The organism is Isoptericola sp. NPDC055881 (genome assembly GCF_053615895.1).
Window position 1 is genome coordinate 112348 of sequence record NZ_JBSHCR010000001.1, and the last position, 46095, is coordinate 158442.

At 71.7% G+C, this 46095-nt stretch carries 36 protein-coding genes and 2 tRNA genes (1 of these 38 only partly in view); 22 read left to right on the plus strand and 16 right to left on the minus strand.

Going from position 1 to position 46095, the window contains the following annotated elements; all coding sequences use genetic code 11:
• Positions 1–656, minus strand: partial view of an ABC transporter substrate-binding protein gene (locus ACWGKI_RS00540; protein WP_452183813.1) — the 5' portion only. Its footprint begins 646 nt before the window's first position; only the first 656 of its 1302 coding nucleotides appear in the window; its start codon is at positions 654–656; its stop codon lies off the left edge, out of view.
• Between the two features lie 28 nt (positions 657–684).
• The gene (locus tag ACWGKI_RS00545; RefSeq protein ID WP_452183815.1) at positions 685–3168 is read right to left on the minus strand and encodes an ROK family protein; all 2484 of its coding nucleotides are present in this window, start codon (positions 3166–3168) and stop codon (positions 685–687) included.
• A 218-nt stretch (positions 3169–3386) separates the two neighbouring features.
• On the opposite strand from ACWGKI_RS00545, the gene ACWGKI_RS00550 reads away from it, so the two are divergent.
• The 3 genes from ACWGKI_RS00550 to ACWGKI_RS00560 all read left to right on the plus strand — a co-directional run bounded on the left by ACWGKI_RS00550 (position 3387) and on the right by ACWGKI_RS00560 (position 7282).
• Positions 3387–4739 carry an MFS transporter gene (locus ACWGKI_RS00550; protein ID WP_452183857.1) on the plus strand — a complete coding sequence of 451 codons (1353 nt, stop codon included), beginning with the start codon at positions 3387–3389 and terminating at the stop codon, positions 4737–4739.
• 305 nt (positions 4740–5044) lie between these two features.
• The gene (locus tag ACWGKI_RS00555) at positions 5045–6634 is read left to right on the plus strand and encodes an MDR family MFS transporter (protein ID WP_452183817.1); all 1590 of its coding nucleotides are present in this window, start codon (positions 5045–5047) and stop codon (positions 6632–6634) included.
• Positions 6635–6985: 351 nt separating this feature from the next.
• Positions 6986–7282: a WhiB family transcriptional regulator gene (locus ACWGKI_RS00560; protein ID WP_452183819.1), complete on the plus strand. Its 297-nt coding sequence runs from the start codon at positions 6986–6988 to the stop codon at positions 7280–7282.
• Between the two features lie 33 nt (positions 7283–7315).
• On the opposite strand, the gene ACWGKI_RS00565 is transcribed toward ACWGKI_RS00560, so the two are convergent.
• Together ACWGKI_RS00565 and ACWGKI_RS00570 are read right to left on the minus strand one after the other, a co-directional pair.
• A complete protein-coding gene (locus tag ACWGKI_RS00565) occupies positions 7316–8584 on the minus strand; it encodes an MFS transporter (protein WP_452183821.1) in 1269 nt (422 codons plus the stop codon).
• A gap of 97 nt (positions 8585–8681) precedes the next feature.
• Complete coding sequence (locus tag ACWGKI_RS00570; RefSeq protein ID WP_452183823.1) at positions 8682–10169, minus strand: CCA tRNA nucleotidyltransferase; 1488 nt, start codon at positions 10167–10169, stop codon at positions 8682–8684.
• A gap of 82 nt (positions 10170–10251) precedes the next feature.
• Between ACWGKI_RS00570 and ACWGKI_RS00575 the strand changes: the two genes are divergently transcribed.
• The 7 genes from ACWGKI_RS00575 to ACWGKI_RS00605 all read left to right on the plus strand — a co-directional run bounded on the left by ACWGKI_RS00575 (position 10252) and on the right by ACWGKI_RS00605 (position 19549).
• On the plus strand, positions 10252–10902 hold the full coding sequence (locus tag ACWGKI_RS00575) for an NUDIX hydrolase (RefSeq protein ID WP_380242229.1): 651 nt from the start codon (positions 10252–10254) through the stop codon (positions 10900–10902).
• A gap of 10 nt (positions 10903–10912) precedes the next feature.
• A complete protein-coding gene (locus ACWGKI_RS00580; protein ID WP_452183826.1) occupies positions 10913–13279 on the plus strand; it encodes a DUF6049 family protein in 2367 nt (788 codons plus the stop codon).
• The gene (gene murJ / locus ACWGKI_RS00585) at positions 13276–15288 is read left to right on the plus strand and encodes a murein biosynthesis integral membrane protein MurJ (RefSeq protein WP_452183828.1); all 2013 of its coding nucleotides are present in this window, start codon (positions 13276–13278) and stop codon (positions 15286–15288) included. Before ACWGKI_RS00580 ends, murJ begins: the two co-directional genes overlap by 4 nt.
• Positions 15289–15436: 148 nt before the next feature.
• Complete coding sequence (locus ACWGKI_RS00590) at positions 15437–17371, plus strand: hypothetical protein (RefSeq protein ID WP_452183830.1); 1935 nt, start codon at positions 15437–15439, stop codon at positions 17369–17371.
• Positions 17372–17481: 110 nt separating this feature from the next.
• Positions 17482–18531 (plus strand): thioredoxin-disulfide reductase, encoded by a 1050-nt coding sequence (gene trxB, locus ACWGKI_RS00595; RefSeq protein ID WP_380242238.1) that lies wholly within the window; start codon positions 17482–17484, stop codon positions 18529–18531.
• Positions 18532–18565: 34 nt separating this feature from the next.
• A complete protein-coding gene (gene trxA / locus ACWGKI_RS00600; protein WP_380242240.1) occupies positions 18566–18898 on the plus strand; it encodes a thioredoxin in 333 nt (110 codons plus the stop codon).
• 264 nt (positions 18899–19162) lie between these two features.
• Positions 19163–19549: a YunG family protein gene (locus ACWGKI_RS00605; protein WP_452183832.1), complete on the plus strand. Its 387-nt coding sequence runs from the start codon at positions 19163–19165 to the stop codon at positions 19547–19549.
• Positions 19550–22485: 2936 nt separating this feature from the next.
• Here ACWGKI_RS00605 and ACWGKI_RS00610 read toward each other — a convergent pair.
• The 8 genes from ACWGKI_RS00610 to rpmH all read right to left on the minus strand — a co-directional run bounded on the left by ACWGKI_RS00610 (position 22486) and on the right by rpmH (position 28453).
• Positions 22486–23889 (minus strand): ParB/RepB/Spo0J family partition protein, encoded by a 1404-nt coding sequence (locus ACWGKI_RS00610; RefSeq protein WP_452183834.1) that lies wholly within the window; start codon positions 23887–23889, stop codon positions 22486–22488.
• Positions 23890–24053: 164 nt separating this feature from the next.
• Entirely contained in the window at positions 24054–24995 is a 942-nt protein-coding gene (locus ACWGKI_RS00615) for a ParA family protein (RefSeq protein ID WP_452183859.1), read from the minus strand.
• 311 nt (positions 24996–25306) lie between these two features.
• On the minus strand, positions 25307–25972 hold the full coding sequence (rsmG, locus tag ACWGKI_RS00620) for a 16S rRNA (guanine(527)-N(7))-methyltransferase RsmG (RefSeq protein WP_380242246.1): 666 nt from the start codon (positions 25970–25972) through the stop codon (positions 25307–25309).
• Between the two features lie 78 nt (positions 25973–26050).
• Complete coding sequence (locus ACWGKI_RS00625; protein ID WP_380242248.1) at positions 26051–26581, minus strand: Jag family protein; 531 nt, start codon at positions 26579–26581, stop codon at positions 26051–26053.
• A gap of 22 nt (positions 26582–26603) precedes the next feature.
• A complete protein-coding gene (yidC, locus tag ACWGKI_RS00630; protein ID WP_380242250.1) occupies positions 26604–27536 on the minus strand; it encodes a membrane protein insertase YidC in 933 nt (310 codons plus the stop codon).
• A 60-nt stretch (positions 27537–27596) separates the two neighbouring features.
• The gene (yidD, locus tag ACWGKI_RS00635) at positions 27597–27926 is read right to left on the minus strand and encodes a membrane protein insertion efficiency factor YidD (protein WP_380242253.1); all 330 of its coding nucleotides are present in this window, start codon (positions 27924–27926) and stop codon (positions 27597–27599) included.
• Positions 27923–28312, minus strand: a complete 390-nt coding sequence (rnpA, locus tag ACWGKI_RS00640; RefSeq protein WP_452183838.1) for a ribonuclease P protein component — start codon at positions 28310–28312, stop codon at positions 27923–27925. Before rnpA ends, yidD begins: the two co-directional genes overlap by 4 nt.
• A gap of 3 nt (positions 28313–28315) precedes the next feature.
• The gene (rpmH, locus tag ACWGKI_RS00645) at positions 28316–28453 is read right to left on the minus strand and encodes a 50S ribosomal protein L34 (RefSeq protein ID WP_013840089.1); all 138 of its coding nucleotides are present in this window, start codon (positions 28451–28453) and stop codon (positions 28316–28318) included.
• Between the two features lie 404 nt (positions 28454–28857).
• Between rpmH and dnaA the strand changes: the two genes are divergently transcribed.
• From dnaA to ACWGKI_RS00670, 5 genes are all read left to right on the plus strand, one after another.
• Entirely contained in the window at positions 28858–30273 is a 1416-nt protein-coding gene (gene dnaA / locus ACWGKI_RS00650) for a chromosomal replication initiator protein DnaA (protein ID WP_380242258.1), read from the plus strand.
• Positions 30274–30909: 636 nt separating this feature from the next.
• A complete protein-coding gene (gene dnaN, locus ACWGKI_RS00655; protein ID WP_380242260.1) occupies positions 30910–32043 on the plus strand; it encodes a DNA polymerase III subunit beta in 1134 nt (377 codons plus the stop codon).
• A 44-nt stretch (positions 32044–32087) separates the two neighbouring features.
• Entirely contained in the window at positions 32088–32984 is an 897-nt protein-coding gene (gene gnd, locus ACWGKI_RS00660; protein WP_380242262.1) for a phosphogluconate dehydrogenase (NAD(+)-dependent, decarboxylating), read from the plus strand.
• Between the two features lie 31 nt (positions 32985–33015).
• Positions 33016–34215, plus strand: a complete 1200-nt coding sequence (gene recF / locus ACWGKI_RS00665; protein ID WP_452183841.1) for a DNA replication/repair protein RecF — start codon at positions 33016–33018, stop codon at positions 34213–34215.
• A gap of 88 nt (positions 34216–34303) precedes the next feature.
• Positions 34304–34813 carry a DUF721 domain-containing protein gene (locus ACWGKI_RS00670; protein WP_380242270.1) on the plus strand — a complete coding sequence of 170 codons (510 nt, stop codon included), beginning with the start codon at positions 34304–34306 and terminating at the stop codon, positions 34811–34813.
• Positions 34814–34909: 96 nt separating this feature from the next.
• On the opposite strand, the gene ACWGKI_RS00675 is transcribed toward ACWGKI_RS00670, so the two are convergent.
• A complete protein-coding gene (locus ACWGKI_RS00675) occupies positions 34910–36460 on the minus strand; it encodes an LPXTG cell wall anchor domain-containing protein (protein WP_452183843.1) in 1551 nt (516 codons plus the stop codon).
• Between the two features lie 455 nt (positions 36461–36915).
• Between ACWGKI_RS00675 and gyrB the strand changes: the two genes are divergently transcribed.
• The 6 genes from gyrB (at position 36916) to ACWGKI_RS00705 (ending at position 43145) form a co-directional block, all read left to right on the plus strand.
• Complete coding sequence (gyrB, locus tag ACWGKI_RS00680) at positions 36916–39018, plus strand: DNA topoisomerase (ATP-hydrolyzing) subunit B (protein WP_380244690.1); 2103 nt, start codon at positions 36916–36918, stop codon at positions 39016–39018.
• A gap of 106 nt (positions 39019–39124) precedes the next feature.
• Entirely contained in the window at positions 39125–41746 is a 2622-nt protein-coding gene (gene gyrA, locus ACWGKI_RS00685) for a DNA gyrase subunit A (RefSeq protein WP_452183845.1), read from the plus strand.
• The gene (locus tag ACWGKI_RS00690; protein WP_452183847.1) at positions 41746–42660 is read left to right on the plus strand and encodes a DUF3566 domain-containing protein; all 915 of its coding nucleotides are present in this window, start codon (positions 41746–41748) and stop codon (positions 42658–42660) included. The genes gyrA and ACWGKI_RS00690 overlap by 1 nt, the downstream gene beginning before the upstream one ends.
• Positions 42661–42776: 116 nt before the next feature.
• Positions 42777–42850 (plus strand) — tRNA-Ile (locus ACWGKI_RS00695).
• A gap of 65 nt (positions 42851–42915) precedes the next feature.
• A complete protein-coding gene (locus tag ACWGKI_RS00700; protein ID WP_380244687.1) occupies positions 42916–43035 on the plus strand; it encodes a DLW-39 family protein in 120 nt (39 codons plus the stop codon).
• A 34-nt stretch (positions 43036–43069) separates the two neighbouring features.
• Positions 43070–43145, plus strand: a tRNA-Ala gene (locus ACWGKI_RS00705).
• Positions 43146–43227: 82 nt separating this feature from the next.
• Here ACWGKI_RS00705 and ACWGKI_RS00710 read toward each other — a convergent pair.
• The 3 genes from ACWGKI_RS00710 to ACWGKI_RS00720 form a co-directional block, all read right to left on the minus strand.
• On the minus strand, positions 43228–43443 hold the full coding sequence (locus ACWGKI_RS00710) for a helix-turn-helix domain-containing protein (protein ID WP_452183850.1): 216 nt from the start codon (positions 43441–43443) through the stop codon (positions 43228–43230).
• Entirely contained in the window at positions 43443–44219 is a 777-nt protein-coding gene (locus ACWGKI_RS00715; RefSeq protein WP_452183852.1) for a DUF2975 domain-containing protein, read from the minus strand. The genes ACWGKI_RS00710 and ACWGKI_RS00715 overlap by 1 nt, the downstream gene beginning before the upstream one ends.
• 168 nt (positions 44220–44387) lie before the next feature.
• Entirely contained in the window at positions 44388–45410 is a 1023-nt protein-coding gene (locus ACWGKI_RS00720; RefSeq protein WP_380244684.1) for a hypothetical protein, read from the minus strand.
• 93 nt (positions 45411–45503) lie between these two features.
• On the opposite strand from ACWGKI_RS00720, the gene ACWGKI_RS00725 reads away from it, so the two are divergent.
• Positions 45504–46043: a peptidylprolyl isomerase gene (locus ACWGKI_RS00725; RefSeq protein WP_380244683.1), complete on the plus strand. Its 540-nt coding sequence runs from the start codon at positions 45504–45506 to the stop codon at positions 46041–46043.
• Positions 46044–46095: the final 52 nt, after the last annotated feature.

Consider the following 46095-nt stretch of genomic DNA (forward strand, 5'->3'; position numbering starts at 1 on the left):
ATCGAGTCGTAGTAGCTGCTCTGCCCGCCGCCGTTGAGCTCGGTCACCACCCCGTACACGCCCTTGTCGGACAGCTTGTCGGAGATCTCGCTGGCCGCGGCCTTGAACTCGTCCCAGGTCCAGTCGTCGGTCGGCAGGTCGACCCCGGCCTGCTTGAACAGTGCCTTGTTGTACCAGAGCGCGACGGTGTCGAAGTCCTTGGGGACGCCGTACTGCGTGCCGTCGAACGTGTAGAGCTGGTTCAGCGCGTCCGGGTACTTCGAGGGGTCGATCTCGCCGCTGTCCGTGAGACCCGTGATCGGCTCGAGCAGGTCGTTCGCGGCGTACAGCTGCACGTTCGGACCGTTCATCCAGAACACGTCCGGCAGCGTCCGGGACTCGCCCTGCGTCTGCAGCTTGGTGAAGTACTGCTGGTAGGGGGTCAGGTCGACCGTGACCTTGATGTTCGGGTAGGTCTTGTTGAAGTCCTTGATGTTCTGGTCGATCGCGGGCTTCTGGTTCTCGTCCCAGATCGCATAGGTGATCTCGGCCTGGGCGTCGGTCGCCGCGACGGCCGCGTCGCCCTCGGCGGCGTCGTCGCCGCCCGAGCATGCGGTGAGCGTCAGTGCGACGGCAGCGACGCCCAGGAAGGCCGCGCTGCGGATGAGGTGCTTCATCAGGGTGCTCCTCCGATGGGGTGGTGCTTCAGGTCCCGGGCGTCCGTGCCTCGGGCTCGACGACGTCGTCGAAGTGGGCCGCGACCTCGGGGGCCACGGGGTGGACACGCTGCGGCGCCGAACCGGCCCGGAGCGAGAGAGTGGCGGCCACGCCGGCCGCGACCGCGTCGCGTGCCATCACCGGCGAGGTGGTGATCGGCGTGCCGTCGGCCACGAACCGCAGGAACTCGTCCACGGTGAGCCGGTCCGCGTCCTGGTGACCCTGACCGCCCGCGGCGATCGGGTACTCGACGTCGCCCGCGGCGGCGTACGCGGTGCGCCGGTTCCACACCCGCACCGAGCCGCCGTCGCCGTCGCCGAAGTTCTCGAGCCTGCCGCGGGTGCCGATCACGGTGTAGTTGCGCCAGTAGTCCGGCGTGAAGTGGCACTGCTCGTAGCTGGCGAGGACGCCGTTCCCGAGCCGCATCAGCATCATCGACGTGTCCTCCACGTCGACGACGGGGTGCAGGCCCTTCTGCTCCAGCGGCGGCCAGTTGTCGTACGAGAACCAGTCGGTCATGAGCTGCCCCGTCCGGTCCGCGCGGTCGGTGACACGGCCGTACACCTGCAGGTCGCCCATGCCCACGACGTCGCGGGTCGTGGACCCGGCGAGCCAGTGGATGACGTCGATGTCGTGCACGGCCTTCTGGAGCAGCAGCCCTGTGCTGCGCGAGCGGTCGGCGTGCCAGTCCTTGAAGTAGTAGTCGCCGCCGTTGCCGACGAAGTGCCGGCACCAGACCGCCTGGACGTCACCGATCTCGCCGCGCGCGATGATCTCGCGCATGGTGCGGACCACGGCCATGTGCCGCATGTTGTGCCCGACGTAGAGCGGGGTGCCGGTCTGCGCGGCGGCGGCGAGCACGCGGTCGCAGTCCTCGACGGTCGTGGCCAGCGGCTTCTCGAGGTACACGGCGACGCCGGCCCGCAGCAGCTGCTCGCCGATGTCCGCGTGGGTGTCGTCGGGCGTGCAGACGAAGGCGGCGTCCGGCACGCGCCCGTCGTCGGGCCGCAGGAGCGCGTCCAGGTCGGTCGCGAACGTCGGCCCGGGGCCGAACAGCTCGCCCGCCCGGTCCCGGCCCGCCGGGTCGACGTCGACGGTGGCGACGATGCGCGCGGGCACCCCCGTGCGTCCGACCCACTGCGCCATCCGGGCGCGGGCACCCACCCCGACGACCGCGACGCGCAAGGGCTCGCGGACCACGAGAGGAGCAGGCGCCTCCTCGCGCGGCGCGGTGTCGTCCGCCACCTCGACCGGGGCCACGGCACTTGCCCCCGACCGGGCGGCGACGGCGAGCGCGTCCGCGAGCGAGGCGGCCGGGTCTGCGGCGCGCAGGGAGGGCGCGGCGATCTCGGCGCTCCCGAACACGGCCTCCGAGCCGATCTCCAGCGCCCGCACCAGCGCGCCCAGCGCCGCGCCGTCCGACGCGAAGGCCGAGGTCACCAGGGGTGCCGCGGCGCGGGGGTGGACCAGCCGCTCGACCTCCGCCTGGAGGGGCGCGCGGAGCAGCTCTCCCGCGCGGGAGAGCCCTCCTCCAAGGACGACGCACTCGGGGTCGACGACCATGGCGAGGGTGGCGACGCCGGGCGCCACACGTCGCACGTACTGCTCGATCAGACCGAGGGCGACCCGGTCCCCCTGGCGTGCGCGCAGCGCGACGGCCTCCGCACCACCCGCCTGCTCGATCTCCCCGAGCAGGCTTCCTTCGCACCAGCCGTCCCAGCCGGTCCAGGAGAAGTCGCCGACCTCGCCCGCGGCGAAGCGGTTCCCGCGGTAGACCTGCCCGCCCAGCACCAGCGCGGCGCCGACCCGGTAACCGAGCTGGACCAGGACGACGTCGTCGGCGAGGCGAGCAGCCCCGAGCGCGTGCTCGGCGAGCGCCGCCATGTTGATGTCGTTCTCGATCACGACCGGGTGGTCGCCGCCGGTGGAGAGGCGGGCAGCGAGGTTCACCCCGGTCCAGTCGGCGATCGGGAGCGAGAGGCGGACGCGCTCCCCGTCGACGATGCCGGGCACCGCCGCGGCGACGGCGGCGAGCCTGGACCTCGGGGCGTCGACCTCGTCGAGGAGCTCGCGCTGCACGGCGCGCGCGATCTCGAGCCGGGCCACGCCGTCGACCGGCCCCTCCGTGGTGCGCCGCACCACGGCGCGGACGTTGCCCGCGAGATCCGCCACCATGCCGGTCACCGAGTGGACGCCGAGGTCGAGCCCGACGACGTAGCGCGCGTCCGCGGCGAACGCGTAGTGCCGCGCCGGGCGGCCGAGGGTCCCCTCCTCCACGCCCGCCACCTCGCGGGCGAGGCCCCGTTCGACGAGCTCGGAGACGATCGACTCCACGGTGGGGCGGGAGAGACCGGTGTCCTTCGCCAACGCCGTCAGCGTGGACGCCGGGCTCCCGCGCAGCACCTCGATGCAGCTGAGCGTGTTGCGTCGTCGCGCGTCCGTGACGTGCCGGTCCCCGCCGGTGCGGACCACGTGCCCTCCTCGGTGCCTGCGCCGGGGTGTCCTGGGTCACATCCGCGGCTGGATTTCCGAAACGTACCTTCATAAGTCATCGGGCACAAGGGACTGCTCAGGAATCTTTTTCTGGATCCCTGCTTCAGAACTCCGCGCGGCGCCGGCGTGATGCGCCCGGGGGACCGCCCCCGTGAGGATCTCCGGGACGAGCACCTACGCTGAGGGGCGTGGGAGCGATGAGCGAGACCTGGCACGAGCTGCGCGCGCTGCTGCGGCTGGACGGCTTCCGGAAGCTCTTCACGGTCCGCCTGGTCTCGCAGGCCGGTGACGGGATGTTCCAGGTCGGCCTGGCCTCGCTGCTGTTCTTCTCCCCCGAGTCCCAGGGCACGGCCGCCGCCATCGCCGGCGCGTTCGCCGTCATGCTCGCGCCGTTCACCATCGTCGGGCCGTTCGCCGGGGTGCTCCTGGACCGGTGGCAGCGCCGTCAGGTGCTGGTGTGGGGCAACGCGGTGCGGGTCGTGCTCACGCTGGGCATGGCGGGCCTGATGCTCGCCGGCGGCGTCGGCTGGGGCATCTACGCGATCGGTCTGGCAGCCCTGTCGGTGAACCGCTTCCTGCTCGCCGGGCTCTCGGCCGGCCTGCCCCGCGTGGTCGACGGCCCGCTGCTGCTCACGGCGAACTCGTTGTCGCCGACGCTCGGCGCGGGGGCTGCCTTCGTCGGCGGGGGCATCGGCTACGTCCTCGGGCTGACCTTCGAGCCCGGCCGGGTGAAGGACTCGTCCGCGCTGGTCTGCGCGGCCCTGGTGTTCGCCGTCGCCTCGCTGCTGGCGACACGGCTCGGCCGTAAGCAGCTCGGCCCGGAGGCGCCCGCGGAGGCGGACCTGCGCAGCGAGATCGCGAAGGTCGCGCACGGCCTCGCCGACGGCGCCCGCTACCTCGTCGCGCGTCGCACCCCGGGGCAGGCGCTGCTCGCCATGGCGGTGCACCGCTTCCTGTACGGCGTCGTCTTCATCGCGTCGATCCTCATCTCCCGCAACCTGCTGGACCCGGGCGACCAGAACGCCGGCATGGGCACCTTCGCGGTCGTCGTCGGCCTCACGGGCGCGGGCGGCGCCGTCGCGATGTTCCTGACGCCCACCCTCTCGCGCCGCACCGGACCGCAGGGCTGGGTCGCGATCATGCTGCTGCTCGCTGCGGCCAGCCAGCTGCTCCTCGTCACCTCGCCCGAGCGTGCCGTCGTCTACACGGGCGCCGCCCTGCTCGGCCTCGCGGCGCAGGGCACCAAGATCGCCGTGGACACGATCGTGCAGCGCGACGCCGAGGACGAGTTCCGCGGCCGGGCCTTCGCCTTCTACGACGTCCTGTACAACGCGGCGTTCGTCGGAGCCGCCGCGCTGGCCGCGTTCACCCTCCCCGACACGGGCTGGTCGCGCGGCGTCTTCGTGGGCCTCGCGGTCGCGTACGTCGTCGCCGCGCTGCTCATGGCCACGCGCGGGGCCCGCACGCCGTCGGACGTGCCGGCCGGGCTGGGCCGCACCGGCGGCGCAGCGGGCTCAGGTGGCGCCGAGGGCGCATCCGCCCGCGCCTGACCCTGGCTCCAGCACCGGCACCGGCGCCGGCGCCCTCACGCATCGATCCGTCCGCGCGGCACCGACGAGTTCGGTCCGAATAAGAAGTCGTCACGGGTGCGGGAATATCGCAGGATGGTTCGTGGTCGTACACAGTACGGTCTCGCCCTCCGCCGACCGCACCGAGGGTGACCGTCCGTCCCCCGGACCAGGACCGACGCACGACCGAGCACGACCCACCACGACGACGTCCGCGCGCTCGACCGGCGCCGGCCGTCCCCTGCCCTCCGCCGGGTCCCCCGGCGCCGACGCGAGCGGAGCACAGCGTGCCAGCCCCCCGACCGACAGACACCACCGTTCCCTCCGACACGAGCACCCCCTCCGCCCCGAGCACCGCGCAGGCCGCCCCCTCCCCCGCCGGCGCCAAGGACGCCACGTCGTTGCCGCCCGGCGGCATCGTCATCGACGCGGCGGTGCCCCAGCGCCTGACGCGGCAGCAGTTCGTCGTCATCGCGCTGCTGCTCGGTTCCGCGTTCGTCGTCATCCTCAACGAGACGACGATGAGCGTGGCCCTCGCGCCCCTGATGACCGACCTCGGCATCACCGCCAGCACCGGGCAGTGGCTCACGACCGCCTTCATGCTCACGATGTCGGTGATCATCCCGGCCACGGGGTTCCTCCTGCAGCGCCTCGGCACCCGCGGCGCCTACCTGCTCGCGATGTCGCTGTTCAGCGCGGGCACGCTGCTCGCCGCGCTGTCCCCGGGCTTCGGCTGGCTGCTGGGCGGTCGCATCGTGCAGGCCTCGGGCACGGCGATCATGATGCCGCTGCTGATGACGACGATCATGACGGTCGTGCCGCCGGCGATCCGCGGCAAGGTGATGGGCAACATCTCCATCGTCATGGCGGCGGCGCCCGCCCTCGGCCCGGCGATCTCGGGCGTCATCCTCGACCTGCTGAGCTGGCGCTGGGTCTTTGGCGTCGTGCTGCCGATCGCCCTGGTCGCGCTGGTCATGGGCTTCTTGTACATCCGGGACGTCGCCGACCGTACACACTCCCGGCTCGACCCGCTGTCGCTGTTCCTCGCGGCGATCGCGTTCGGCGGCCTCGTCTACGGTCTGTCGAGCATCGGCGAGGCTGCACGCCACACGCCCCCGGTCGCGCCCTGGATCCCGCTCGCCGCCGGTGTCGTCGTGCTCGGCCTGTTCGTGTGGCGGCAGCTGCTCCTCGCCCGCGAGGACCGCGCCCTGCTCGACCTGCGGGTCTTCCGCTTCCGGGGGTTCAGCCTCGGACTCGGGATCATGGCCGTCGGGATGCTCGCCATGTTCGGCTCCCTCATCCTGCTGCCGCTGTTCCTGCAGCAGGGCATGGGCCTCGAGCCGCTCGCGACCGGCCTCGTCGTCCTGCCCGGTGGCCTGCTGATGGGCCTCCTCGGCCCGACGGTCGGCCGCCTCTACGACAGGGTCGGCCCGCGCCCGCTGGTGACGCCCGGCCTGATCGTGGTGTCGGTCGCGCTCGGCCTCTTCACGCAGGTGCACGCCGACTCGTCCCCCTGGTACGTGCTCGCGCTGCACGTGACCCTGAGCCTGGGCCTCGCGTTCATGTTCACCCCGCTGTTCACGTCCGCGCTGTCGTCGCTCACCCCGCGCCTGTACTCGCACGGCTCGGCGGCGATCGGCACCGTGCAGCAGCTCGCGGGCGCAGCCGGGACGGCGATGTTCGTGGCCGTGATGACCACACGCTCCGTCGCGCTGGCCGCGGACGGCGCGTCCCCCCAGGTCGCGCTCTCCGAGGGTGTCGGGGACGCGTTCGTGTGGGGCACGGCGATCATGCTCGTCGCGGTCGGGCTCTCGTTCATGCTGCGGCGGGTCCCGGCGGACCCGCACGGCGAGGCCGGGGCACCCCCGGCACACTGACGACGCCTGAGGACGCCCGAGGACGCCCGGTGACGACCTCGGGCGCCTCGGGCGGACCTCCGGTGCCTCGAGGCGTCCACTACGCGCTGTCACGCCCTCGCGCAAGGTCCTTGCAGGATCCGCACGGCGGGGGTTTTCCCGTCTGGCGTCCGCGACCATCAGGGGGCGCCCTGGTCACGAGGGGCGCCGGCCGCGATGTGGCGCGGCCGAGCCGTGGAGGTCGGGCTCCGGGGACGCCCCCCTGGCCCTGACAGGGCCTGGCCTCCACGGCAGCCACCGGTGCGCGTCGCCCACGTCGCCTCGTCGCCGGTCGGCGGACCGCACGACGGCACAGGGGGTGGGAGCACGCGGGTGAGCGTTGGACAGCGGGCATGGCGGGAGCACGCCACGTGCGCAGGGTGGGACATCGACCGCACGGACCCGTGGTTCCCGGCGGAGCCGGGCCGGCCCGACGCCTACGCCCTGGCGAAGGCGTTGTGCGACGGGTGCCCGGTGCTGGACGAGTGCTTCCGTGAGGTCATGGCGCTCGAGGCGGGGACCAGCAAGTACTACCGCGAAGGCGTGTACGCCGGGCTCGACCCCGACGAGCGGGCGCGCCTCGACCACTCCGGGCGACGACGTCGGCGCGGCCCCCGCTGGAACCGGTAGGCAGGTGCAGGGCCTCGGACGTCGGCCCCCTGGTCAGGCGACGACGGACCGCGCGGCCGCAGGGTCCCGGGCGGCGACGCGGAAGGCGGGGGCGAGGACGACCACGCCCAGCGCCAGCAGGGCGGGGACGGCGAAGGCCAGCCGCAGGCTCAGCACCTCGGCGACCCCGCCGATGAGGCCCGCCCCGACGACGAAGCCCACGTAGTTGAAGAGGTTGACGCGTGCCACGGCGATGCCGGTGCCGTCCGGGTCGAGGCGGCCCGCCACGGAGAACGACAGCGGCACGACGACGCTCAGCCCCAGCCCGGTCAGGCCGAAGCCGACCACGGCGAGCCAAGGCCCCGGGGCGAGCGTCACCGCGCTGAGGCCGGCCACCCCGACGAGCCCGCCGACGGCGACGGGCGCTACCGGCCCGAACCGGTTGACCTGCCGGTCCGCGGCGAGCCGGCCCACGAGCTGGCACCCCAGGTACGCGGCGAGGCCGAGCGGCGCGACGTTCGCCGCCGCACCGAGAGCGTCCTGGATGTACTTGGTGGACCAGTTCGACGTCGCCGAGTCCGCGACGTACACGATGGTGACCGCCAGACCGACGAGCACCAGCGGCCCCCACGGCGGGCGGACCGGCTGCGGCGTCGGCGACGCCGGCTCCCCTCCCGCCCCGCTGCCGTTGTGCGCGACGGTGGGCACCACAGACCGCTCCGGCCGCTCCGACCGCTCGGGCCGCGACAGCGCCGTCGCCACGAGGTCGACCGTCACGCCCACGCCCGCGACGAGGCCGAGCCCGCCGGCCAGCGACCAGCCCGCGGAGTGCGCCAGCACCGCCGCGAGCGAGCCGAGGATGCCGCCCACGCTCCACGCGCCGTGGAAGGAGTTCAGCAGGCTCCTGCCGTACCGCTGCTCCACCTCGACACCCTGCATGTTCATGCTGGCGTCGACCAGGCCCAGCAGCAGGCCCACCGCCGCGACCGTCGGGTACAGCGCCCCCACCGTGGGAACCAGGCCCGCGCCCAGCACCGCGAGCGCCACGAGCGGACCGCAGACCCGCAGCAGGCGGGCGCTGCCCACGCGCGGGGCCAGCGCGCCCGCGAGGACGCTCCCGACACCGGCCACGACGGGCACCAGCAGCAGGATGAGCGTGAGCGTGCCGTCCGAGATCCCCAGCTGGTGCTGCAGCGTCGGCACCTGCGCGAGCAGGCCGGCGAAGCACATGCCCTGCACCAGGTAGAAGGCCGCGACGACGAGCCGCGCCCGCCGGTACGGGTGATCGTCCGTCGTGGCGCCTGCGCCCGGCAGACCGCTCATGTCCCGCCTCCGCTCGTCGCGCTGGCGGGCTCGTCGTCGGGCCCGTGCGCCAGCGACGAGGATAGACCCGCGGCGGCGGCCGGCGGCAAGGGTCGGGTCAGGACTGGCGGGCGGCCCACCAGGCGCGGAGCTCCTGCTCGGCGCGCTCGTCGCCGAGCGGGCCGTGCTCCATCCGCAGCGCGAGGAGGTGCTTGTAGGCCTGCCCGACGACGGGCCCGGGCGGGACGTCGAGGACCGCCATGATCTGCGAGCCGTCGAGGTCCGGGCGGATCGCGTCGATCTCCTCCTGCTCGCGCAGGGCGGCGATCCGCTGCTCGAGGCCGGTGTAGGAGTCGGCGAGCCGCTGCGCCTTGCGCTTGTTGCGGGTGGTGGAGTCGGCGCGGGTGAGCCGGTGCAGACGCTCCAGCAGCGGTCCGGCGTCGGTGACGTAGCGCCGCACCGCCGAGTCCGTCCACTGCCCTTCGCCGTAGCCGTGGAAGCGCAGGTGCAGCTCGACGAGGCGCGCCACGTCCTTGACCACCTGCTTCTCGTACTTCAGGGCGCGCAGCCGCTTGGCCACGAGCTTGGCGCCGACCACCTCGTGGTGGTGGAAGCTCACCCCGCCGCCCGGCTCGAAGCGGCGGGTGGCGGGCTTGCCGACGTCGTGCAGCAGGGAGGCCAGGCGCAGCACGAGGTCGGGGGCGGGGACGGGGCCGTCGGGCCCGGTCTCCTGGGCGATCGCCTGCTCCAGCACGGTGAGGGAGTGCTGGTAGACGTCCTTGTGCCGGTGGTGCTCGTCGATCTCCAGGCGCAGCGCGGGCAGCTCGGGCAGCACGTGGTCGGCCAGGCCGGTGTCGACCAGCACCTCGAGGCCGGCGCGCGGGCGGTCGCTGAGCAGCAGCTTCGTGATCTCGGCCTGGACCCGCTCCGCCGAGACGATCTCGATGCGGCCCGCCATGTCGACGATGGCCTGCCGGGTGGCCGGCTCGACGTCGAAGCCGAGCTGGGCGGCGAACCGGGCGGCGCGCATCATGCGCAGCGGGTCGTCGTCGAAGGACCGTTCGGGCGCGATGGGGGTGCGCAGCACGCCGCGGGCCAGGTCGGTGAGGCCGGAGAAGGGGTCGACGAACGTCAGGTCGGGCAGCCGGACGGCCATCGCGTTGACGGTGAGGTCGCGGCGTGACAGGTCGCCCTCGAGGGTGTCCCCGAACGCCACCACGGGCTTGCGGGAGGCGGGGTCGTACTCGTCGCTGCGGTAGGTCGTGACCTCGACGACGACGTCGCCCGAGGCGGTGCCGGGTCCGCCGGTGCGTGCGAACCGTCGCGCACCGATGGTGCCGAACTCCTTGCCGATGTCCCAGTGGGCGTCGCCCCAGCGGGCGAGCAGGGCCTGCGTCTCGTCGGGGCTCGCGGACGTCGCGAAGTCGAGGTCGTGGCTGGCGCGGCCCAGGAAGGCGTCACGGACAGGCCCTCCGACCAGTGCGAGCTCGTGCCCTGCGGCGCGGAACACCTCGCCCAGCTCGACGGCGGCGGGGGCCATCTCGGTCAGCACGGTGAGGGCTCGGCGCAGCAGCGCGGCAGGGGCCTGGGGCTCGGGGGTCGACACGGCGTCCCATCCTCCCAGATCCTGGCTGTCTGCGCCCCGGAGGCTGGGCCGGCGGGCGGCCGTCACTCGGTAGGGTGGGCGCATGTCAACCCCGGCCCCGGTTCCCGCCCCCCGGCGCGGGCGCCCGGCCGTGCCGGTCCCCGTGCCGCCGGGAGGGCACCCTCTCAAGGTCGACCCCGCCCGGCTCGCCGGGCCGCGCGGCGCGACGACGCCCGCCGTCGTCGGCGTGGCGCCGTCGGGCACCACCACGCACCTCCCCGTCAACGAGGAGACGTCCGCGGGCGGTCTGGTCGTGCGGCTGGCCCCGGGCGGCCCGCAGGCCGCCGTCATCGTGCGGCGCAACCGTGGCGGCCGGCTCGAGTGGTGCCTGCCGAAGGGGCACCTGGAGGGCGAGGAGACGCCGGAGCAGGCGGCGGTCCGAGAGATCCGCGAGGAGACGGGCATCCTCGGCACGGTGCGCGCCCGGCTCGGCGTCATCGACTACTGGTTCAGCGGTGAGGACCACCGGGTGCACAAGGTGGTGCACCACTTCCTCCTGCGCGCCGAGGGCGGCACCATCACCGCCGACGGCGACCCTGACGGCGAGGCGGAGGACGCCCTGTGGATCCCGGTCGACCAGCTTCCCGACCGGCTCTCGTACCCGAACGAGCAGCGGCTGGCCGTCGCCGCGCAGCAGGTGCTGCGGCGCACCCCCGATCTCGTCGCCCGCTCCGTCCCGGGACCCGTCGAGTGAGGCCCCCCGCGTGACCATCTCCCGTCGTCCGGGTGCCGTCGCCGCACCCGTGCCTCCGCCCGCCCACCCGGCCCGCGTGCTCGCCGTCCTCGTCCTGCTCGCCGGCGTGCTCCTGAGCGGGTGGCAGATCGTGCTTCCTGCGGGCGCCGCGGCGAGCGCCCCGTCCGCCGCCACCTCGGTGGGCGCCGCGAAGAGCCGCGGTGGCGCGACGGTCGAGGTGGTGGGGAGCAGCCCGACGCTCGCGCGGCCCGGCGGCACGGTCGTCGTGACGGCCCGCGTCACGAACGGCACGGCCACGGCGCTCGACGGCGCGGTCGTGGACCTCGGCGTGTCCTGGCGCCCGATCACGTCCCGGTCCGAGCTCGCTGCGTGGGCGGACGACAGGAGCGGCCGCACCGCCGTCCAGCAGCTCCCGTCCCGGCCGGTCGACCGCCTCGCGCCCGCGGAGTCGGTCCAGGTGAGCCTGGAGCTCGACGTCGACGCCCTCGGCCTCGGCTCCGACGCCCCGTGGGGGCCGCGCGAGATGTCCGTCGCCCTGGTGCAGGACGGCAGCGCGGTCGACGTGGTGCACACCTTCCTCCTCTACGCGCCCCCGGGCGGCGTGCCCGACCCGGTCTCGCTGAGCGTCGCGGCGCCCGTCACCGGCCCTGCCGCCGACCCGCAGGACCCGGACGCGTACGCGGCGCAGCTCGCGGACCTCACCCGGTCGGGCGGCCGGCTGGAGCGCGTGCTCGACGCCGCCGCGGTCACCGGCACCTCCCCCGGCCTGTCCCTCGCGGTCGACCCGGCGCTAGCCGCCGCGGCAGAGTCCTCCGACGACCCGGACGTGCAGGCCTGGGCGGCCCGCCTCACCGGACGCACCGCCGACCCCGCGGCCGAGGAAGACAGCGGCGACGGGGGGACCGGCGACGGCGGTGACGAGGCTGCCGAGGGCGGCGCCGTCGACGCCACCACCGCGGCCACGACAGCAGCGTCGACCACAGGGTCGACCACAGGGACGACCTCCGCGGCGGCGGGCGACGCCGCCGACGTCGCGGTCCTGCCCGGGTTCGACCCCGACCTCGCCGCCGTCGCGCACGCCGACCCGTCGCGCGCCGACGTCGCCGCCGCGACGAGCGGCGAGGCCGCCCTCGGCAGCACGTGGCAGCGGCCCTCCGGGTGGTCCCTCTCCGTCGCGTGGCCCGAGGGCCGGACCGATGCCGCCACGCTCGCGACGGGTCGGGCCGCCCAGGTCGACCAGGTCGTCGTCGGATCCGGGCTCGCCCCCACCGGCGACGTGCCCGCCTCGGCGCGCGCCGCCGTCGACACCCCGTCGGGCAAGGTGTCCGCCCTCGTCGCGGACTCGGGGCTGTCGGCCGCGTTCGCGTCGCTCACGGACACCGCAGCCGCCCCGTCGGCCGCGGAGGCCGCCCAGCGCCTGCTCGCCGACACGGCCCTGCTCGCCCTCCAGCAGCAGGACGCCGGGACCGGGGACCTCCACGTGCTGGCGACGCTCCCGCGCAACTGGTCGCCCGACGCCGCGCTCGTGGGCCGCGTGCTCGACTCCCTCGAGGAGTCGGCCTGGGCCGACGTCGTCCCCCTCTCTGCGACCGTCGCCGCGCCCGCGTCCCGCGTCTCGCGCGACGACCCGGCGCGCAGCGCCACGGCCGGCGCCGAGCTGGCGCCGCAGTCCGTGGACCGGATCCTGGACACGCACCGCTCGCTCGCCTCGTTCGCGACCGTCGCCACCGACCCCGTGGACCTCACCGGCGACCTCGACCAGGCGCTCCTCGCCCCGCTGGCCGTCGCCGCGCGGAACGCCCCCGCCGCCCGCGACCGCGCCGTCGACGTCGCCGTCGAGCGCGCCGACGCCCTCCAGCAGGGCATCGGCGTCGCCGACCGGTCCGACGTCACCCTCGTCAGCGACACCGGCAAGCTGCCCGTGAAGGTGACGAACGAGCTGCCCGTCGACGCGACCGTGACCGTCGTCCTGCGGCCCGACGTCTCCCGGCTCATCGTCGAGTCCCGTCCCACGGTCGTGGTCCCCGCCGGCACCTCGACCAACGTGCACGTCCCCGTCCGCGCCATCGGCTCCGGCGACGTCGAGCTCCAGGTCGAGGTGCTCTCGCCCGACGGCGCCGTCGTCGCCGGTCCGACGAGCTTCTCCGTGCGCGTCCGCGCCGGGTGGGAGACTGCGGGGACCGCCGTCGTCGCTGCCGCGATCGCGCTGCTCTTCGTCGGCGGCATCTGGCGTACCGTGCGTCGCGGCCGGTCCTCTGCGCGCACCACCGCCGAGGGCGTCACCGAGGCCGTGGACCCGCAGGGTCCCGACCCGGCCGTCCCGGCCGAGACCGACGCCGCTCCCCCCGCCCAGGCCACGGAGAAAGACCCCTCATGACCGACTCGCCCGCCTTCCCTGACGACGGCCGGCCCGAGCGACCTCGCGACGGGGCCCCCGTCGACCCCGTCATGCCGCCGAGCTATCCGCCGGCCTTCCCGCCCCCGCCTCGTCGTGGCGCCCCCGGGAGGCACGACACGACCGGGCACGGATCGACACCGGCCGCGACGCCCGGCGCGGCGGCCTGGGCCGAGGGGCGTACGGACGAGGGGCGTACGGACGAGGGGCGTACGGACGAGGGCCGCGCGGACGAGGCTGCGGCAGCCGGCACCCACGAGGCCGGCATGGTCGAGCCGGGCATCGCCGAGCCGGTCGCCGGCGGGCCCGAGGCCGACGGCGCCGGCACGAGCGCGCCGTCCGCCGACCGGCCTGGCGCCGCGGACGCCGTGCGCCGCACGAGCCTCGGCCGCGGCTCCATCGTCATGACGGCGGGCACGGTCGCGTCGCGGGCGTCCGGGCTCATCCGGTCGGTGCTGCTCGTGGCCTGCGTCGGCGCCGTGGGCACGGTGGCGAACGCGTTCGACATCGCGAACAAGCTCCCGAACATGCTGTTCGCGCTGATCTCCGCGGGTGTGCTGCAGGCCGTGCTCATCCCGCAGATCCTGCGCGCGATGAACGCCAAGAACGCCCGGGAGCGGCTCGACAAGCTGATCTCGATCTCGGGCCTCGGGCTCCTGCTGCTCACGGCCGTGCTGGTCGTCGCCGCGCCGATCATCGTCACGCTCTTCACCCTGCGCGGGCACGTCGACCCCGACGCGCGACACCTCGCCGTGGTCTTCGCCTACTGGTGCATCCCCCAGGTCTTCTTCTACGGCCTCTACATGCTCCTCGGCCAGGTGCTCAACGCCCAGGGCAAGTTCGGCGCCTACGGACTGGCACCCGTCGCCAACAACGTGGTGTCGCTGCTCGGCTTCGGGGCGTTCCTCCTGACCTGGGGCACCGCGCCGGAGCGCGGCATCAACGACCTCTCGACCTGGTCGTCCGCCCAGACCACCCTGCTGGCAGGCACGGCGACACTGGGCATCGCCGCGCAGTCCCTCGTCCTCGTCATCGCGCTGCGTCGGTCGGGCTTCGGCTGGCGCTTCCGCTGGGGGTTTCGAGGGATCGGGCTCCGGTCCGCCGGCACCGTGGTCGGGTGGACCATCGGCGCCGTCGTCCTCGAACAGCTGGGCGTGCTCTACCTGTCGAACGTCCTGTGGGCCGCCGCCGGGAACGACGACGCCGTCGCGGGGAACGCCGCCTACACCCAGGCCATGACGATCTACCTGCTGCCGCACTCGCTCGTCGTCGTCTCGATCATCACGGTCCTGTTCCCCCGCATGACGGCGGCCGTCCACGCCGGCGACCTCGCCGGCGTGCGTCACGACATGTCCCTGGGGATGCGCTCGGCAGGCATCTTCTCCGTCTTCTCGGCCGCCGCGCTCGCCGTCCTGGCCGTGCCGCTGACCGAGGCCCTGCTCCCCACGGCGGGGCCGAGCGGGGTCGCGGCGATCGCCCCGATCATCCAGGCCATGGCGCTCGGCATCGTCGCCCTCGGAGCCACGGTCATGGTCCGGCGCATGTACTTCGCGTTCGAGGACGGCCGGTCGATCTTCGTCATCCAGGTGATCGCGACCGTGTCGATGGTGGCCGTGCTGTGGGCCGCGATCAGCCTGCTCCCCGTCACGTGGTGGGCGGTCGCCGCCGGTGGCGCGTACGCCGTGTCGACGTGGATCTCGCTGCTGCTGCGCGTGCGCGGCATGCGGCGCAAGCTGCACGGCATCGACGGGCGCAACGTCATGCGGCTGTACGTCCGGGCGACGGTCGGCGCCGCGGTCGCGGCGCTGCTCGGCTGGCTCACCGTGCGCCTGATGGACGGCTACGTCGTCACGTCCTGGGGGCACTCGGTGCTCGTGACCGCCGTCGCCGGCGTCGTCATGGTGCTCGGCTACGTCCTGTCCCTGAAGGTCCTTCGCGTGCGCGAGCTCGACGACGCGCTGGCCCCCGTCCTCCGCCGGATCAAGCGATGACCGCGGTCGCGTGCCCGGCTCGGGCGGGTTCCGTGAGGGCCCTGCGGGCGCGCCCGCCGGTCACCGCCTCGCGGCCACCAGCCCGCCCGTACGATGGTCCGATGGACCGGAGGACACTCTCCCCCCGCACCCCCACCGAGGAGTCCAGGTGAGCACCCCCCATCCCGGGACAGTCATGGTCGATCGCTATCGGCTCGTGCAGCCCGCAGCCACCGACCTCGCCGCAGCTGAGGCGTGGGAGGCGCACGACCAGATCCTGGACCGCCCCGTCCGGGTGACGTTCATCGACGGCCCGTACGCGTCGGCAGCACTCGACGCCGCCCGCCGGGCGGCGCTCGTCGCCGACCCGCGGCTCTCGCGCGTGCTCGACGTCGGCAGCACCGACCTCGGCACCGGCCAGCGCAGCTACATCATCTCCGAGCCGTACCGCGGCTCTTCGCTCACGGAGGTCGTCTCCAGCGGCCTGGTCGACGCCCAGCAGGCACGCGCCGTGGTGGGCGAGGCCGCGGCCGCGCTCGAGGCCGCAGGCCAGCGCGGCGTCCACCACCTGGCCCTGCGCCCCGAGGCCGTGCGCGTGGACGGGCACCGTGTCGTCGTCACCGGGCTCGGCATCGACGCCGCGCTCGCCGGGGTCGACGGCGGACGGACCACGGTCGGCGCCGACGCCGCCGCCGCTGACGCCCGCGATCTCGTCGCCCTCGCCTACTACGCCCTCACCGCCCGCTGGCCGGGCGACTCCCTCGAGGAGCCGTGGATCGCCACGGACGCCGTGCGCCCGCTGCCCGCGCAGACCGACCCTAACGGCGTCGTGCCCGTCTCCGCCCTCGTGCCGCACGTCGACCCGGACCTCGACGCTCTCGTCCGCCGGACCTTCGCAGCCACGCCCGACGCCCCGAGCGCCCCGGGCGACGTCGTCGCCGCGCTCGCGCCCTGGGGCGAGGTCTCGGTCGTCGCGTCCCTGCCGCAGTTCGTGCAGCCGTCCACCGAGCCGCCGGTGCGCTCGTCGGTCCTCGGCGCCGTGGGCAACGGTGCCGGCCTGCCGGGCACTCCTCCCCCGGCCCCGCCGGTCCGCCGGCCGTCCACCGGTCGCATCGCCCGGGCCGCCGCCGTCGGTGGGGCCGTCGGTGGGGCCGTCGGTGGGGCCGTCGGTGGCGCCGCTCCGGCCGGTCAGGCGGCAGCACAGTCGACCCAGGCCATCCCGCCGGTCGGGACACCCGCCGGGGGTCCGGCGGCGCAGCAGACCGCCGCGATGGCCCCGGTGCAGCAGGGTGCCCCGGCCCCCCAGCCCGCGCAGCCCACGCAGGCGTACGGGGCCCCGCCGGCCGGCTACGCCACGCAGCAGGCCTACGGCGCCGCCCCGCAGACGGCGCACGCTCCGGTGCCCCCGCCCCCTCCCGTCGGCGGAGAGCCGCGCACCGACACCGGTGGGTTCGCGTCGACGCCCGCACCCAAGCGGCGCGGCGTGAACCCGACGCCGATCGTGCTCGGGCTGGTCGTCGTGCTCGTCCTCGCCGGCGCCCTGTGGGCGGTGTCGCGCGCCATGTCGCCGTTCGACGCCACGGTCGCCGAGAGCCCGTCGCCGACGCAGGCCGCGAACGGCGGCACCGGTGCCGAGCAGCCCAGTGACGACGCCTCCGAGGAGCCCACCGAGACCCCGGAGGCGCGGCCGGTCATCAAGTCGGGTGACCAGCTCGACCCGGAGGGCGACGGGCAGCACCCGGAGGCCGTGGACCTCGCGTACGACGGTGACCCGTCGACGTTCTGGTACACGATGTACTTCAACGCCCCCGACTTCGCCGGGCTCCGTTCCGGGCTCGGGTACGTCATCGAGCTCGAGAAGCCGGCACCGGTCACCTCGATCACGCTCAACACCAACTCGTCGGGCGGGCACGTCGAGGTCCGTGCGACGTCGCGGGACAAGCCGACCGACGGGCCGGTGCTCGCGGAGGGGTCGTTCAGCTCGGAGACCAAGCTCGACCTGTCGGAGGAGACCGTCGCGGACTCCTTCGTGCTGTGGATCACGGAGCTCCCGCAGACCAACGGCAAGAACTACCTGGAGCTCAACGAGATCGTCCTCTCGTAGGTCCCTCGCCGGGCGGCCTCCGTCGTCGCCCGGGAACACCGCACCACCTCGTCGTGTTGTGGTCGGTGGCGCCCCAGGACGCGACACACCAGCAACGACCAGGAGAAGACGTGACCGATCAGCCGACCAACACCACCGGTGAGGCCACCGTGCACGACATCGTCATCGTGGGCTCGGGACCTGCCGGCTACACGGCGGCCGTGTACGCCGCGCGAGCCGGTCTGGCCCCTGTCGTCATCGCCGGGTCGGTCACCGCCGGCGGCGCGCTGATGAACACCACCGAGGTGGAGAACTTCCCGGGGTTCCCGGCCGGTGTCCAGGGCCCGGACCTCATGGAGGCCATGCGGGAGCAGGCCGAGAAGTTCGGGGCGCGCGTGCTGTGGGACGACGCCGAGCAGGTCGAGCTGGCCGGTGACGTCAAGACGGTCGTGACCGGCGGCGGCGAGACCTTCAAGGCCCGTGCCGTGATCCTCGCGACGGGCTCCGCGTACCGCGAGCTCGGCCTGCCCGAGGAGAAGCAGCTGTCGGGCCGCGGGGTGTCGTGGTGCGCGACGTGCGACGGGTTCTTCTTCCGTGACCAGCACATCGCCGTCGTCGGCGGCGGTGACTCCGCGATGGAGGAGGCCACGTTCCTCACGCGATTCGCGTCCAAGGTGACGATCGTGCACCGCCGCGACTCGCTGCGGGCCTCGAAGATCATGGCCGACCGTGCCCAGGCCGACCCGAAGATCGAGTTCGCCTGGAACAGCGAGGTCGCCGGGATCTCCGGTGAGGACAAGGTCCAGGGCATCACGCTGCGCGACACCGTCACCGGCGAGGAGCGCCAGCTGGACACCACCGGCCTCTTCGTCGCCATCGGCCACGACCCGCGCACCGACCTGGTCAAGGGTCAGATCGACCTGGACGACGAGGGCTACATCCTCGTCGAGGGTCGCTCCACGCGCACCAACCTCCCCGGCGTCTTCGCCTGCGGCGACGCCGTCGACCACACCTACCGTCAGGCGATCACCGCCGCCGGCTCCGGGTGCGCTGCCGCGCTCGACGCGCAGTCCTACCTGACCGAGGTGGCGGACGCCGACGGCGAGGCAGACCTCGCGGGCACCCCCGCGGTCCCCAACCCGGACGGACTTCCCGCGGCTCTCGACTCCGTCGCGGGCTGACTTCTTTCCCACCCCCTCATCGAAGGAGCGACACATGGCTACCGTCGCCGTCACCGACGACACGTTCAAGACCGAGGTGCTCGAGTCCGACGTCCCGGTCCTCGTTGACTTCTGGGCCACCTGGTGCGGGCCGTGCCGCATGGTCGCACCGATCCTCGAAGAGCTCTCGGACGAGTACGAGGGCAAGATCAAGATCGTCAAGCTCGACACCGACGCCAACCAGGCCACCACGATGGCCTACGGCATCACGTCGATCCCGACGCTCAACGTCTACTCCGGCGGCGAGCTCGTAAAGTCCGTCATCGGTGCGCGCCCCAAGCGCGCCCTCCAGGAGGAGATCGACGCGGTCCTCGCGCCGAGCGCCTGACCTTCCTCGACGGCCGGGTCTGTTTCACGTGAAACAGGCCCGGCCGTCGGCATGTCCGGAGCCTGTGGTGGACCCCCACCTCGCACGCTTGGCCCTGGAGCTTCACGCTGGTCGACAGCGCGACTCGGAATCCATGGCCGCGGCGTCGCGCGTCGCCGGTTGCCGGGGTGTTCCTCGCCCCGGAACGTCCGGGCTCCTCGGGCACGGAAGACGGGGCTCCCGAGTGGCGGTCCTTTGTCAGTGGTGGCTGGGACGATGTCCGCTATGCCGACTATTGACGAGCTCCGCGAGCACTTCCTCGCGGCTTGGGGCCCCGACACCTGCTACCCCCACATGAGCGACGAGTGGAGCCCTGAGAAGCCTTCGCGCGACCAGTGCGGCATGACTGCCCTGGTCGTCCAGGACATCCTCGGGGGTGACCTGATCCTGGCGGAGGTTCACGTGGACGGTGCCCAGATCGGTCACCACTACTGGAACCGGCTCCCGGACGGTACGGACGTCGATCTCACCGCCGACCAGTTTCTGCCGGAGGAGACCGTGGTGGGTGGCACCGTCGTCATCCGTCCTCCCGATGCTCCCCGCTACCACCGGGAGCAGTACGAGCTGCTGCGCGACCGCGTCCTCGCGTCACTGGGGACCGCCGCACCCTGACGACCCGCGAGCCCGTCCCGCGTTCCGGATGCACCCGTCACGCGAAGCGACGTCGGTGGGCGCCCTCGTCCCAGCACCGAAACGACGTACACAGCCCGGGCGCACGCGACGTCCGTGTTGGTGACCGCGGTCGAGGCCTGGTCGTGGGCGAGGGGACATGAGCCCGCCGGGCGTGCCCGCTGCCGTCGACCAGACCGGCTCGCCCACACGGTCGTAGCCCGCCCGAGCCTCGGCCACCAGGCTGCCAGGCCGTGCAGGCGTAGCCCCGCCGCTCCGACCGGCTCTACCGTGCGGGCGTCGGTCCGACAAGGCGTGGCCGTGCGGGCGTCGGTGCCGCCAGGCGCGGCCGTGCCGACGTAGGTCCTACCAAGCGCGGCCGTGCGGGCACGGTCCAACTACGCGTCGGTCCAGCGTCGGTCCAACCCTGCGCCGCTCATGCCGGCGTCGTGCAGCGGCTGCCGGGGAACCTCTGATCGGCCGAGCGCTGCGCGGGCACGGCGACGAGCGAGCAGACAGACGTCTATGTGCGTCAGCACACCTCCAGGTCGCATACCTGTCGCACAGCTTGTGCTGGCCTAGCCGACGAGACGAGAACCGAGTGACGGAGGCGATGGTGGAGGGTCTGCGGCCGCTGAACTGATCGGACGCCGGGCGCGTTCGGGCCGCCTGGGATAGCAGTCGTGAATGCGTCAGCCTCAGCTCGGCCACAGGGGATGTCCCGATCACGTCCTCCTCCCCGACCATGGTCCGCGAGGTGGGTCGTCTCTGGAGCAGCGTCGTGACCAGAGCCGATGCAGCGCACGCGTGACTCTCAGGCCTTCACACGGCTCCACCAGGGCCCGCGACGACTTCCGCGCCGCAGCGCTGTGGCAGAGCAGGGCTGGAGCGTGCCAGTGCGCGGAGCCGTGCGCAGGAACCGGAGTCCTCGCACCTTCCGCGTCGTCGAGGCGTCGGCACACGTGCCCGTATTGGGCGGACCGGGACCACCGGTCCGGACGAGGTCATTCCGACGCTCCTCCGGTCTCCGGCAACTCTCCACCGGTCCCGACGGCTTTCCTAGGGCCTCGCTCTCCCCGCCATCCAGGGCGTCGCCGGCGCGCCACCGTCACGGGGAGGCGAGGGTTCACACCCAGCGTGACGTCGGAGCCAAGCTTCGCCGTGCGCAGCTGCCCGTCCTCGGCGCTGATCTGCCCCTCCCGACCAGGACCCCTCCCGACCAGGACCCCCCTCCCGACCAGGGCACATGACGCCCCGCCCCCTCTTCACCGACCCGGGCACACCACGACGTTTCACGTGGAACATCGCACGATCATCCGCCTCGACGCGCAGCCGACCGCTGCCCCACATCCGGTCGGCACCTCCAATACGACCCCAGGTCTCACACCTCCAACCGACTTCCCTCGCCCGGTTCCGGACACCCCGCCGGCACCAGCAACCTCGCCGAGGCCGTCCGTGTACCCGACACCGCGCGCCGCCCCGGCCCGATCACTGCCCGATCACTGGCCGGTCCGCTACCCCACTCCGCGCTCGCCTCTACGCGGCAGGGATCCCCCGCCCAATCTCCCGCCCAATCTCCCGCCCGGCAGCAACCTCGCCCAGGTCCGCCCCTACTCCCGACACCACGGCCAACCCGGACCTATCACTGGCCGGACCGCCACCCCACTCCGCGCTCGCCTCTGCGCGGCAAGGGATCCCCCGCTCAGCTTCCCCCTCCGACACCAGAACCCCGCGCCGTCCCGCGCACCCGATAGCGCGCATCCCCCCGCCCGTTCGCCACCCCGCTCCGCGCTTGCCTCTGCGCTCGGCCGCTTCGTGCCGTGCCGTGCCGTGCCGTGCCGTGCCGTGCCGTGCCACGAACATCTTGACGCGTCACTCTGGGGCGTACCCGGCTTATCCGTCGAGTCCGACACAACGCTGCACCCTTCGGCAAAGCCTCTCCTCCCCTGCGGTCCCCTTGAGGGGCCACCGAGGCCAGGAGATCCTGACGGTCAACGTCGCTCGACCTGAGCTGGGGCTCTCGTTCCACGTGAAACGTCGCTGCGACGCTCAGGGTTGGCGAGCGAGCTCAGGCCCTCCATCAGCACCTGCGGCTCATCTGCGCCTACCCCTCATGTGTAAATTGCCCACGCTTCGGCGCTCAGCTACCTGACCCGCTGGCGAACCACCTCCGCGAGCAGCCTCGTCTTGCGGAGCGAGGCCAGGGTGCGCTCGGTGCGAAGTTGTCGAGGGCTCGGGCCCCGGGGGAGCGCTCGTACCACAGGCGGCGGACCTGTACGTCGTCCTGGACGCGGCCTTGCCCGTCGTCCATGACACGGCCGGCACGTCGTCCACGACGCGGCCCCGCACGTCGTCCACGACGCGGCCCGAGGGGGTGCACCCCGCCTCCGCAGCTCCACCGTCCGCCCGCGCCGACAGTGGTCTCGGCCTGGGCGCTACCCGAGGCTCAGCCCCAGGAGGTTGTACGACCGGCAGTCTTCGAGCGGTCGTGGTGCACGTTTCACGTGGAACATGCCTGCTACCCCCAGACCTTGCGCGTGCTGCTTCCCGTCAGATCCGCACGCCTCAGCCTCCGCGGGACTGGCTGACCTGCGCCGACGCTCTGCGAGCCCACCACCGTGCTGACCACGGCGACCTCTCCGCGACTCCTGACCGCGCGTTCACCTGAATACCGGGCGGGGCCCAACTATCGGTGACGGCTCGCGGTGGGGCGAGGGCATGAGACGTGTCTCGGGCAGGCCGACAGAACCCCGCCGCCTAGCCACCGTCGAGATGTGCCCTGCGCGCGCGGCCACCGGCTCGGTGAACCAGCGCGCGGCAGATGCCACGACGACGACCAAGAACCAGTGGCGTGTCGTGGCCCCTGCGACGCTCCATGCGCCCCCACGCCAGCGGGCACCGCTCCGAAGAGGCGGTGCCCGCTGGTGAGAACTTCGAGGTCAGGAGCGAAGGAGTCCCGGATCCTCGGGTGCCATGACACCGAGGATTCGGTTGAGGTCCTCCACGGACGCGAACTCCACGGTGAGCCGTCCCTTCGTCTTCCCGATGTTGACCTTCACGCGCGTCTCGAAGCGGTCCGCGAGGCGAGTCGCGAGCTCGTCCATCGCCTCGCTGCGCTGCCCCGCCCGCGGAGCACGCCGGGTCGTCTTACCGCCGTCTCCGCTGGTCAGCAGCGTGACGATCTCCTCTGTCGCGCGGACCGAGAGTCCCTCCGACACGATCCGCTGAGCCAGGCGTTCGATCTCGGCACCATCACTCAGAGCCAGCAGGGCGCGTGCGTGCCCTGCCGACAGGACGCCGGCCGCCACCCTGCGCTGAACCAGCGGCGGCAGCTTCAAGAGGCGCAGCGTGTTGGAGATCTGGGGACGCGAGCGAGCGATCCGAGTCGCGAGCTCCTCATGCGTGCAGCCGAAGTCGTCCAGAAGCTGCCGGTACGCCGCCGCCTCCTCGAGCGGATTAAGCGCCGCACGGTGCAAGTTCTCCAACAGCGCGTCGCGCAGCATGTCGCTGTCATCGGTCTCACGGACGATCGCCGGGATGGTCTCCAGACCAGCGACCTGGGAAGCCCTCCACCGCCGCTCACCCATGATGAGCTCGTATCGGTCCTGGTCAGAGGCATCAGGCCGCACGACCACGGGCTGGAGCACGCCGATCTCCGAGATCGAAGCAACCAGTTCGTCGAGCTCGCCATCGTCGAAGACGGTGCGCGGCTGCCAGGTGTTCGGCCGGATCGACTCCACCGGGAGCTCAGCGAAACGGGCGCCAGGGACCGGACGGAGTTCGGTTTCACGTGAAACGGCATCGTGGACCGGCGTATCGGCATCCGTGCCGAGCCCTGCTGCCGTGGCTTCGCCGGCGACGGCGGGCCTGTCCCCGTCCTCATCGGGCGCCTGCGCCGGGGATGACTCAGTCAGGTCGGGAATCTCGATGCTCGTGATCAGACCCAACGACAGCGAATCTGCTCCGAGGCCGCCGTCATCCTCGACGGGGGCCCCTGCCGACATGGCCGAGCGATCGGCCAGCGCACCGCTCGTCTGAGGCCGTTCGTCCTCGGCAACAGGCTCACTCTCCCGCGACTGCTGCTCGTTCCCGGTCCGGATGCTCAGGCGGCCCCCCGCGATAGCGGAGTCCCAGGACGCAGATCGCCGGCTGGTGCGGCCGTTCTCGTCGGAGGCCTCCCCCGACGTGCGCTCCGCGCCCACGCTGGCGAGCTTGCTCGCGTCCGCTGCCGTTTCTCGAGGTTCACCAGCAGGGAAGAAGACGTCGACGGGTCGGTCCCCTTCCGGGCCGGACGGGATCAGCGCACCGAGCCCGCGCCCCAGGCCACGCTTCTTCTGACTCATGCTCCAGCCTCCTGAACCATGGGGCCCCACGCTCCCCTGCTCGTCGTCGAAGTATCGTGCCGCCCCCGCCGCTGCGGGGCGCCGGCCGGCCGAGGCCTGGCCATGCGTCGAACGGTCGCCGTCGCGGGCGTCATGGTGCCCGTCACAGAGCCTCTCATCGCGTCTTATCCCAGGTCAGCGCGCTGCGGCGCGCGCTCCGCGAGCTCGCGTGCTGCCTCGAGGTAGGCCAGGGACCCCGTCGAACTGGGGTCGTAGGTCATGACCGTCTGAGCGTGGCTCGGAGCCTCGGAGATCCGCACCGACCGAGGCACCGTCGTCCGCAGGGTCTGCTTCGGGAAGTGTTCGCGCACCTCGGCGGCCACCTGCTGGGCCAAGTTGGTCCTGCCGTCGTACATCGTCAAGAGGATCGTCGACACCCGCAGCTCGGGGTTGAGGTGCGCCTTGATGAGCTCGATCGTCTTGAGGAGCTGGCTCAGCCCTTCGAGCGCGTAGTACTCGCACTGGATCGGGATCAACACTTCCCGACCGACGACGAAGGCGTTGACCGTCAGGAGACCAAGGCTCGGCGGGCAGTCGACCAGCACGTAGTCGATCCGCTCCTCACCTCGTGCATCGCGGTCCGCCAGGTAGGCGTCGACCGCGCGGCGGAGGCGTGTTTCACGTGAAACCAGCGAGACGAGCTCGATCTCCGCGCCAGACAGGTCGATCGTGGCCGGAACCCCGTACAACCCTGGCACGGTAGGGCATTCCTGCACCGTGTTCGCGAGCGGCTCGTCCTCGACAAGAACCTCGTAGATCGACGGCGTACCTGCCCGATGCTCGAGGCCGAGGGCCGTCGAGGCGTTGCCTTGCGGGTCGTTGTCGATGACCAACACCTTGAGGCCGGACTGCGCGAGGCCAGCAGCGAGATTCACCGTGGTGGTCGTCTTCCCGACGCCACCCTTCTGATTGGCCACCGTGATGATGCGCGTCCGGTCGGGACGCGGGAACCGCCTCCCCTGCAGCTCGATGCGTCGGCGGGCGTCGATCGCGAGCTGCGCTGCTAAGGGCGTGGACTCATCAGCTTCAGGTACGGAGGCCACGAGAGCGGCCCGGTGACCGTCGATCGCCGGGGGGAGGCCACCACCGGCCCAGGACAGCCCGGGCGATGTTTCACGTGAAACGTGCGGATCGCCCGTCACGGTCCCGTCATTGCGCGGGACGTCGTCGACGTGCTCCGTGCTCGTGCTCACGTGCCACTCCTCCGGTTCGCCACAGAGACCTTGCGTCCGGTCGCGGCGCGAGCGTTGCCGCCACGGACCGGGTACTCCGCGCTCACTCTACGGCCTTGCTGCCAGCGGGACGGGTCAAAACTCCGACCTGTGGAGACAGCGGACGAGCGACACGGTCGGCCGGAACGCACCGGTAGCCCGGGGGGTCAGGACCTGCGGATACGCAAGATGGTGGTCGTCTCGACGTCGTCGATCGTGCGACCCTCAAGGATCTCCGGCTCGGCGGTCTTGAACGACCGGAGAACCTTGCGGGCGGGGTCGATCTCCCGCTCGACGTTGCGGCCCTTCAGGACGACCATTGCCCCGCCGCGGCGCACCAGCGGCAGACTCATTCGAGCCAGCTTGCTCAACGCGGCGACCGCGCGCGACGTCACCACGTCGACCTCGAACGCGTCGTGGTACTCCTCCGCGCGCCCACGCTTGACCTGGACGTTCGCGAGCTGCAGGTCATCGACGACCTCCTGGAGCCACGCCGTCCGACGCTCCATGGGCTCGATCAGGTGGACCTCGACGTCCGGCCGCTGAATGGCCAGGACAACGCCGGGCAGCCCTGCGCCCGAACCGATGTCCGCCACCGACCTCGCATCCTCGAGATAGGGGGTGACGGCGGCGGAGTTGAGGATGTGACGTTCCCATAGACGCGCCACCTCGCGGGGACCGATCAGTCCACGCAGCTCGCCCTCTGCCCGCAGGTTCGCTGCGTACCGAGCGACGAGGTCATAGCGATCACCGAAGTAGTCGCGCACCGCACCGCTCCGCCCGAGCTCTTCGTCGCGGGCACCAGCAGCGCTGTTCGTCTCGTCCTCGGTCATCTTCAGCCCTTCTCGTTCTCGTACCTCATGACGAGAGCCCGTCGTTTCACGTGAAACAACGGGCTCTCGCGGCCACACTCAGGACGCGGAGGGTGCGCCCGAGTCGACAGCGGGCTGGACCACGACGTACCGCGCCGGTTCGACACCGCGCGAGTCGCTCACCAGGCCGGCCGCCGCCACGGCGTCGTGCACCACCTTGCGCTCGAACGCGTTCAGCGGGTCGAGCTCGACTTCCTGCCCCGACTCCTGCACCTGCCGGATGGCTTCCTCGGCCAAGGTCGTCAGCTCGGCGCGGCGAGCGGCGCGGAAGCCGCCGATGTCGAGCATCAGCCGGCTGCGCTCGCCCGTGCGAGCCTGCACGGCCAGACGGGTCAGCTCCTGCAGCGCCTCCAGCACCTCGCCGTCCCGTCCCACGAGAGAGGAGAGGTCAACGTCCTCGTCAGCCACGATCTCGACAGCAGCACGGTCGTGCTGGATGTCCAGGTCGATGTCACCGTCGAGATCCGCGATATCGAGGAACTCCTCGAGGTAGTCAGCGGCGATCTCGCCCTCTTCCTCGAGGCGCGCCGTGTTCTCGGGCTCCCGGTCCACCGGAGTGTCCGTCGTCATCGGTGTCGATTCCTCTCGCTGCTCAGCGGCGCTTCTGGCGGTTCTTGCGCTTGGGCTGCACACGCTGGCCGCGAGGCTGCTCGGCCTCCGGCTCCGGTGCTGCCTCGATGGCGCCGTTGGCGGCGGCCTTACGGGCCTGCTTCTCCTTGAGGAGTCGCTCCGCCTCGGAGCCCGGCGCCGGCATGCGCTTGATCGTGTAGAACTGCTGGCCCATCGACCAGAGGTTCGAGATCACCCAGTAGATCAGCACACCGACCGGGAAGTTGATCCCCGAGATCAGGAAGATCACCGGAAGGATGTAGAGCATCATCTTCTGCGTGCTCGCCATCGGGCCCTCGAGCGCGGCCTTCGGCATGTTCTTCATGGTCAGCTGGCGCTGCGTGAAGAACATGGTGGCGCTCATCAGGACGATGAGGCAGATGACCACGACGCGCGCCGTCGTCGAGTCGGTGGTGCGGAAGACGTCGGAGAGCTGTGCGCCGAAGAGCTTGGAGTGCTCGATGTCCGCGGCCACGCGCTGATCGATCGGGCCGATCGTGCGGTAGGACCCGTCCGCGATCGCCGAGAGGTGGTTGAGCACCCGGAACAGCGCGAAGAAGATCGGCGACTGCAGCAGGATCGGCAGGCAGGACGCCATGGGGTTGGTGCCGTGCTTGCGGTACAGCTCCATGGTCTCGCGGCCCATGGCCTCGCGGGACGCCGGGTCCGTCTTGCCCTTGTACTTCTTCTGCACGGCCTGCAGCTCGGGCTGCATCATCTGCATGCCGCGCGAGGCCTTGATCTGCTTGAAGAACAGCGGGATCAGCGCGATACGGATGACGATCGTCAGCGCGACGATCGAGAACACCCACGCCCAGCCCGGACCGTCCTGCATCCCGAGGGTCGTGAACAGGGCATGCGCCCCGTACATGATCCAGGCCACGACCCACTCGATGGGGTAGAGGATGGTATCCATCCCGATTTGTCTCCTCTGTCGGAAAGTCTCTGCGGTCCCCGGCGGCGCGATCCGGGATGGTCAGTGGCGAGGTGCGCCGCGGTGCTCGTGGTCCAGCGCGTCGACGTCGGTGTCGGCGTGCTTGTGACGAGCAGGCGGGACGTCGTCGACGCCGCCGAGGCTCCAGGGGTTGCACCGCAGGATGCGCCACAGGGCGAGACCGGTCCCCCGCAGCGTGCCGTGCGTCCGGACCGCGATGATCGCGTACTGCGAGCACGACGGGTAGTACTTGCAGGTGGGGCCCGTCAGCGGCGAGATCACCGTCTGGTAGACGCGCAGCACACCGATCAGCACGGTCGCCGGGAGGTTCCGCAGCATGTCCCGACCGTGGCCGAGCGTCGAGGCGGTCACGGAGTCCTCCGCACACGGTCGATCGCGCGGTCCAGGCAGCCTGCCAGGTCGCGGTCCAGCTCGGCGTACGTCGCCGCGCTCGACGCGGGGAGAGCCCGCACGACGAGGCGCGATCCCGCAGGCAGTGAGGAGAGGTGCCCCGCGGCGGCATGCCGAAGGCGCCGCTTCACCTGGTTGCGGTGCACGGCGTTCCCCACGGCCTTGGATACGACAAGACCGACCTGTGGCGGCTCATCGCTCGTACCGCCGTCCCCCACGGCCCGCGGGCCGTCGTCGGGGTCGACGAGGAGATGGACCACCACGGTCGATCGACCTGCACGCGTGCCGCGGCGCACCGCCCGTTCGAAGTCGACGGAACGGCGCAGTCGGTGCGCCGCGGGCAGCATCCGTCAGGCAGAGAGCTCGGCGCGACCCTTGCGCCGACGGTTCGCCAGGATGGCGCGGCCGGCACGGGTGCGCATGCGCAGCCGGAAGCCGTGGGTCTTGGCACGACGGCGGTTGTTCGGCTGGAAGGTCCGCTTGCTCACGAGGTACTCCAAGAAACGTCGGGGAGGCACACCGTCATTTCCCGACGATGCAGGTCTTGTCGCAGGTCGGCGCACGCGTACGGGACGTGGAGGCGCCGACCGGGCCGATCAAGGACCTGGCAGCCCGGTTGTGGGCGCGCGAAAGGACCTGGAACGGCTGTCCGACGTTACGCCGCCGGAGGGGTTCAGGTCAAACCCGACCGGGGGCGCCCTCCCGTCCCCGGTCGCTACGATATGGAGGACCTCACGCACCTCGGCGCGACGTCGCGCCGCCTGCCCCGGTACGGTCACCCACAGGGTTGTCCACAGGTTCCACAGCATGTGGACAACGCTGTGGACGGAGTCTGGGGGGTGGCAGACTCGCGACTCGCTGCCATTCCAGTAACGACAGAAGGACGACGCCCGTGGCCCAGCCGGACGAGAACATCACGGATGTCTGGGCACACACGCTCGCCACCCTCGAGGCCCGGCCCGACATGTCGGCCCGGCAGCTCGCCTTCATCAAGCTGGCCAAGCCCATGGCGATCCTCGAGGACACGGTGTTCATCGCCGTCCCGCACGAGCAGACCCGCGCCTACCTCGAGACCAGCGTGCGCGACCAGCTCGTCTCCGCGATGGCCTCGACGCTCGGGCGCGACATCCGGTTCGGCATCACGGTCGATCCCGAGCTGAGCAGCGACACGCTCACGGGCCCGTCCCAGGACTACACGGCTCCCCCGGAGCCGGGCGTACCGGACGAGCCCGAGGCCCCGCCGCTGCCGCCGAGCCCCAAGCAGTCGGCCGAGCCGACGCGGCTCAACCCGAAGTACATCTTCGAGACCTTCGTCATCGGGTCGTCCAACCGGTTCGCCCACGCGGCGGCGGTCGCGGTGGCCGAGGCGCCGGCGAAGGCGTACAACCCCCTCTTCATCTACGGCGACTCGGGGCTGGGCAAGACGCACCTGCTCCACGCCATCGGGCACTACGCCCACAACCTCTATCCCCACGTGCGCGTGCGGTACGTGAACTCCGAGGAGTTCACCAACGACTTCATCAACAGCATCGGCGAGGGCCGCGCCGGAGCGTTCCAGCGCCGCTACCGGGACGTCGACGTCCTGCTCATCGACGACATCCAGTTCCTGCAGGGCAAGGAACAGACGATGGAGGAGTTCTTCCACACCTTCAACGCGCTGCACAACGCGGACAAGCAGGTCGTCATCACGTCCGACGTGCCGCCCAAGCAGCTCAACGGCTTCGAGGACCGCCTGCGCTCCCGTTTCGAGTGGGGCCTCATCACGGACGTCCAGCCGCCGGACCTCGAGACGCGGATCGCGATCCTCCGCAAGAAGGCCGCGAGCGAGCGGCTCGACGTCCCCGCGGAGGTGCTCAGCTACATCGGTTCGCGCATCTCGACGAACATCCGGGAGCTCGAAGGTGCGCTGATCCGCGTCACCGCGTTCGCGAACCTCAACCGCCAGCAGGTGGACCTCGCCCTCGCGGAGATCGTCCTCAAGGACCTCATCACCGACGACGACTCGGCAGAGATCACGCCGTCGATGGTGATCGCGCAGACGGCCGCGTACTTCGGCCTCACGATCGACGACCTGTGCGGCTCCTCCCGGTCGCGCGTCCTCGTCACGGCCCGCCAGATCGCCATGTACCTGTGCCGGGAGCTGACGGACCTCTCGCTGCCGAAGATCGGCCAGCAGTTCGGCGGGCGCGACCACACCACCGTGATGCACGCGAACAAGAAGATCGCCGGCCAGATGGCGGAGCGTCGCTCCACCTACAACCAGGTGACCGAGCTCACCAGCCGCATCAAGCAGCAGCACCGCGGCTGACCCCCCCAGCCACGATCACGGGCCCGGCCATGCTCTCCACAGGGGTATGGACCGGGCCCGCGGCCGTTCATCCACACCTCCGCCCACAGCCTGGGCCGCGCTGTGACGCTGTTGTCGCCCCGCCGTCCCCAGCCCTGTGGAGGGACATCGTGGACAACTCACCAGTTTTGCCCGCCGGGGAGATTCACACCTGTGGACAAAGCTGTGGACGCATGTGGACCGAGACGGTTTTTCCGTGGACGACGACGCCCCGATCGGTGGACGGCTGTGGGTACGGAATCCTCTGCCCACAGGCGCAAGGCGTCGTCCACAGGACTGCCCCCACAGTCTCCACACCCTGATCAAGGCTCTGACCTGCACAAACGCACGTCATCCCCAGAATCCACAACCCCTATGACGATGACGAACGTTTGATCATCAAGGAAATCCACACACCTTCATCAGGCCGGCCGACGCGACCAGGCAGTCCGTGGCCCCGCTGTGCGGATCGAGTGCCGAAGACGCCCCGTCTCGCGTAGGGTTTGGCTCGGACGACGAGGCAGGTCGGATGACGTCGTACAGGCTCGCCACCGGGCCTCGACGACAGCCCTGCGTCCACATCGATCGACGACACCAGTCGGCAACGCGAGGAGTGGGATGAAGTTCCGGGTTGAGCGTGACGTCCTGGCCGAGGCCGTGACATGGACGGCGCGCACTCTCCCCACGCGCCCGCCGGCACCCGTCCTGGCAGGCGTCCGCATCGAGGTCGACACGGCCGGCACCATCTGGCTGTCCAGCTTCGACTACGAGGTCTCCGCGCGCGCCGAGATCCCCGCAGAGGTCTCGGAGCCGGGCACGGTGCTCGTCTCCGGCCGCCTGCTCGCCGAGATCTCCCGTGCGCTGCCCCACAAGCCGGTCGACGTCACGCTCGAGGGCACCAAGGTCGTGCTGACGTGCGGCGCCTCGCGGTTCACCCTCCTGACCATGCCGGTCGAGGACTACCCCACGCTGCCGCAGATGCCGGAGCTGAGCGGCACCGTCACGGGCGACGCCCTGACGCACGCCGTCGCGCAGGTGAGCGTCGCGGCGAGCCGTGACGACACGCTCCCCCTGCTCACGGGCGTGCGGATGGAGATCGAGGGCGAGCGGATCACCCTCATCGCCACCGACCGCTACCGGCTCGCGCTGCGCGAGCTGACCTGGACCCCGGCCACCCCGGGCTACTCCGCCGTCGCGCTCGTGCGCGCCCGGACGCTGACCGACGTCGCGAAGTCGCTCGGCGGGGGCGGCGGGCTCGTCAACGTCGGCCTCTCCACCGGTCAGGGCGTCGACCTCATCGGCTTCGAGGCCGGCGGCCGCCACACCACGTCGCAGCTCGTGGACGGCGACTATCCCCCGGTCCGCCGCCTGTTCCCCGACGCGACGCCGATCCATGCCGTCGTCGCCACCGGGCCGCTCATCGAGGCGGCCAAGCGCGTCTCCCTGGTCGCCGAGCGGAACACCCCGATCCGGCTGTCGTTCACCGACGGCCAGGTCGTGCTCGACGCCGGTCAGGGCGACGACGCGCAGGCGTCCGAGGCGCTCGAGGCGGTGCTCGTCGGCGAGGACATCCAGGTGGCGTTCAACCCGCAGTTCCTGCTCGACGGGCTCGGTGCGCTCGGCACCGACTTCGTCCGGCTCTCGTTCACCCACCCGAACAAGCCGGTGGAGTTCACCGGCCAGGAGTCGCTCGACGGCGAGGACTCGTCGGAGTACCGCTACCTGCTCGTGCCCATCCGGTTCGCCGGCTGACGCACGCGCCCGCCCTCTCGCCCCGCACCCTCCTGGAGGTACCCATGGTCAGCCACATCGGACTCGTCGGTCTGGGCAAGATGGGCAACAACATGCGCGAGCGGCTGCGCCGCGGAGGCATCGAGGTCACGGGGTACGACCCGCGTCCCGAGGTCTCCGACGTGGCGTCGCTCGCCGACCTCGTCGCCGCCCTGCCCGCCGACCGCCGGGTCGTGTGGGTGATGGTGCCGGCGGGAGACCCGACGCGCGGCGTCGTCCAGGAGCTCGGCACGCTGCTGACCGAGGGCGACGTGGTGGTCGAGGGCGGGAACTCCCACTACCCGGAGGACCAGGCCCGGGCCGCCGAGCTCGGGGAGCGCGGCGTCGGCTACGTCGACGTCGGCGTCTCCGGTGGTGTGTGGGGTCTGGAGAACGGCTACGGCCTGATGTGCGGCGGTGACGCCGCGCACGTCGAGGCGCTCATGCCGGTCTTCGACGCGCTCCGCCCCGAGGGGCCCCGCGAGGAGGGCTTCGTGCACGCCGGCGCCGTCGGCGCGGGACACTTCGCGAAGATGGTGCACAACGGCATCGAGTACGGCCTCATGCAGGCCTATGCCGAGGGCTACGAGCTCCTGGCGGCCAAGAAGGACATCGTCACGGACGTGCACGGCACGATGAAGGCGTGGACGCGCGGCACCGTGGTGCGGTCGTGGCTGCTCGACCTGATGGTCAAGGCGCTCGAGGAGGACCCGGCGCTGGCGGCGATCGACGACTGGGTCGACGACTCCGGCGAGGGCCGCTGGACCGTGGACGAGGCGATCGACAATGCCGTGCCGCTGCCCGTGATCTCGGCGGCGCTCTTCGCCCGCTTCGCGTCGCGGCAGGAGGAGTCGCCCGCGATGAAGGCCGTGGCTGCGCTGCGCCAGCAGTTCGGCGGGCACGCGGTCAAGCCGGCGCAGTGACCTCGCCGGTCGCCGGCCGTCGAGAAGGCTGATGTACGTCTCGCACCTGTCCCTCCTGGACTTCCGGTCGTACGCCGCGGCCGAGGTCGAGCTCGAGCCTGGCCCGAACGCCTTCGTGGGCCGCAACGGGCAGGGCAAGACCAACCTGGTCGAGGCGATCGGGTACGTCGCGACGCTGGGCAGTCACCGGGTCGCGAACGACACGCCGCTCATCCGGGCGGGGGCGGAGCGGGCCGTGGTGCGCACGCGGATCGTGCGGGGTGAGCGGGCGTCGACCGTCGAGCTCGAGATCACGGCGGGCAAGGCGAACCGGGCGCGCGTCAACCGTGGCCAGCTCGGGCGGGCGCGGGACGTCCTGGGGATTCTCCGCACCGTGCTCTTCGCGCCGGAGGACCTGGCGCTCGTGAAGGGCGACCCCGACGGCAGACGGCGGTTCCTCGACCAGCTGGTGGTGCAGCTGCTCCCCCGTGCCGCGGGCCTGCTGAGCGACTACGAACGCGTGGTGCGGCAGCGGTCCGCCCTGTTGAAGTCCCTACGCGGCGTCCGGCGGTCCGGGGCCGGCGGGCCGGTGGACACGAGCACCCTCGAGGTGTGGGACGCGCGCGCCGCCCAGCTCGGCGGGCAGATCCTCGCGATGCGGCTGGCCCTGGTGCAGGCGCTCCGTCCCCAGGTCGCGGCCGCGTACGAGCAGGTCAGTGACGCCGACGGCGACGCAGAGCTCACCTATCGCACGAGCGTGCCGGGCGCAGGAGACGGGTCCGGCCCGATCCCTGCGGCAGAGGACCTGGAGAAGGCGATGCTCGCCGCGATGGCGGAGGCGCACCCGCAGGAGCTGGAGCGCGGCGTGAGCCTCGTCGGCCCGCACCGGGACGACCTCGTCCTCACCCTCGGCGGCCTGCCCGCGAAGGGGTACGCGAGCCACGGCGAGTCCTGGTCCTTCGCCCTGGCGCTGCGGCTGGCGTCGTACCGGCTCCTCGGCGGGGGCGAGAATCCCGAGCACGTCCCCGACGGCGCCTTCTGGGACCCGGACCTCGACACGGACGCCGACCCGGTGCTCATCCTCGACGACGTGTTCGCCGAGCTGGACGTGCGCCGCCGTGAGCGGCTCGCCGAGCTCGTCGCCCCGGCGCGCCAGGTGCTGGTGACGGCAGCGGTGCCCGGCGACGTCCCGGACGTCCTCCTGGGCGCCCGGTTCGAGGTCACCCCCGGCGAGGTGCGTCGTGCGGGGTGACGGCGAGGAGGGCGACGACAGCGAGGTCGACCTCCCCGGCGCCACCGACGACCGCCCCGCCCGCCGGGACGCCGACCCTCGACCGGTCATGGACCGCACGGAGCTGACCCCGCCCTCGGCGGTCGCCCGCGAGGCGCTCAACCGCGCCAAAGCGGCGGCGCGCGCCAAGGGGCTGCGCCCCGGTTCACCGGCGCGCCGCTCGCCCCTGGCGGAGCCGCGGCTGTCGGGCCAGGGACCAGGTGCACGCGACCCGCAGCTCCTGTCCGAGGTGGTCGGTCGGCTCATGCGTGACAAGGGCTGGACGGCGGACGTGTCCGTGGGCGGCGTGATCGGTCGGTGGCGAGAGGTCGTGGGCGCCCAGGTGGCCGACCACTGCCAGCCGGAGACGTTCGAGGAGAAGGTGCTCGTGGTGCGGGCGGACTCCACGGCGTGGGCGACGCAGGTGCGCCTGCTCGTCCCCACCCTGCTGCGGCGGCTGGCGGAGGAGGTCGGCGAGGGCGTGGTCGAGCAGGTCACGGTGCTGGGGCCTGCCGGCCCCGGGTTCCGCCGGGGCCGGCGGTCGGTGCGCGGCCCGGGACCGCGGGACACCTTCGGCTGAGCGAGCCTGCGCCGTCGCCGTCGTCGGTGCTGACGTCACGGACGCGGAAGGGCCCGGCCGCGTGCTGCGGCCGGGCCCTTCGTCATCGTCGAGGCGTCAGTGCTGGATGCGGCGACGCAGCCAGAAGAGCAGCCCACCACCGGCGACGAGCAGCGCGGCGAGCCCTGCGAAGAGGCCGACCGTGGCACCCGTCTGCGGGAGCTCGTCCGCCTGCCCGACCGCGTCCGCGGGCGGGACGTCCGCGTCGTCAGCCACGACCTCGGTGTCCGGGCCGCCCACGCCGACCGGGTTGGCGCACTGCGACGACGCCGGCGGGTAGTCCACGACGGTCGAGTACTCGGGGTTCACCTCGAACAGGACCTGGACGCCGTCGCGGGTCCAGGCGTAGTTGCCGTCCGTCTCGACGTAGGAGCCGTCGTCCTGCTGCTCCCAGCCCGGCCACTGCTTCGGGGCCGTGTCCGTGGCGCCCGGCCACAGCAGCGAGCCCTCGAGCGGCTGGTCCTCGGCGACGTAGTTCTTGCCGCCGTCGGGGTTGATGAACGTGATCGTCAGCGGGGTGTCGTCGTCGACCTCGATGCCCTCAGGCAGCGAGACGCCGTACTGGAGATACGGGGTGTCGCCCTGGCAGACGGCGGCGATGTCGCCCGGGACCAGCGCGCAGTCCTCGGCCGAGGGCACGAGCTTCTCGATCGGGAAGATGACGTCGCCCGTGTCGGTGCGCGTGTAGCCACCGAGGTCGTCGCCGAAGGCGTAGTGCTCCGCCGGGATGGCGAGGACGCCCTGCTCGGTGCTCACGTAGGTGATCGAGGCGGTGGCGGCCGGGAGCTCGACGTCGGAGGACGTCGCCCCGCAGACGGTCGCCGCGACCGGCGGGACCGGCACGACGATCTCGTCCGGCGTCACCGGGGGCGTGGAGGGGGTGGGCGTCGTGGGCGTCTCCGGCGTTCCCCCGCAGACCTCACCGCCGGGCAGCGTGATCCCGAGGTCCTCGAGCTCCTGGTGGGTCCAGTCGAGCAGGTGCCCGGAGTGCCCGGTCCCGTCGGGGAACTCGATGTTCTGCGGCACCTCGTACTCGTCAGGGCCGCCGGAGAGCAGGTCCTGCTGGATGCCCCAGTCCGTGCAGACGTCGATCTTGTCGAGGATCGACGTCTCCGGGAGCGTGGTGTACCAGTAGGAGTCGTCGAGGGGGGAGTCCTTGGTCCACGGGATGGTCGTCGTGGCGACGAGCTCCTGCAGGCCCGAGTTCTCCCACGCCGCAGGCTTGTCCTTGTCCTTCTTCGGGTACAGGTAGATGGCGACCTGCGCCTCGCCGACCTCAGGCTCCGGGGTGGTGGGCGGGCACGGCTCGGTCCGGCCGGTGTCGGACCAGTCGAACTGGCTTCCGTCGTGCGCGTCGACGACGACTGACCACTCGTGGCCCGCGGTGCCGTCGAGGTCGAAAGTCCGCTGCCAGCCGCTCTCGAAGGTCTCGTCGGCCTCGGTCTTGCCGTCGACGGTGACGGTCACGTCCGCGCCGTGGTACTGGGTGAGCTTCACCTCGAGGCTCGAGCAGCTGTCGTTGACGTCGGGGGTGTGGGCGGAGGCGGGCGCCGCGGTGGCGACCAGCATCCCGCCGACGGCAAGCGTCGTCGCTGCGACGCCCGCCAAGGTCCTCTTCACTGTGGGGTGGTCCCTTCGATGGTGACCGGCGAAGGCGCAGCCGGGTCAGCGTGCGTTACGGGGAATCGTCGTGTAGTACACCAGGTTTCGGTCAAAAACGGGAGAGCTTCTGATAACGGTCAGAAGACAGATGACCGACGCAACGGGCGAGACGCCCAGTTCCGGCGCAAAAGTTGTGGACAACCCTGGGGAGAACCCTGTGGACAAGGGTGTGGAGAACGCGTCGTCCACCACCTGTGGACAACGTGTGCCGAACTTCGCTCCAGCGGCGTCAATCCGCCGTTTCCTTGCCTCCGGCAGGTAGACTGGGACGGTCATTCCGGGTCGTGGTCCGACCTCTCGCACGACTCGGTCGAGCGCGTGCCCGGAACCTGAGAGCCGCGCCGCCTGCGCACCGCACGAAGCGCCGGCGCGTGCACGACGACCGAGGAGCAGTCCCGCCTGTGGCAGACCGAACCGACACCCCCCGTCCTGATGCTGTCGCCGACGGAACCACCGGACCGGGGAACGGGTACGACGCCGGCAACATCACCGTCCTGGAGGGCCTCGAGGCCGTCCGTAAGCGCCCTGGCATGTACATCGGCTCCACCGGTGAGCGCGGCCTCCACCACCTCGTGTACGAGATTGTGGACAACTCTGTGGACGAGGCCCTGGCCGGGCACGCCGACAGCGTCGAGGTGACCCTCATGGCCGACGGTGGCGTCCGCGTCCGGGACAACGGCCGCGGCATCCCCGTCGCGATGCACCCCACCGAGGGCAAGCCCACGCTCGAGGTCGTCATGACGATCCTGCACGCGGGAGGCAAGTTCGGTGGCGGCGGGTACGCCGTCTCCGGCGGTCTCCACGGCGTCGGCATGTCCGTCGTGAACGCCCTGTCCACGCGCTTCGTCTCCGAGGTGCGGCGCGACGGCTACCACTGGCGCCAGGAGTACCGCGACGGTGGCGAGCCCGTGAGCGAGGTGCAGCGGCTGGAGCCGCTCGCCGACGGCGAGGGCACCGGCACCACGCAGACCTTCTGGGCGGACGACTCGATCTTCGAGACGACCGAGTACGACTTCGAGACCCTCCGCTCGCGCTTCCAGCAGTACGCCTTCCTCAACAAGGGCCTGCAGATCACCCTGCGCGACGAGCGGGCTGGGCACGCGGTCGCCGACGACGAGGTGGTGGGCAAGGCCCCCGGAGCCACGGACGGCGACATGGTGTCCGGCGACGGCGAGACGGACGCGGAGGCGGCGAACCCGGTCCGCACGGTGCGGTACCGCTACGACAACGGCCTCACCGACTACGTGGCGCACATCAACGCGGCCAAGAAGTCCGAGCTGATCCACCCCGAGATCATCGACGTCGAGTCCGAGGACACCGAGCGGAAGATCTCGGTGGAGATCGCGATGCAGTGGACGAGCTCGTACAGCGAGTCCGTCCACACCTTCGCGAACACCATCTCGACCACCGAGGGCGGCACGCACGAGGAGGGCTTCCGCGCGGCGCTGACCACGCTCGTGAACAGCTACGCGCGTGACAAGGGGATCATCAAGGAGAAGGACGACAACCTCACGGGTGACGACATCCGCGAGGGCCTGACCGCCGTCATCTCCGTCAAGCTCGGCGAGCCGCAGTTCGAGGGCCAGACGAAGACCAAGCTCGGGAACACCGAGGCGAAGACGTTCGTCCAGCGCGTGGTCCGCGAGAAGCTCGTGGACTGGTTCGACGCCCACCCCACCGAGGCCCGGGACGTGATCCGCAAGGCCGTGCAGGCGTCGCAGGCGCGGATCGCGGCGCGCAAGGCGCGCGAGGCCACCCGGCGCAAGGGGATCCTCAGCTCAGGCGGGATGCCCGGCAAGCTCAAGGACTGCCAGTCGAACCGCGCGGAGGACTGCGAGGTCTACATCGTCGAGGGCGACTCGGCCGGCGGCTCCGCCGTCCGCGGTCGTAACCCGCACAACCAGGCGATCCTGCCGCTGCGCGGCAAGATCCTGAACGTCGAGCGGGCCCGCCTGGACAAGGCGCTCTCCAACCAGGAGATCCAGTCGCTGATCACCGCGTTCGGCACGGGCATCGGCGAGGACTTCGACATCTCGAAGCTCCGGTACCACAAGATCGTGCTCATGGCCGACGCCGACGTCGACGGCCAGCACATCTGCACCCTGCTGCTGACGCTGCTGTTCCGCTACATGCGCCCGCTCATCGAGCACGGCCACGTGTACCTCGCGCAGCCGCCGCTGTACCGGCTCAAGTGGTCGAACGCGCCGCACGACTACGTGTACTCGGACCGCGAGCGGGACGCGTTCCTCAAGGAGGGCATCGCCGCCGGCAAGCGGATCCCCAAGGAGAACGGCATCCAGCGGTACAAGGGTCTGGGCGAGATGGACTACACCGAGCTCTGGGACACCACGATGGACCCGGAGCACCGCACGCTGCTGCAGGTGACCATGGACGACGCGGCCGCGGCCGACGAGATCTTCTCGGTGCTCATGGGCGAGGACGTCGAGTCCCGCCGCAGCTTCATCCAGCGCAACGCCAAGGACGTCCGCTTCCTCGACATCTAGGGGTGCCCACGGCGTCGTACAGAACGTGCGACCGCCGTTGTACACCGACCGAGCGAGGACGACGGAACCCGCGCCCCGGCGGCGCAGGACAGGAAGAAGGTAGACGGTGACGGACGAGACCCCCGGTCCCGACATGACGGACGGCGCCCCGGAGGACGAGGCGCTCGAGACGACCGACGGACAGGTCGCGGTGCACCACGGCCGCATCGACCAGGTGGACCTGCAGCTGGAGATGCAGCGCAGCTACCTCGACTACGCGATGAGCGTCATCGTCGGGCGTGCCCTGCCGGACGTGCGCGACGGCCTCAAGCCGGTGCACCGGCGCGTGCTGTACGCGATGTACGACGGCGGCTACCGCCCCGACCGCGCGTTCTCCAAGTGCTCGCGCGTCGTCGGCGACGTCATGGGCAAGTTCCACCCCCATGGCGACACGGCGATCTACGACACGCTCGTGCGTCTCGTGCAGGACTGGGTGCTGCGCTACCCGCTCGTGGCCGGCCAGGGGAACTTCGGCTCGCCCGGCAACGACCCCGCCGCCGCCCCGCGGTACACCGAGTGCCGGATGGCGCCGCTCGCCATGGAGATGGTCCGGGACATCGACCGCAACACGGTCGACTTCCAGGACAACTACGACGGCCGCACGCAGGAGCCCGTCGTCCTGCCCGCCCGGTTCCCGAACCTGCTCGTCAACGGTTCCGCCGGCATCGCCGTCGGCATGGCGACGAACATCCCGCCGCACAACCTGCGCGAGGTCGCGGAGGGCGTGCGCTGGCACCTGGAGAACCCGGACGCGTCGCGCGAAGAGCTCCTCGCGGCGCTCATGCAGCGCATCAAGGGGCCGGACTTCCCGACCGGCGCGCAGATCCTCGGCACCAAGGGGATCGAGGAGGCGTACCGCACCGGTCGCGGCTCCATCACGATGCGCGCCGTGGTGAACGTGGAAGAGATCCAGAACCGGATCTGCCTCGTCATCACCGAGCTGCCCTACCAGGTCAACCCGGACAACCTGGCCTCGAAGGTCGCCGACCTCGTCAACGACGGGAAGCTCGCCGGCATCGCCGACATCCGCGACGAGACGTCGGGCCGCACCGGCCAGCGCCTCGTGATCGTGCTCAAGCGCGACGCGATCGCGAAGGTCGTGCTGAACAACCTGTACAAGCACACGCCGCTGCAGTTCAGCTTCGGCGCGAACATGGTGGCGCTCGTCGACGACGTGCCGCGCACGCTCAGCCTCGACGCGTTCGTGCGGCACTGGACCACGCACCAGGTCGAGGTCGTGCGCCGGCGGACCGAGTACCTGCTCGCCGAGGCGGAGCGCCAGATCCACATCCTGCGCGGCTACCTCAAGGCGCTGGACGCCCTGGACGAGGTCATCGCCCTCATCCGTCGCTCCCCCGACGTCGAGGAGGCACGCACCGGCCTGATGGAGCTGCTCGACGTCGACGAGCAGCAGGCCAACGCGATCCTCGCGCTGCAGCTGCGTCGCCTCGCGGCCCTGGAGCGCCAGAAGATCATCGACGAGCACGACGGGCTCCAGCGCGAGATCGAGGACTACAAGGACATCCTCGCCAAGCCTGAGCGCCAGCGCGCCATCGTCCAGGACGAGCTCGACGCCATCGTCGAGCGCTACGGCGACGAGCGCCGCACCACGGTGCTGCCCTTCGACGGCGACATGTCGGTCGAGGACCTCATCCCCGAGGAGGAGGTCGTCGTCACGATCACGCGCGGCGGCTACGCCAAGCGGACGCGGTCGGACAACTACCGCGCGCAGCGTCGTGGCGGCAAGGGCGTCCGGGGCGCGGCCCTGCGCGAGGACGACATCGTCGAGCACTTCTTCGTCACGACGACGCACCACTGGCTGCTGTTCTTCACGAACCTCGGCCGCGTGTACCGCGCCAAGGGTTACGAGCTGCCCGAGGGCGGTCGTGACGCCAAGGGCCAGCACGTGGCGAACATGCTGGCGTTCCAGCCGGGCGAGCGGATCGCCCAGGTGCTGGACCTGCCGGACTACGAGGCCGCGGACTACCTCGTGCTCGCCACCCGTCGCGGCCTGGTGAAGAAGACCCGCCTGGGCGAGTACAACTCGCCTCGGTCGGGCGGGCTCATCGCCATCAACCTCCGCGAGGACGAGCAGGGCAACCCGGACGAGCTCGTCGCGGCGCGCCTCGTCAACAAGGACGACCACCTCATCCTCGTGTCGCGCAAGGGCCAGTCGATCCGGTTCCCCGCCGACGACGACACGCTGCGCCCGTTGGGCCGCGCGACGTCGGGCGTGACCGGCATGAAGTTCCGGGACGACGACGAGCTGCTGAACGCCGACGTCGTGACGCCGGGCACCGACCTGTTCGTCGTGACCGAGGGCGGCTTCGCCAAGCGCACAGCGATCGGCGAGTACCGGGTGCAGGGCCGTGCCGGCTACGGCATCAAGGTCGCCAACCTGGTCGAGGCTCGTGGAGACCTCGTGGGGGCCCTGGTCACAGAGGCCGACGACGAGGTGCTGGTCATCATGGAGCGTGGCAAGATCGTGCGCTCGGCGGTCGCGGGGGTCAACCTGACCGGCCGTACCACGCAGGGCGTGACCTTTGCCAAGCCTGATCGCGGCGACCGCATCATCGCGGTGGCCCGGAACGTCGAGCGTCCTGCCGACGTCGAGTCGGCTAGCGTGGACGAGCAGGCCGCCGAGGAGCAGACCACCGACGAGCCGACCACGAGCGGGGACGAGGACTGATGACCGAGAACAGCGCGTCGACCAGGGCGTCGGTTTCCCCGGCACGGGGAGCGGACATCGACGACGCCACGCACCGACGGACCCCCGTCCCTCCGCCCCCGCCCGCGCAGGGGTCCGCCCCGCGCGGCGTGACCGTCGGAGGGGCCGCGGCGCAGCGCACCGCGTCGTCGGCTCCGGCGTTCCAGACGACGCAGGTGCAGGCGTCCGTGCCGGCCCCGGCCGCTGCGGGCGGCGTGCCTGCGACGGCCGCGGAGCCTGCCGGGGCGACCTCCGCGCAGGGCGCCTCCCCCGTCAAGGAGGGGGCGGTCAAGGCGGCGGCAGCCGCGCTCGCCGCCGCCCGGAGCGCGGCGAAGAAGGTCCAGTCGGCGATGCCGGACGGCACGCCCAAGGACCCCCAGGCCGCGCAGACCACCGCGGCTCCCCAGGCACAGGCCAAGAAGTCCGAGCCTCGCCCGGAGATGCACTACTCGGCCGGTGGCGTGCAGGGGAAGGCCACCCCCACGGGTGCCACGCCCGCCGCCTCGCCGATGGTCGGCGCGGCCGTCGCCGGCGCGGGCCCGCGCCGCGTGCGCCTCTCGGTCTCGCGGGTCGACCCCTGGTCGGTCATGAAGCTCGCGTTCCTGCTGTCGGTCGCGATCGGCTTCATCACCGTCGTCGCCACGATGGTCGTCTGGTACGTGCTGAACGACATGGGCACGTTCGCCACGATCCAGTCCTTCATGAGCGACACGATCGGCCCGCAGGCCGTGAACCTCATGCAGTTCGTGAAGTTCGACCGGGTCGTGTCCCTGTCGGTCCTGATCGCCATCGTCAACGTGGTGCTGATGACCGCGCTGGCGACGATCATGGCCATCCTGTACAACATCACGGCCGCGCTGGTCGGCGGCGTGCACCTCACGCTGACCGACGAGTGACCACCGTCCCGGACCGGGACCGACGTCACACCACGTGACGGCGGTCCCGGTTTGGGCCGGGGCCACCGCGTACGGTAATGTTCCGTGCTGCACGCGCTCCCGCTGGGAGCGCGCTCGGGGCTATAGCTCAGACGGTTAGAGCGCTTCCCTGATAAGGAAGAGGTCGGAGGTTCAAGTCCTCCTAGCCCCACTCCAGGCCACACCAGGTCCGGGCCCGACACGTACGACCTCAGGGTCGTGACGAGGAGGCTGAAGATGAAGAAGCTGTTCGTCCTCCTGCTTGCGCTCGGCGCGGGCTTCCTGGTCTGGCGCCGGCTCAACGAGGACTCGGCCGACCGGGACCTGTGGTCCGAGGTCACCGACACCATCGACTGAGCCGCTCCCCGCTGCCCGTCACCACGGGCCGCCCGGGGCCATGGCGCAATTGGTAGCGCACCTGCTTTGCAAGCAGGGGGTTAGGGGTTCGAGTCCCCTTGGCTCCACCATCACCGAGACCCCGCACGCCACGCGTGCGGGGTCTCGTCGTTCCGCAGAGCGGCCCACGCGGGCCGGTACGCCCTGTCGCGTTCAGGCCTCGGGGTCGTCGACGTGCTCGAGCAGGTCGCCGGGCTGGCAGCCCAGCTCCCGGCACACGGCGTCGAGCGTCGCGAGCCGCACCGCCCGGGCCTTGCCCGTCTTGAGGATCGACAGGTTGGCCACGGTGATGCCGACGCGGTCGGCGAGCTCCGTGAGCGTCATCCCCCGCTCGACGAGCAGCCGGTCCAGTCGCACGACGATCGGCATCAGACCGTCAGCCTGCGCTCGTCCTCGATCGCCGCACCGTGCCGGAAGATCTCGGCGACGAGCAGGACCACGCCTCCCAGCGCGACCTGCACGACGTTGATGCCGCCCGGGTAGCCGCGCGAGCCGACGACGTCGAGGAACGGCGGCCCGTACTGCGCGAAGTGGACCGACTGGACCGCATAGATGCTGGTGAGATGGTCCAGCGCCGGCGCCAGGAGGGCTGCCGCGACCGTCAGCCAACCCAGCGCGCGCAGGAGCCGGACGCTCCGGGCGGTGAACGCGTCGCCGCCGGCCGCCGCGGCGAGCAGCCGCCACATCAGGAGCAGCCACATGGTGATGACGGTGCCGACGACCACCTTCCTCACCACCTGGGCAGCCACCCACGAGTTCCAGCCACCCGAGGTGGTCAGCTGAACCTCGCCGGAGAGGAGCACGTCCGTGGGCCGGACGTCCGTGTCCTGGTGGACCACGCCCTCGCGCACGTCCTGCCCGGCACCCTCCTGGAAGAGCTGGTAGCAGAAGCTTCCGTCGCCCCGCTGGTGCTTCGGGTCGGGCGCCCGGAGGTCGACCGTCTGGCAGACCGGCGACGCGTTCGCCACCCGCACGACGACGGTGTCGCGGAAGTGCAGGGGGCCGAGGCGGACGTCCACGGGGTAGGTCACGGACCCTGTCAGTGCCAGGACGCCCAGCACTGCCGTCGTGACGGTGAGGGCCGCGGTGAGGACGGCTGCGGCCAGCGCGAGCCAGGTGCCGATGCGGAACATGCGTCGGGCCATGACCGGTGTCCTCTCCAGGCGTCGTCGACCGGGGCGGTCGCGACGATGATGCCATATCGAATCTCGATATGGCAGCCCTGGGGTGGTGCCAGACGCGACGAGGGCCCCCGCCGTCTGGCGGGGGCCCTCGTCTGCGGGCGTGCGGTGCCGTCGAGTGACGGCGGGCGGTCAGGCCTTGTCGCCCTCGTCGTTCTTCTTCTCGCCCGTCTCGCCCGACTCGGCCGCGTTCTGGCCGGGGCCGTTCTTGGGGGCGGTGGAGCGGCTGCGGTTGGAGGCCTTCTTCGCGGCGTCCGTCGCCTTGTCCCGAGCCTTGTCCACAGCCCCGGTGACCTTGCCGCCGACGTCCTCACCGAGCTCGGCGGCCTTCTCTCCCGCGCGCTCGGCGGCAGACCGGCCCTTCGCGACGGCGTGACCCGCCGCCTCGCCCACGGCCTCGGCCGCGTCCCCGACGGCGTGCTTCGCGTCGCGCGCGGCACCGTCGAAGTCCGGACCGGACTGCTGCTCCCAGGGCTCCGCCCACGGGTCGTTCTGCGGCTGGGCGCGGCGCCAGAAGGCGTACCCGGCCACGGCAGCGCCCGCCAGCGCGAGGAGCCAGAAGAGCCCCTTGCCCTTGCCGGACGACTTCTCCGCGTGCTTGGCGGCCTTCTCGGCAGCGGCCTGGGCCTTCGCGGCCTCCTTGGCGGCCTGCTTCGCCGCCTTCTTGCCCGCGCGGCCGGCCTTCTCGGCGGCGTCGCGCGCGGCGTCCGCGGCGGCTGCCCCTGCTGCCCCCGCCGCGGCACCCGCGCGGGTCGCCGCGTCGTTGAAGGCTGCCACCACGCGGGGCAGGTACTCCTCCACGATCTTGTCGTGCGCCGTGTCGACCATGGGGCCGGCCTTGTCGGCCGCCTTCTCGATCCGCGGGGCGGCGGCGAGCACACTGTCCTGCCACGCCTTCTCCGCCCGCGGGACCAACCACTCCAAGAAGTGGTCCATGCGGGGCTCCGCCCACGTCTTGGCCTGCGTCGCGGCGTCCTTCGCGCCGCTCGCGGCCCGGGCACCGACGTCGACCAGCACGGCGGCGGCCTCGGTCGCGGAGCCCTTGAGCTTCTCGGTGTCGAGCTCGTTCATCTTCTCGCTCACCTTCGCGGAGAGCTTCTCGTTGAGGTCCTTGGCACTGTCCTTGACGCTGTCGCCCACGTTCTTTCGCACCATGGACCCACTGTGCCACCAGCCGCCCTGGGCTGCAGCGTCACGCGCCAGCCGTGCCGTGAGGGTCCGGGAGAGGAGGAGTGAGAGGATGAGGGCATGTTCGCAACCCTCCACACCTCCGCCGGTGACATCCGCATCGAGCTGCTGCCGAACCACGCGCCCAAGACCGTCGCGAACTTCGTCGGTCTGGCCCAGGGCACCACGACGTGGACGGACCCGGCCACGGGCGCCGAGCGCAACGACCCCCTGTACGACGGCGTGATCTTCCACCGCGTCATCGACAACTTCATGATCCAGGGCGGGGACCCGCTGGGCACCGGCACCGGTGGCCCCGGCTACACCTTCGACGACGAGATCCACCCGGAGCTCGCGTTCGACGACAAGTACATCCTCGCGATGGCGAACGCCGGCAAGCGCCGCAACCCCGTCACGGGCGCCGTCGAGGGCACCAACGGCTCGCAGTTCTTCATCACCACCGCGGCGACGCCGTGGCTCAACGGCAAGCACACCATCTTCGGCAAGGTGGCGGACGACGAGTCCCGCGCCGTCGTCGACGGCATCGGCACGACGGCGACCCGCCCCGGCGACCGCCCCGTCACCGACATCGTCATCAACAGCGTCACCATCGAGGACTGACACCACCCTCGTGCTGTGAGCGGGCGTCTGGCCCGCTTCCGTCGTCGGAAGC

What these genes read in the sequence shown, in the direction of transcription:
- ACWGKI_RS00690 (WP_452183847.1), top strand. Translation starts at nt 41,746, where the DNA reads ATGACCGAGAACAGCGCGTCGACCAGGGCGTCGGTTTCCCCGGCACGG.
- trxA (WP_380242240.1), top strand. Translation starts at nt 18,566, where the DNA reads ATGGCTACCGTCGCCGTCACCGACGACACGTTCAAGACCGAGGTGCTC.
- ACWGKI_RS00710 (WP_452183850.1), bottom strand. Translation starts at nt 43,443, where the DNA reads ATGCCGATCGTCGTGCGACTGGACCGGCTGCTCGTCGAGCGGGGGATG.
- ACWGKI_RS00605 (WP_452183832.1), top strand. Translation starts at nt 19,163, where the DNA reads ATGCCGACTATTGACGAGCTCCGCGAGCACTTCCTCGCGGCTTGGGGC.
- ACWGKI_RS00565 (WP_452183821.1), bottom strand. Translation starts at nt 8,584, where the DNA reads ATGAGCGGTCTGCCGGGCGCAGGCGCCACGACGGACGATCACCCGTAC.
- ACWGKI_RS00720 (WP_380244684.1), bottom strand. Translation starts at nt 45,410, where the DNA reads ATGGTGCGAAAGAACGTGGGCGACAGCGTCAAGGACAGTGCCAAGGAC.
- ACWGKI_RS00550 (WP_452183857.1), top strand. Translation starts at nt 3,387, where the DNA reads ATGAGCGAGACCTGGCACGAGCTGCGCGCGCTGCTGCGGCTGGACGGC.
- murJ (WP_452183828.1), top strand. Translation starts at nt 13,276, where the DNA reads ATGACCGACTCGCCCGCCTTCCCTGACGACGGCCGGCCCGAGCGACCT.
- ACWGKI_RS00575 (WP_380242229.1), top strand. Translation starts at nt 10,252, where the DNA reads ATGTCAACCCCGGCCCCGGTTCCCGCCCCCCGGCGCGGGCGCCCGGCC.
- ACWGKI_RS00610 (WP_452183834.1), bottom strand. Translation starts at nt 23,889, where the DNA reads ATGAGTCAGAAGAAGCGTGGCCTGGGGCGCGGGCTCGGTGCGCTGATC.
- ACWGKI_RS00725 (WP_380244683.1), top strand. Translation starts at nt 45,504, where the DNA reads ATGTTCGCAACCCTCCACACCTCCGCCGGTGACATCCGCATCGAGCTG.
- rsmG (WP_380242246.1), bottom strand. Translation starts at nt 25,972, where the DNA reads ATGACCGAGGACGAGACGAACAGCGCTGCTGGTGCCCGCGACGAAGAG.
- ACWGKI_RS00625 (WP_380242248.1), bottom strand. Translation starts at nt 26,581, where the DNA reads ATGACGACGGACACTCCGGTGGACCGGGAGCCCGAGAACACGGCGCGC.
- dnaN (WP_380242260.1), top strand. Translation starts at nt 30,910, where the DNA reads ATGAAGTTCCGGGTTGAGCGTGACGTCCTGGCCGAGGCCGTGACATGG.
- yidC (WP_380242250.1), bottom strand. Translation starts at nt 27,536, where the DNA reads ATGGATACCATCCTCTACCCCATCGAGTGGGTCGTGGCCTGGATCATG.
- ACWGKI_RS00670 (WP_380242270.1), top strand. Translation starts at nt 34,304, where the DNA reads ATGGACCGCACGGAGCTGACCCCGCCCTCGGCGGTCGCCCGCGAGGCG.
- rnpA (WP_452183838.1), bottom strand. Translation starts at nt 28,312, where the DNA reads ATGCTGCCCGCGGCGCACCGACTGCGCCGTTCCGTCGACTTCGAACGG.
- recF (WP_452183841.1), top strand. Translation starts at nt 33,016, where the DNA reads ATGTACGTCTCGCACCTGTCCCTCCTGGACTTCCGGTCGTACGCCGCG.
- gnd (WP_380242262.1), top strand. Translation starts at nt 32,088, where the DNA reads ATGGTCAGCCACATCGGACTCGTCGGTCTGGGCAAGATGGGCAACAAC.
- ACWGKI_RS00700 (WP_380244687.1), top strand. Translation starts at nt 42,916, where the DNA reads ATGAAGAAGCTGTTCGTCCTCCTGCTTGCGCTCGGCGCGGGCTTCCTG.
- ACWGKI_RS00715 (WP_452183852.1), bottom strand. Translation starts at nt 44,219, where the DNA reads ATGGCCCGACGCATGTTCCGCATCGGCACCTGGCTCGCGCTGGCCGCA.